At 56.9% G+C, this 57,671-nt stretch carries 40 protein-coding genes, 1 tRNA gene, 1 other RNA gene and 1 pseudogene (1 of these 43 cut by a window edge); 13 read left to right on the top strand and 30 right to left on the bottom strand.

All coding sequences use genetic code 11. The features are described 5' to 3' along the window. Both kdgK and PAG01S_RS17075 read left to right on the top strand, forming a co-directional pair. Positions 1-427: the 3' end of a 2-dehydro-3-deoxygluconokinase gene (kdgK, locus tag PAG01S_RS17080; RefSeq protein WP_062759462.1), read on the top strand. 506 nt of this gene lie to the left of the window's left edge; 427 of the gene's 933 nt are visible here — the last part of the coding sequence; its start codon lies off the left edge, out of view; its stop codon occupies positions 425-427. Positions 428-950: 523 nt separating this feature from the next. Next, the gene (locus tag PAG01S_RS17075; protein WP_010671660.1) at positions 951-1,823 is read left to right on the top strand and encodes an alpha/beta hydrolase; all 873 of its coding nucleotides are present in this window, start codon (positions 951-953) and stop codon (positions 1,821-1,823) included. Positions 1,824-1,825: 2 nt separating this feature from the next. On the opposite strand, the gene PAG01S_RS17070 is transcribed toward PAG01S_RS17075, so the two are convergent. The 8 genes from PAG01S_RS17070 to bcsR all read right to left on the bottom strand — a co-directional run bounded on the left by PAG01S_RS17070 (position 1,826) and on the right by bcsR (position 16,482). Further along, positions 1,826-3,316 carry a M16 family metallopeptidase gene (locus PAG01S_RS17070; RefSeq protein WP_010257399.1) on the bottom strand — a complete coding sequence of 497 codons (1,491 nt, stop codon included), beginning with the start codon at positions 3,314-3,316 and terminating at the stop codon, positions 1,826-1,828. A 246-nt stretch (positions 3,317-3,562) separates the two neighbouring features. Continuing rightward, the gene (locus tag PAG01S_RS17065; protein WP_010257403.1) at positions 3,563-4,852 is read right to left on the bottom strand and encodes a dicarboxylate/amino acid:cation symporter; all 1,290 of its coding nucleotides are present in this window, start codon (positions 4,850-4,852) and stop codon (positions 3,563-3,565) included. Between the two features lie 225 nt (positions 4,853-5,077). Beyond that, positions 5,078-7,084 carry a biofilm formation regulator HmsP gene (hmsP, locus tag PAG01S_RS17060; RefSeq protein ID WP_073970695.1) on the bottom strand — a complete coding sequence of 669 codons (2,007 nt, stop codon included), beginning with the start codon at positions 7,082-7,084 and terminating at the stop codon, positions 5,078-5,080. A 116-nt stretch (positions 7,085-7,200) separates the two neighbouring features. Next, positions 7,201-10,668 (bottom strand): cellulose synthase complex outer membrane protein BcsC, encoded by a 3,468-nt coding sequence (gene bcsC / locus PAG01S_RS17055; RefSeq protein ID WP_062759452.1) that lies wholly within the window; start codon positions 10,666-10,668, stop codon positions 7,201-7,203. Then, positions 10,661-12,949: a cellulose biosynthesis cyclic di-GMP-binding regulatory protein BcsB gene (gene bcsB / locus PAG01S_RS17050; RefSeq protein ID WP_062759451.1), complete on the bottom strand. Its 2,289-nt coding sequence runs from the start codon at positions 12,947-12,949 to the stop codon at positions 10,661-10,663. Before bcsB (PAG01S_RS17050) ends, bcsC begins: the two co-directional genes overlap by 8 nt. 4 nt (positions 12,950-12,953) lie before the next feature. Next, on the bottom strand, positions 12,954-15,557 hold the full coding sequence (bcsA, locus tag PAG01S_RS17045) for a UDP-forming cellulose synthase catalytic subunit (RefSeq protein ID WP_033759432.1): 2,604 nt from the start codon (positions 15,555-15,557) through the stop codon (positions 12,954-12,956). Continuing rightward, positions 15,554-16,285, bottom strand: a complete 732-nt coding sequence (gene bcsQ, locus PAG01S_RS17040; RefSeq protein ID WP_010257415.1) for a cellulose biosynthesis protein BcsQ — start codon at positions 16,283-16,285, stop codon at positions 15,554-15,556. The genes bcsA (PAG01S_RS17045) and bcsQ (PAG01S_RS17040) overlap by 4 nt, the downstream gene beginning before the upstream one ends. Beyond that, a complete protein-coding gene (gene bcsR / locus PAG01S_RS17035) occupies positions 16,285-16,482 on the bottom strand; it encodes a cellulose biosynthesis protein BcsR (RefSeq protein WP_010257416.1) in 198 nt (65 codons plus the stop codon). Before bcsR ends, bcsQ (PAG01S_RS17040) begins: the two co-directional genes overlap by 1 nt. 206 nt (positions 16,483-16,688) lie before the next feature. Here bcsR and bcsE point away from each other — a divergent pair, with 206 nt between their 5' ends. The 3 genes from bcsE to bcsG are packed head-to-tail and all read left to right on the top strand — an operon-like array spanning position 16,689 to position 20,073. Beyond that, positions 16,689-18,224 carry a cellulose biosynthesis protein BcsE gene (bcsE, locus tag PAG01S_RS17030; RefSeq protein WP_062759450.1) on the top strand — a complete coding sequence of 512 codons (1,536 nt, stop codon included), beginning with the start codon at positions 16,689-16,691 and terminating at the stop codon, positions 18,222-18,224. After that, the gene (gene bcsF / locus PAG01S_RS17025; protein ID WP_022624843.1) at positions 18,224-18,412 is read left to right on the top strand and encodes a cellulose biosynthesis protein BcsF; all 189 of its coding nucleotides are present in this window, start codon (positions 18,224-18,226) and stop codon (positions 18,410-18,412) included. Before bcsE ends, bcsF begins: the two co-directional genes overlap by 1 nt. Further along, a complete protein-coding gene (gene bcsG / locus PAG01S_RS17020) occupies positions 18,412-20,073 on the top strand; it encodes a cellulose biosynthesis protein BcsG (protein ID WP_022624842.1) in 1,662 nt (553 codons plus the stop codon). The genes bcsF and bcsG overlap by 1 nt, the downstream gene beginning before the upstream one ends. A gap of 128 nt (positions 20,074-20,201) precedes the next feature. On the opposite strand, the gene PAG01S_RS17015 is transcribed toward bcsG, so the two are convergent. The 17 genes and pseudogenes from PAG01S_RS17015 to PAG01S_RS16930 all read right to left on the bottom strand — a co-directional run bounded on the left by PAG01S_RS17015 (position 20,202) and on the right by PAG01S_RS16930 (position 43,156). Further along, positions 20,202-21,209 (bottom strand): family 8 glycosyl hydrolase, encoded by a 1,008-nt coding sequence (locus PAG01S_RS17015; RefSeq protein ID WP_031590334.1) that lies wholly within the window; start codon positions 21,207-21,209, stop codon positions 20,202-20,204. A gap of 8 nt (positions 21,210-21,217) precedes the next feature. Next, entirely contained in the window at positions 21,218-21,661 is a 444-nt protein-coding gene (bcsD, locus tag PAG01S_RS17010; protein WP_033759423.1) for a cellulose biosynthesis protein BcsD, read from the bottom strand. Beyond that, positions 21,661-25,476 (bottom strand): cellulose biosynthesis protein BcsC, encoded by a 3,816-nt coding sequence (locus PAG01S_RS17005; RefSeq protein WP_062759449.1) that lies wholly within the window; start codon positions 25,474-25,476, stop codon positions 21,661-21,663. Before PAG01S_RS17005 ends, bcsD begins: the two co-directional genes overlap by 1 nt. An 11-nt stretch (positions 25,477-25,487) precedes the next feature. After that, positions 25,488-28,502 carry a cellulose biosynthesis cyclic di-GMP-binding regulatory protein BcsB gene (gene bcsB / locus PAG01S_RS17000; RefSeq protein WP_062759448.1) on the bottom strand — a complete coding sequence of 1,005 codons (3,015 nt, stop codon included), beginning with the start codon at positions 28,500-28,502 and terminating at the stop codon, positions 25,488-25,490. Continuing rightward, positions 28,499-30,610 carry a UDP-forming cellulose synthase catalytic subunit gene (bcsA, locus tag PAG01S_RS16995; RefSeq protein ID WP_010671648.1) on the bottom strand — a complete coding sequence of 704 codons (2,112 nt, stop codon included), beginning with the start codon at positions 30,608-30,610 and terminating at the stop codon, positions 28,499-28,501. Before bcsA (PAG01S_RS16995) ends, bcsB (PAG01S_RS17000) begins: the two co-directional genes overlap by 4 nt. Before the next feature lie 49 nt (positions 30,611-30,659). Then, positions 30,660-31,463 carry a cellulose biosynthesis protein BcsQ gene (gene bcsQ, locus PAG01S_RS16990; RefSeq protein WP_010671647.1) on the bottom strand — a complete coding sequence of 268 codons (804 nt, stop codon included), beginning with the start codon at positions 31,461-31,463 and terminating at the stop codon, positions 30,660-30,662. Continuing rightward, positions 31,454-32,044 carry a cellulose biosynthesis protein BcsO gene (gene bcsO / locus PAG01S_RS16985; protein ID WP_031292599.1) on the bottom strand — a complete coding sequence of 197 codons (591 nt, stop codon included), beginning with the start codon at positions 32,042-32,044 and terminating at the stop codon, positions 31,454-31,456. The genes bcsQ (PAG01S_RS16990) and bcsO overlap by 10 nt, the downstream gene beginning before the upstream one ends. Positions 32,045-32,883: 839 nt before the next feature. Beyond that, positions 32,884-33,906, bottom strand: coding sequence for a dipeptide ABC transporter ATP-binding subunit DppF (gene dppF / locus PAG01S_RS16975; protein ID WP_062759446.1), 1,023 nt, complete (start codon positions 33,904-33,906; stop codon positions 32,884-32,886). Then, positions 33,896-34,854 (bottom strand): annotated as a pseudogene (dppD, locus tag PAG01S_RS16970) (dipeptide ABC transporter ATP-binding protein). Before dppD ends, dppF begins: the two are co-directional and overlap by 11 nt. A gap of 12 nt (positions 34,855-34,866) precedes the next feature. Next, positions 34,867-35,769 (bottom strand): dipeptide ABC transporter permease DppC, encoded by a 903-nt coding sequence (dppC, locus tag PAG01S_RS16965; protein WP_062759445.1) that lies wholly within the window; start codon positions 35,767-35,769, stop codon positions 34,867-34,869. Positions 35,770-35,778: 9 nt separating this feature from the next. Further along, positions 35,779-36,798, bottom strand: a complete 1,020-nt coding sequence (dppB, locus tag PAG01S_RS16960; protein WP_010257427.1) for a dipeptide ABC transporter permease DppB — start codon at positions 36,796-36,798, stop codon at positions 35,779-35,781. Positions 36,799-36,969: 171 nt separating this feature from the next. Then, a complete protein-coding gene (gene dppA / locus PAG01S_RS16955) occupies positions 36,970-38,580 on the bottom strand; it encodes a dipeptide ABC transporter periplasmic-binding protein DppA (RefSeq protein WP_062759444.1) in 1,611 nt (536 codons plus the stop codon). 1,209 nt (positions 38,581-39,789) lie between these two features. After that, positions 39,790-39,919: non-coding RNA, RtT sRNA (locus PAG01S_RS16950), on the bottom strand. A gap of 33 nt (positions 39,920-39,952) precedes the next feature. Continuing rightward, positions 39,953-40,029, bottom strand: a tRNA-Pro gene (locus PAG01S_RS16945). A 125-nt stretch (positions 40,030-40,154) separates the two neighbouring features. Continuing rightward, a complete protein-coding gene (eptB, locus tag PAG01S_RS16940) occupies positions 40,155-41,846 on the bottom strand; it encodes a kdo(2)-lipid A phosphoethanolamine 7''-transferase (RefSeq protein WP_010257429.1) in 1,692 nt (563 codons plus the stop codon). A gap of 321 nt (positions 41,847-42,167) precedes the next feature. After that, on the bottom strand, positions 42,168-42,596 hold the full coding sequence (locus PAG01S_RS16935; RefSeq protein ID WP_010257431.1) for an organic hydroperoxide resistance protein: 429 nt from the start codon (positions 42,594-42,596) through the stop codon (positions 42,168-42,170). Positions 42,597-42,691: 95 nt separating this feature from the next. Next, complete coding sequence (locus tag PAG01S_RS16930; protein WP_010671641.1) at positions 42,692-43,156, bottom strand: MarR family winged helix-turn-helix transcriptional regulator; 465 nt, start codon at positions 43,154-43,156, stop codon at positions 42,692-42,694. A gap of 62 nt (positions 43,157-43,218) precedes the next feature. Here PAG01S_RS16930 and PAG01S_RS16925 point away from each other — a divergent pair, with 62 nt between their 5' ends. Further along, on the top strand, positions 43,219-43,812 hold the full coding sequence (locus PAG01S_RS16925) for an HD domain-containing protein (protein ID WP_010257434.1): 594 nt from the start codon (positions 43,219-43,221) through the stop codon (positions 43,810-43,812). A gap of 41 nt (positions 43,813-43,853) precedes the next feature. Here the strand turns inward: PAG01S_RS16925 and PAG01S_RS16920 are convergent, their stop codons facing one another. Continuing rightward, positions 43,854-44,150 (bottom strand): HTH-type transcriptional regulator, encoded by a 297-nt coding sequence (locus PAG01S_RS16920; protein ID WP_010257438.1) that lies wholly within the window; start codon positions 44,148-44,150, stop codon positions 43,854-43,856. Positions 44,151-44,884: 734 nt separating this feature from the next. Between PAG01S_RS16920 and PAG01S_RS16915 the strand changes: the two genes are divergently transcribed. The 6 genes from PAG01S_RS16915 to PAG01S_RS16890 all read left to right on the top strand — a co-directional run bounded on the left by PAG01S_RS16915 (position 44,885) and on the right by PAG01S_RS16890 (position 52,125). Continuing rightward, the gene (locus PAG01S_RS16915) at positions 44,885-46,483 is read left to right on the top strand and encodes a gamma-glutamyltransferase family protein (protein ID WP_062759443.1); all 1,599 of its coding nucleotides are present in this window, start codon (positions 44,885-44,887) and stop codon (positions 46,481-46,483) included. Positions 46,484-46,720: 237 nt separating this feature from the next. Then, positions 46,721-47,437 carry a DUF3053 domain-containing protein gene (locus PAG01S_RS16910; RefSeq protein WP_010257443.1) on the top strand — a complete coding sequence of 239 codons (717 nt, stop codon included), beginning with the start codon at positions 46,721-46,723 and terminating at the stop codon, positions 47,435-47,437. Positions 47,438-47,869: 432 nt separating this feature from the next. Then, positions 47,870-49,804, top strand: a complete 1,935-nt coding sequence (locus PAG01S_RS16905) for a PTS mannitol transporter subunit IICBA (protein ID WP_010257448.1) — start codon at positions 47,870-47,872, stop codon at positions 49,802-49,804. 96 nt (positions 49,805-49,900) lie between these two features. Beyond that, positions 49,901-51,049 (top strand): mannitol-1-phosphate 5-dehydrogenase, encoded by a 1,149-nt coding sequence (gene mtlD / locus PAG01S_RS16900; RefSeq protein WP_010257450.1) that lies wholly within the window; start codon positions 49,901-49,903, stop codon positions 51,047-51,049. A 64-nt stretch (positions 51,050-51,113) separates the two neighbouring features. Continuing rightward, entirely contained in the window at positions 51,114-51,659 is a 546-nt protein-coding gene (gene mtlR, locus PAG01S_RS16895; protein ID WP_133248908.1) for a mannitol operon repressor MtlR, read from the top strand. Between the two features lie 103 nt (positions 51,660-51,762). Further along, complete coding sequence (locus PAG01S_RS16890; RefSeq protein ID WP_003848030.1) at positions 51,763-52,125, top strand: YibL family ribosome-associated protein; 363 nt, start codon at positions 51,763-51,765, stop codon at positions 52,123-52,125. 8 nt (positions 52,126-52,133) lie between these two features. Here the strand turns inward: PAG01S_RS16890 and PAG01S_RS16885 are convergent, their stop codons facing one another. The 3 genes from PAG01S_RS16885 to PAG01S_RS16875 all read right to left on the bottom strand — a co-directional run bounded on the left by PAG01S_RS16885 (position 52,134) and on the right by PAG01S_RS16875 (position 55,555). Beyond that, the gene (locus tag PAG01S_RS16885; RefSeq protein WP_062759442.1) at positions 52,134-53,102 is read right to left on the bottom strand and encodes a VirK/YbjX family protein; all 969 of its coding nucleotides are present in this window, start codon (positions 53,100-53,102) and stop codon (positions 52,134-52,136) included. 212 nt (positions 53,103-53,314) lie between these two features. Next, positions 53,315-53,932 carry a superoxide dismutase [Mn] gene (gene sodA / locus PAG01S_RS16880; RefSeq protein WP_008926407.1) on the bottom strand — a complete coding sequence of 206 codons (618 nt, stop codon included), beginning with the start codon at positions 53,930-53,932 and terminating at the stop codon, positions 53,315-53,317. Positions 53,933-54,214: 282 nt separating this feature from the next. Beyond that, a complete protein-coding gene (locus tag PAG01S_RS16875) occupies positions 54,215-55,555 on the bottom strand; it encodes an aspartate aminotransferase family protein (protein ID WP_022624829.1) in 1,341 nt (446 codons plus the stop codon). A gap of 207 nt (positions 55,556-55,762) precedes the next feature. On the opposite strand from PAG01S_RS16875, the gene PAG01S_RS16870 reads away from it, so the two are divergent. Further along, positions 55,763-56,539 carry a DeoR/GlpR family DNA-binding transcription regulator gene (locus tag PAG01S_RS16870; protein ID WP_045140909.1) on the top strand — a complete coding sequence of 259 codons (777 nt, stop codon included), beginning with the start codon at positions 55,763-55,765 and terminating at the stop codon, positions 56,537-56,539. On the opposite strand, the gene fdhD is transcribed toward PAG01S_RS16870, so the two are convergent. Next, complete coding sequence (fdhD, locus tag PAG01S_RS16865; protein ID WP_062759441.1) at positions 56,536-57,360, bottom strand: formate dehydrogenase accessory sulfurtransferase FdhD; 825 nt, start codon at positions 57,358-57,360, stop codon at positions 56,536-56,538. The two genes, PAG01S_RS16870 and fdhD, sit on opposite strands and share 4 nt — an antisense overlap. Positions 57,361-57,671: the final 311 nt, after the last annotated feature.

Genomic DNA, 57,671 nt, shown 5'->3' with positions numbered 1-57,671 from the left:
CTACCGCCCGCGTTTATGGGCCGATCGGGCCAGCACGCAGGCCGCTTATCGCGCCATGCTCAACTGCACCGATATCGCCTTCCTGACACTGGATGATGAACATCTGCTCTGGGGCGAAGAGCCGCTGGATGACGTTATCGCGCGTACCCGTCAGGCGGGTGCCAGCGAAATCGTGATTAAGCGCGGTGCAGACTCCTGCCTGGTGGTCACCGGCGACGCACCGCTGATTGATGTGCCTGCGGTACGTCTGGCGAAAAAGAAAGTGATCGATACCACCGCAGCCGGTGATTCGTTCAGTGCCGGTTATCTGGCTCGCCGTCTGACCGGCGCCTCTGCAGAGGTCGCCGCGCAGCGCGGACACCTGACTGCCAGCACCGTGATTCAGCATCGCGGCGCGATTATTCCGGCAGAGGCGATGCCTGACTGACAGAGCGCTAGCCAGCGTCGTTGATACAGGCACTGATCGTGCCGATGCCAGAAAATGCGCCCGAGGGCGCATTTTTTTAGGCTGCTGGTAACGTCTGGCTGCGTGACTGTAACCGATGCTATCCGTTCCCAGATGAGACTGGCACGTTAGCCCCTGCAGCGTGGCGGTGTGATCCTGACGCTAAAATCATTATGTCGCCTTAAGAACGCACAGCGTGATATCCGGTAAATTGCGGCTAATAAAGCGGGCCGTGCCAGCTATTTACCTTAAGCGGAAAAATTGTGGTTAATAACAGATCCCCTGCGGTCTCCCCCTTCAATCTCTCTTATAATTTATTGATTAAAATTAATAAGTTAAACAAACAGATCCACCACCAGGCATAGTCCGAATCTGGTCAGATCCCCCCTTTTCGGATGGACGACTGCCTGAAAAAAGACCATCTTTTAATCAAAAGACAGCAGGACGCTGTTCTCTCCGGCCGCGAACAAAACAATTAAAATATTCCCCGCATCAGGATCTATTTATGCACACAGAAATTATTAATATCTGGCCACACGGTGATGCGCCAGGCGCCAGCGATTCGCGCGCACAGCCGCAGATTGTCGACATGGCAAAAGAGTATGAGCCTTACGATCGGGCCGCTACCGGCGTGCGTTGCCCGGAGATGGCGATCTGGCATCCGGTCGAATCAAACGGGATTACCCTGCTGGTCGCACCGGGCGGTGGCTATCAGCGCGTGATGATCGATCGTGAAGGCAGCGCCCTGGCGACATTCTTTACCTCAATGGGTTACACCCTGGCGGTGATGACTTATCGCCTGCCCTATGATGGACATCACGAAGGCCCCGACGCGCCGCTGGCCGATGCTCAGCGCGCGGTACGCGTCCTGCGTGAACGGGCGCAGCGCGGCCTGAATGGTAAATATATCGTCATGATGGGCTTTTCGGCGGGTGGCCACGTGGCTGCCAGTCTGGGTACGCGTTTCGCAGAGAAACTCTATCCGGTGCAGGATGGCGCAGAAAACTTCTCGCCGCGTCCGGATGCGATGGTCCTGGTCTATCCGGTAATCAGCATGCGGGACGGCATCGCCCATGAAGGAGCCAGAACCCGCCTGCTGGGTGCCTGGCCCGATCAGAAAACCATTGACGCTTATTCAATGGAAACCCGGGTTCATCCGCTGGTGCCGCCAACGCTGTTGATCCACGCAGCCGACGATGATGATGTATCAGTGAATCACAGCATGGCGTTTTTTGGCGCGCTGCGTGAGCATAAGGTCCCGGCAGAGGTGCATTTCTATCAGAAAGGCGGACACGGATTTGGTATCCGCGGCGTGGCAGATTTGCCCCTCGCCAGCTGGCCGATGTTAGTGACCGAGTGGCTCAGGGCAAAAACCTGACTTTATGCGGCTGGCGGAACGTCTTTGACGTTGCTATCCGGCGGACTGGCTTCATTGCTGGTCGCCGGTGCCGCTGGTGGTGCCATCACTTTGTCCCAGTTGTTTTGCAGGCTCTTCACGTTGGTTTCCGCTTCGCCTTCCGGCTGAATCAGTACCATCATCAGTTCCTGCGTCAGCTGCTGACGCAGCTCCTGGTTTAACTGTTCGCGGGTCAGGCCGGCCAGGAAAGTCTGACGCAGCTTCTGATACTGCTCAGGTGCGATATCGACTACGGCGTTCTGCTGGGAGCGCAGGCGCTGGCTCATCAGCACATCCGTATCGGTGCGGGCATAGGTGGTAAACAGCTTGTTCAGCTCCAGCAGCTTCTGCGCCATCAGCGCATCGAACTCTTCCTGCGGCAAGCCTTTGTCACGCACGTTTGCCAGCTCACGCGCCACCAGATTCATATTCTGCGCCAGATTTTCGTTGCGTCCATCCAGGTTGATGGAGCACTGCGCACGCTGATAGAGCACACGGCAATCAAATCCCACCTGTATGCCCTGTGCCTTGCTGTCACTGAGCGCACGCTGGACATGCCAGAACAGCGCTTCACGTGCCAGATCGCCCTGCCAGTAACGCTGCAGATTCTGGGAGTCACGAATCGGTTGCCACGGCGTATCCCACACCAGCGAGAGACGATCCTGCGTCATGTTGCTGCTGACCAGATTTACCGGCTCGTGCGGCAGCGGCGACAGGGTGGGCAGTGGCGCAGGCGTTTCACGTTTACCGGTTAACGCCGAGAAGGTTTTATTGATCTGCTCAGAGAGGTTGCGGCTGTCAACATTCCCTACCACGTAGAGCGTCATCGCATCCGGGGTGTACCACTGATGATAAAAATCATTGAGCTGGGTTAAATCAACCGGCGCGCGTGGTTGCGCTGCGGGGTCATGCGCCAGCAGCGCGGAGCCTTTCAGGCGGTAGCGCCACCAGACATCCTGGGTATCTTTCGGCCAGGTCGCCACCGGATCCGATGCCGCCAGCGCGGTATTAACCACCTGTTCGGTGATGGCCATATTGCCCGCCGTGGCCGCCAGCCAGTTCAGCGCTTCTTTCAGCAACTCGGGGCGGTTATTCGGCAGGCTCAGATTATATTGGGTGGAATCATAGGAGGTGATCACAGGTGGCAGCGGATGCTGAGGATCCATCGCCTGTTGCCATAGCGCGCGCTGCTGATGGTTATCAAGCGCGGTGTTGTGCACCATCGCCAGACGCGGCAGCAGATGACTGAAGCCGGCCTGTTGCGCACTCTCCACCAGCGAGCCGGTATTCACCACCAGCCGCAGTTCAATACGGTCACTGGGGCGTTGCGGTGTGGCCAGTAACTGCCAGTTAAATCCATTATCCAGCTTGCCTTCCTGCCAGGCCGGATCCGGTTGCAGCGTTTCTGCCTGGAGACCAAAGCTGCTTGCCAGCACTAATCCACCAACCAAAAGCCGAATTCTGGTGCCCTGCATGTGAACCCCTACTCAAATAATTCAAATATCGTTATCACTGGCGCATATTGCCGCTGTTATTAACGAATCGGCTGGCGCCGAATCGCGCTGTTATCCAACAACAAAGTGTTTGACCACAGGAAGCTCAGGATGTCGCGTAACGAAGTGAAAAACGTCAAAAAAAACAAGTGGGGTTTATTATGCAAATGCCCGCTGTCAGGGCAAGCGACAGCGGGCATTTGTGGGGATTTAAGTGAAATTCAATGATTAAATTGAAGATTCAGACGCTTTATTCTCCTTATTCCGGCCTGCCAGCGTGTCGGTCAGCTGTTTATGATCCAGCTGATCGACCCACTTCGCCACCACCACGGTCGCCACACCGTTACCGATCAGATTGGTCAGCGCACGGGCTTCGGACATAAAGCGGTCGATACCGAGAATGAGCGCCAGACCCGCCACCGGCAGATGTCCCACCGCAGAGAGCGTCGCCGCCAGCACGATAAATCCGCTCCCGGTTACCCCCGCCGCGCCTTTGGAGGAGAGCAACAGCACCACCAGCAGCGTAATCTGATGGAAAATATCCATGTGCGCATTGGTCGCCTGAGCGATAAATACTGCCGCCATGGTCAGGTAAATCGAGGTGCCGTCCAGGTTAAAGGAGTAACCGGTGGGGATCACCAGCCCTACCACCGATTTCTTGCAGCCCAGCTTCTCCATCTTATCCAGCATGCGCGGCAGCGCAGACTCGGAAGAGGAAGTACCCAGCACAATCAGCAGCTCTTCTTTGATATAGGCGATGAACTTAAAGATGCTGAATCCGGCGAACAGGCGTGCAATCAGCCCCAGCACGATCACCACAAACAGAATACAGGTGATGTAGAAGCAGATAATCAGCTGGCCGAGCTGCACCAGTGAGCCCACGCCATACTTGCCGATAGTGAACGCCATCGCGCCAAATGCCCCTATCGGTGCCAGACGCATGATCATGTTGATGATGCCGAAAATCACTTTTGAGAAGCTTTCAATCACGTTGAAAATCAGCGTGCCAGTGTTACCCAGACGATGCAGGGCAAAACCAAACAGAATGGCAAACAGCAGCACCTGTAGAATATTGCCGCTGGCAAAGGCGCCAATCACGCTGTTGGGGATGACATCCAGCAGGAAAGCAACGATGCCCTGCTGTTCTGCCTGTTGCGCATAAATCGCCACGGCTTTGGCATCCAGCGTGGCAGGATCAACGTTCATCCCGGCACCTGGCTGCACCACGTTCACCACGATCAGGCCGATAATCAGCGCGATGGTGCTGACAATTTCAAAATAGAGCAGTGCAACCGCGCCGGTCCGTCCTACCGCTTTCATGCTTTCCATGCCAGCGATGCCGGTCACCACGGTACAGAAAATCACCGGGGCGATAATCATCTTGATTAACTTAACAAAGCCATCTCCCAGCGGCTTCATCTGGGTCCCTAACTCCGGGTAAAAATGGCCTAACAAAACGCCGATGCCAATCGCCATCAGCACCTGGAAATAAAGGCTTTTAAAAAGTGAGGTTTTCATAAACAGGTGTCCACTAACGCCGTGAGGTGATGTTGTCGGATTCGTTATTGTGACTGGCGGGCAACAGAGGTGGCGCCTGACAGTAACCCGAAAATAACACTCTGTTTACGTGATTAATACAGGGTGACAAACGCCCAGGAAACCCGGGGATCGTAATTCTGAACTGAAACGCTTCAGCAAGGGGTTTTGTAACTAAAATTCTCGCAAAATCAATGAATCAGGCAATTATTGCGGTAGTGAGGAGTTTACGATCCATGCCTGATTGAATCGGGTCAGAGGCAGCGCTTCAGCATACAGATAGCCCTGTCCGATAGAGATGCCGCGCGCCAGCAGCCAGTCACGTTGTTCTGCTGTCTCCACGCCTTCGGCAATCACCTCCAGATGGATAATCTCGGCGATGGCCGCCACGATGCAGACCATGGTGTCGTCATGCGGCAGCGCCGCCACGAAGCTGCGATCCATCTTTAGCTTGTTAACCGGCAACGCTTTCAGCTGATGGAGGTAGTTAAGGTTGGAGTAGCCCATGCCGAAATCGTCCAGAGCCACGGCCACGCCAGTCTGCTGCAACATCCGCAGCATCGATATCGCCTGTTCAGCATCATCAAGCTGAGCCGTCTCTGTCACTTCCAGCACGAAGGTGCCAGGTGCGATGCGGTGGCGCGTCAGCAGGGATTGCAGATGAGAGACCACGCCCGTGTCACGCAGTTGCACAGCGGAAATATTCACACTCAGCGGCAGCATAATGCCCTGTCGCTGCCAGCCTGCCAGAATGCGGCACGCCTCTTCAAACACCCAGCGGCCAATCGCGCTAATCACACCAATCTCTTCGGCACTGGCAATAAACTCTTCGGTCAGACCGTAGCTGCCGTCGGGCTGGCGCATACGCAGCAGCGCTTCCGCGCCGACTAACGTGCCGGTGCGCATATCGACCTGCGGTTGCAGATAGAGGGCGAACTGCTCATTGTGCAACCCCTGCAGAATGTCATGCTCCTGGGTCAGACGTTTTTGCGCGCGCTCGGTTAACGCGGCGTCAAAGAACAGGATCTGATTTTTGCCCTGATGACGGGCCGACATCATCGCTGAGGTCGCGCGGCCAAGCAGATCACTGGCGCTCAGCGGCTGATCATCGCGCAGCGCCAGACCAATGCTGACGTTAGGACGCAGCTGCAGCTGATAAAGGTTGACCGGCTGATTAAGGCGAATCATCAGGTTACGGGCCAGACGCAGGGCGCGGAACGGATTACTGGCGCGCTTCATTAACAGAACAAAGTCGCTGGTCCCGGTCTGCGCCAGCAGAGTATGGTCATCCAGCGTATTACGGATCTTCTCCACCAGCGTCAGCATCAGCGTATCGCGCTGCTCATCGCTCAATACGCCGTTGGCTTCCTGCAGGGTTTCAATGCGGATCACCATCAGCCCCAGCGGCTGTTCCGGGCTGCTCATGAACTGCTCGACCAGCGCCAGAAACAGGGTACGGTTGGGCAGATCGGTCACGGGAAAATGGGTGGTCAGCCGGCTCATCTCATCATGTATCGACTCCAGCACCTGCTGATTGCGGTTGTAGCTGCGGATCAGCATGCCGATTTCATCATCGCGGTGGCTCTGCGGCAGTGACAGCTTATGCGTCAGAATCGACTGCGGCGGCAGCTCCTGCAGCTCCCGCGAGAGATTGCGCAGCGGATGCACCACCAGCCGGTTGATACACCAGCTGATCGCCACTGACAGGATCAGTGCCAGCAGCAGATAGGTGATAATCATGGTCGAGAGCGTGCTGAGAATAAACTGGTAGACGCGCGTCGAGTTAGCCTGCAGCACCAGATAGGCCAGCGGTTTCGGCATCCCGGTATTTTCCACTGAGTAGAGCGGCAGGGTAATCTGCACCGGCAGCTCAAACAGTCGCGCCACCAGACGCGGCACCGGTTTCTCCGTTTCGAAGTCGGCATGCAGAGCCTGAAACGCATTCGGCAGCACCACATCGGCGCGCGATAAAATACCGGCAGGTTTCAGTGAATGGAGAATGCGTTCGGCCTGAGAAATATCGGCGCGCAGTACCGCTTCCGACAGCGGCTGGCGGACGGTGTGTGCGATATTCTCCATCTGCTGGGCGTAGTCAATCCTGCGCTGCTGCACAAAATGAAACAGTTGGATGACGATAAAGATGCTGATGGTGATAACCGCAACCAGCGAAACTGTCGCCATCTGCTTTATCGTAAGTGACCGGCTTACGCGCAAAAATATTCTCCTGACGATGAAAAAAGCCCAGATAGCAGACAGTACAATGCCCGCCAGTATATCCCATAAACTGACTTTTTTACCGTCTGAAAAGTCCGGCTTTTTCCCGGTCGGGATTATTTAAAATCTGCGTAAGGGGTCAGCGGCTGTGGTGGCATATCCAGATCCCCTTCCCAGCCAGCGGCAGAGTAACGCACGTAGATAAGCCCGTGACTTGGGGTATAGTCTTTCGCCTGTTGAATATCGACGCCCACCCCGATAAACCAGTCGGGCGTGATACGACGTTCAACCACGCCCTGCAGCGTATACCCCGTGCCGCTGCCGGTGCTGCTGGCGGAAACGGGATTGCTGGCCAGGGTAAAGCCGGGATTGACCGGATAGCGCTGCTGCGCATCGGTTTTCGAATGTGACCAGGAAACCGAGCCGCCCAGGTCGAACGACCAGTTTTCTGTCCGCTGTCGCCAGGTGACCGGCACGGAAAAGGAGAGATACTGCTGCGGACTGTAGTAGCCGCCCTGCCCGAAGGTGTAATCGCTGAGATCCTTCTGATAGTGCCAGAGCATACTGTTAAGCCCGACGGTGGCCCGGCGATTATCGCTATTAATGAGCTTGTAGTAGTAGCCGGCCATTAAGCGCTCGCGACTATTATCCGCAACGTTTTTACCGGTGATCTGATGCGCGCTGATGTCGCCCCAGACACCGTGTGCGCCGCCCTGATCGTAACTCAGCCCGATGCTGCCACCCGTTGCCACTACGCCGCCCCAGCTTTTTCCACCGTTGGCTGATGGATCGCGCGCGCCCGCATAGGAAAGCAGCGAACTGGCGATCGGCCGTCGCGAGGCGGTCAGCGTCACGCCAAGATCCCTGACGTCAGTTTTCCAGCTCAGGCCGCCGGTCCAGTTGGTCACCTCAAAGCCCAGCGGCGTGGTACCCAGATCCGCTGACCAGCGATCATTATGCCAGCCGACGCCCAGCGCAGTGCCCTCGGCGCGCTGACTGGCATCGCGGCTGCATCCGCCGGAACTGGCGTCGTCGCAGCTACCAAACTGCTCGTCGAAGCTGCCGTTGCGGGTGGTAAAACTCCCTGCCGAGACGTCCACCCGGTCGAGACGGAAAAAGCCGCGTCCGTCGGCAAACGGACTTTCCGCCTGCAGCATGGTGGTATGGGCAGTAAAGTCGGAGACCCCAGCCGTACCCTTATTGCGCGAATAGTCCTGCTGCACCGTCAGCGTGGTCTCACGCTGACGATAGAGATCTGCGGTGTCGCTGCGAATACTGCGCTTCAGCCAGTCATCCTTTTCCTGAGAGCGTGTCGCGCGGCTGATACTTTCGCCGCTGCCGATACCGCTGGCCGTCATCGCCTGACGATAATCCGCCAGCGCGATCTCTGGCTGCTGCTGTGCGCGCTCCAGCCGTGCCGCATCACGAAACACCAGTGCCTTATCCTGCGAAGGCGCCAGTGACGCAGCGCGCTGCTTCAGGCTGGCAAAGCGCACGGCAGCCTGCGTGGTTTCGCCCACCGCCTGCCATGCCAGCGCGGCGCGGCGATCGGCATTAAGAGTGTTGGGCTGGGCTGGCTGCTGCTCAAGTGCCTGCCGTGCTTCGCTGTTGCGCTGGAGGGCAACCAGCGCTTCGATTCGTCCCAGCGCTGCGTCGCTGCTGTCAGCTTCACCTGACAGCACCTGCTGATAGATCTCCAGTGCCTGCTGCGCATCCCCGCGAGCCAGCGCCCAGTCGGCCAGCGTCAGGTCGCGTCGGCTGGAAACCGGCTGCTGGTAAAGCAGCGTCACCGCTGCCCGCTCCTGCCCTGCCGCACGAAGCGCTTCGGCGCTGGCAAAAATTTTATCCTGCCCGAGCCGGTCAGCCAGCTCATGCATATTGCTGTTCCACTGCGTTTCAGGCAGGCGATGCAGCGTTGCCAGTGCGGCGTCATCATTATCCCGGCTGGAAAGGTAGAGCGCGGCGGCGTAGAGCGCGGTCGCATCTCCGGGATGCTGCTGTTGCAGCGTCGCGATCTGCGCATCCGCCTGTTGGATGGCCCCACCGTCGCGTAGCGCGCTCGCCAGCCGATAACTGAGCCAGACGTCATCCGGCTGCAGCGCCAGCGCCGCCCGATACTTCTCTGCCGCCTGCGGCCATTTATTCTGCCGGGCGAGCGCATCGGCCTCGGCGCGCAGGCTGTCACTGCGCAACGCGCGCAACGTTCCCGCCATCTCGCGCTGCTGACCGGCGGGTAGCGTACTGATAAACTGCATTACGCGGGCAGGCGACTCGGCCTGATAAAGCCCGGCCAGGCGACGCACGGTGGTGGTGTTGGTCGCGTCCAGCCTTAGCGCATGCTGCCAGAATAGTTCGGCACCTGCCGCATCTTTGCGCGCCATCGCCACATCGCCCAGGCCAATCAGGGCATAGCTGTCGGTGCTATCAATTTTCTGTGCGGCGTGATAAGCGCGTTCGGCCCCCTCAACGTCATGCTGCGCCAGCGCCTTATCGCCCTGTTCGACCGCCAGCCAGTAACGGTTAGTCTGCAGCAGTGACTGCCATTTGCCGATCAGCGTACTCTGCTTGCCCGCCTCAACGGCGCGTTCCAGCCAGAGCACCGCCGTGTCACGATGGCCGGCGCGTGCCTGAGTCTGCCCCATTGCACCCATCAGTTCGGCGTCGTTGGGGTTATCCTTCAGTGCCCGGCTAAGCGCTGCCATCGCATTATTCACATCGCCCGCCTCGACCAGCGCCAGGCCACGCATCCGCTCGCGATAGGCGGGATCGGCGAGCTGCGCCTGCTGCTTCGCCAGCACTTCCGCGCCCTGCTGGTGCGCGTCGCCGTCGGTAAAAACAGCCAGATAATCCTTTAACTGCGCCACGCTGCTGTCGCTGACCGGCTGATCGTTGATCTGCTGCAGCCAGAGATCGGCGGCGGCGGCGCGTCCGCCGTTGCTGTTTGCCAGCTTTTTCAACTGCGCTATCGCCTGCTCCGGCTGCTGTTGATCAAATGCCATGCGTGCAATTTGCAGCTCAACCCCGATATTGCCCGGGTAGCGCTGCTCCAGCGCCTGCAGCTGCTGGTAAGCGACGCTCTCCTGACCGGGAGTGCGTGCCAGCAGCCGCCAGTATTCCAGCGCCGTGTTTGCATCCGGAAAAACCCCTCCGAACAATGCATCGTAAGCACTTTTCGCCTCCGACAGGCGCCCCGAGGCGGCGAGCAGGCGCGCCTGCTGCAGCTGCTGACGCCCATCCGACGACATCAGCGTCAGGCCGACGGCGGATTCACGCGTCGCGGCGGAGTCGGGCGCAACCTTTTTCAGCTGCTCCAGCAGCATCTGCGCTTTAGGGATATCGCCCTGACGCAGCGCCAGCCGCAGGCGAGCCGCCAGCACCTGCGGATTATCGGGATCGATCTTCTCAAGCCGGTAGAGCGATTGCTGCACCAGATCGTATTTGTTGGTCGACTCACCGGTGCGTACCTGTGACAGCAACCATTCGACCGGCGACACCTCCGGTCCGTCGACCGGTGCAGCCAGCCCCGGCAGCGCACTCAGTGCGCCGAGCAGCATGCCTGCCCGCAGCACCCGGGCGTTATTCATCTTCATCCAGTAAACGACGACGGGTAATAATTCGCATCAGACGCCAGGTCATCAGCGCGAACAGCACCACCACAAAGAGTGCGCAGAGTGCCAGCCAGAAGGGATGGACGGAGAGTAGCGACCAGAGACGCTCCCACCACGGCAGATGACCAACGTAGTAGCTCTCTCCCACGCGCAGGCTGTTAACCCCTGACTCACGGATCACCACGGTGGAGCCAGACATCGTGCCACGCTTGCCGCTGTCACCCATCGCCTCGTTGAGCAACTGCCAGCTGCGCGGCGTGCCATCGGCGAGCAACGCGACAACGCTGCGCTGATCGTAAAAAGGTGACTGGAAGCCAATCACCGTTGCCAGCGGGCCGCGGGAGCTGATAGTCGTCGTGCTTTCTGCCGCCTGCTCGCGCTGACTTTGCGGGTTCCCCTCCGGAGTGATCCGTCGCACAGGCTCTTTCAGCCAGCTGGCGGTGGCGTCGACCAGCGCCGGGATCCGCTGGTCATCCTGAAGATCTTTGGGGATGACGCCGATCATCAGCAGATCCACATCCTGCTTCTTCGCCGTGGCCCAGTCATCGGTCAACTGAACGCGCAGCGCCGGATAGCCGGTTTGCGCACCCATATTGCCCAACGTATTCAGCAGCGTGCTGACCTGCTCTGCATCGGGTTTTGGCGGCATCAGTACCAGGGTTTGCGCCAGATCGGCGTAGCGGCTGAACGGAAAGCCCGCATTCGCCCAGGCGCGCAGCGACGGCATTTCGATGTAGTGGCGATAGCCGGAAAAATCGATGCTGGAATTGTCGTCCACCACCACATGATGCGTTATCGGCGTTACAGTTTCGCAGCGTCCATCCGCGTTGCCGCTGATGGTGATGTTGGCGTAATCAAAATCGAAGCGCAGCTGATTCACCACCCCGAGGCGCAGCGCCGGAATCAGCAGCTCATGGCTCTTGTCCAGCATTCCCTGAATCAGTGGAATATGCAGCAGCTGCTGACCCGTCGTATTTTTCGGCGGCAGCGGATAATCCTGAATGAACTGATTATTCAGGTTGACCGCCAGCCATGAGCCATCCGACTGGAAAGGCGCGGTGTAGCGATAACTCAGATCCATATCGATACCGCGCGCGCGAACCAGGAAGAGATCGGGCGGCAGATTGAGGGTCAGGCTGACGGGATTAGGCTGCACCCCATCAGACTGCAACTGATTCTCATATTGCGTCAGTTCGGCGAAAGTGGTGCGGCGATCGGTCCGCACCCAGTTAGGGGCATCATAAGCCTGGCGCGGGGAGAGCAGCTTAACGCTGTCGATGGTTGAGATATCGCCGCGCAGCAGCAGCTCACCCTGGGCGATACCCTGAACCGCCGTCAGCAGGTCCTCATCGTTGCGTCCCAGAATCAGCAGCATTTTTTCATACGGATTATCGGGCTGGCTGACAATCTCTACTGTGGGTTTTGTCACCGGCGGCAGATCTTTCAGGAAATCCGGGCGCGCATCGTTGGTGGCAAACACCACCGCATGCTGCTGTTGCGGCAGCTGGTTATACAGCACCGGGAAACGCTGCCCGCGCCAGCTCGTTTTGCTGCCAAACCAGGAAGCAAGAATGGCGGCAGCCCGCTGCTGCGTGACATCCGGCTGGGCGCTGAACACCATCGGCAGGGTCAGTGGTCGCGTATCCCGCGAATCAAAAAAGGGTTCCGGGAAGTGGGAGAGGTCATTTTTCAGCGGCAGTTTTTGCAGCGTCAGATCGATGCCGCTCTGTTTGCCGATATCCAGCCAGATTGCGCTATTGGCAGGATTTTCACAGACGTTGGCGTAGTGGCCCACCAGCTCGAAACGCACGCGGTTAAAGTCGGCGATGTAACGCGGATCGATCGACAGCTGCGTCTGGATCTCTTTACCCAGCTGTTCCGGCGTCAGGGTAATCAGACCGACCAGCTCATCATTGAGATAAACCTTCAGCTGCGACAGCGTCGGCAGCAGTGCGGGCGAAGGCCGAAAGCTAAGGTTCAGCAACGCGCGCGTCACCACCTCATCGCTGCGCACACCGAACTCAATCTGTCCGGTAGTGCGGGTGCCACGCAGCGTCATGCTGCCAGGCGGCGGTGCCAGCTGGGCAAAGCTCAGCTGGCTGTTCCGCAGCGGTGCGCCGTTATCCTGCGGTAAAGATTGCACAGGCGTTACACCATTGATGTTTGCGGGCGTGTCCTCCTGCGCGGCGGCACAGCTTAACGTTGCACTGCCCAGCAGCAGAGCGGCAAACCACCTGTTTACTCTCGGTATCGTCATATCATCAACTCAATGCGTTTTTTGAAGCTGGCACACGACCGATGCCTTGCGGCAACAGCGAAGCCAGCCAGCTCACCCCAACGGTAAGCAGGTTAAACAGCCGACGTAACTGCGGCGGGCCATATTCCGCCAGGCGCAGATAACCTTTGAAACCGAGGATCATGATATCGGCGAGGCTCTGGACCGGTTTATCTTCCGGAAAACCGTCCTGCCACAGCGCCCAGGTATCGGCGCGGGCGAAGGTACACTGGATAAATTCAATATGCTGCTGAGTGGTCAGTTGATGGAGACGCACGCCAGCCCGGTGGCCAAAGACCCGCTGCACCTGGCACGGGAAGCTGAACTCCTGCTGTCCACGACGCAGCAGCAGCCACACTTTTTCATTCTCCCGCAGCGCATCCGGCTCGCGCATCTCCAGCCCGACGCCGCCGTCAGAGTAGTCACGCAGCGTACAGGGCAGCATATGACCATCTTCGCGTGCAATGGCGGCCGGCATGGCGATCTCCACCCTGTGCGCCTCACGGATCTGCCGTGCTTCAACCGAAACCGCTACCGCACCGCCAAGGATAATCATGTTGTAGAGCACCCAAATCAGGCTCACCCATACCGTCAGTACCTCATTGGCCGGACCGTGCTGCATGCGCCAGAACGCCATCAAAACCCCTGCGAGGTTGAGCAGCACCAGCAGCATATAGGGCTTGGTTATCACCCAGTCCAGATGCTCCTCCTCCACCAGCCCGCCTTTTGCGGTGACGTTAAACTTCCCTTTATGAGGATTGAACAGCGCCACGGTGGTAGGCCGGGCGATATACCAGGCCAGCACCGTCTCGTAGACCTCGCTCCAGAAAGAGTGTCGCCAGCGTCCCTGAATACGCGAGTTGGTGAGGCTGGTATGCAGCATATGGGGCAAAACATAAATGGCGATCGCCAGCGCAGGTGCGTAGATGATGTAGGCATGACAGAGCAGAAACGCCAGCGGCGCCAGCAGGAAGACCAGCCGCGGAATGCCAGAGAGAAAGTGCAGCATGGCGTTGGCATAACAGAGCCGCTGTACCCACTTCAGCCCCTTACCAAATAGCGGGTTATCAAGGCGGAAGATCTGCACCATACCGCGTGCCCAGCGGATACGCTGTCCGATATGCGCTGACAGACTTTCGGTCGCCAGTCCGGCCGCCTGAGGAATGCGGATGTAGGCCGAAGTGTAGCCGCGCCGGTGCAGCCGCAGCGAGGTATGGGCATCTTCGGTAACGGTTTCCACCGCAATACCGCCAATTTCATCCAGTGCGCTGCGGCGCAGCACGGCGCAGGAGCCGCAGAAAAAGGTGGCATCCCAGGTATCATTACCGTCCTGCACCAGTCCATAAAAGAGCGAACCCTCATTGGGCGTACGACGAAACCGCCCGAGATTGCGCTCAAACGGATCAGGCGAGAAGAAGTGATGTGGCGTCTGCATCATCGCCAGCCGGGGATCTTTAATAAACCAGCCCATGGTCATCTGCAAAAAGGCGCGCGTCGGCACATGGTCACAGTCGAAAATCACCACAAATTCGCTGCGGCAGTACTTTTTCAGCGCGTGATTGATATTGCCGGCCTTGGCGTGCTCATGGGTGGGACGGACGACATAGTTGATACCCACGCTGGCGGCAAAGTCGCGGAATTCCGGCCGGTCGCCGTCGTCGAGCAGATAGATATTCAGGCGGTCTTTCGGCCAGTCGATGCCCATGGCAGCGTAGATGGTGGGTCTGACCACGCTGAGCGGTTCGTTGTAGGTTGGCACCAGCAGATCGATGCCTGGCCACTGATCCCGATCGACAGGCATCGACACCGGCTGACGATTAAGCGGCCAGAGCGTCTGAAAATAGCCCAGCACCAGCACCACCCAGGCGTAGGTCTCTGCCGCAATAAGCAGCAGACCAAACACCAGACTCAGCGGATCGTCCCAGTTCAGCGTCGAGGTATAGCGCCACCAGAGGTAGCGGCACGATACGGTCAGCGACAGCACAATCAGCATCATGGTCGGGAAACGCCCCGGGATGCGTCGTACCAGCATCGCCAGACTCCAGAGCAGTACCACAAAGATAAACTGCGTCATCAGGCCAAACGGCTGGCTGATACAGAGCAGCGCCAGCAACGTGGCAAACAGGGCAGTGACGGCGAAGAGGCTGCGTCGCACCAGCGGCGACAGCCGCTTCAGCCAGTGTTCGATGCGCACATCGATTCCCTGGGTCTGTGATTGGGCAACGGCCTTGTCCAGCCAGCGGTAGCCATGGTGGCGCCAGCCAGACAGCGCACCGAGGCCACGGAAACCGCCACGAGCGCGATCGCTCTGCGGCAGGATCACCAAAAGCCACAGCGTCTGGATCAGATAACGCAGGATATCCAGCGGTCGCGGCCGCTCCGGCGAAATGTGCGGATAGAGCCGGCGGCGCTGCTGAATAATCCGCTGCCAGCCCGGCGTTTCGAAGCGAAGCAGCATCAGGCCCAGCACTGACCAGAACAGATGGAGTGCACTGGCGAAGCGGGACGCGCCATTGCCTCGCGCGGTGGTATAGCCCCTGTGCAGCGATTGCCAGGCGGGCGCTGTTAACAGCCAGCACAACGGATTCAAGAGCTCACTCCATTCAGATTGAGCAGCAGCCAGCTTGCCAGCGTGATGATCTCTTCACTGACCAACGCATGTGGCCGGTATTCACCGACCGGCTGCTTCATCATCAGCGCTTCTGCCAGCGCCTCATCCCGGTGGATCAGCAGCGGTATCAGCGGATTCAGCGAGGCCATCCAGAGCTGATGCAGATCCTGCTGCAGACGGCTGTTGGCATTAAACTGATTGATAATAAACCGGGTGCGCGCCGGAAACTGGCGCTGGCTAAGCCGTAAATGGCAATTCGCGTCTGGCTGAGTGACGCACAACAGGCTGTCCAGCGTCGGATAGAGCGTTTCATGCCAGGGCAGGGTATCGGCAGGCAGATCGAAAATAATCCACTGATAGCGCGCCCGCAGGTCCGGTAATGCCTGGAGCAGCGGCGCGGCGATCGCCTCATTCTGTCTGGCAATAGTCAAAGCATGCTGATGGGACAGCACCCCGTGAGGCAGCAAATCAGGACCATCGGGATAGCGAAGCCCGCTGTGCTGCCAGTCACCGCCCTCACACAGTGCTTTCATCCAGCCATTATCCTGCTGAGCGGGCAGATTAAAATGCACGCCGAGCTGGCTGACCGGGGAGCCATCGATCAACAATACTCGTTCGCCGAGTGCCGCCAGCGCCCAGCCTAATCCGGCACAAAGAGAAGTCGTGCCGACGCCGCCCCGTACGCCCTGAAGCGCGATCTGCGGCATCAGCGATCGGTCTCAGACTGGCTGGCAAGGGTTTCCGCTAACAGCGGCCAGCGCGACACGATCGCTTTCAGGCGCTCTTCCCGCGCAATGTCGACATAGCGGAAAGAGTGCAAAGAAAACGCATCACGCAACGCACTAATATCATCCTGACGATCGCCATCAGCGGCAACAGGGTTATAGAGATTGTGGTTTTTCATTACTGTTCGCCAAAAATAAAACAACGTCACACTCAGGATGACCGACTGCGCGTACGCGTAAAGGAAAGTTGAAAAATATTTCCAGAAACGCGGCAATTGCAGAACAATGTGAGCCGGCCTGTGATTAGCAATGTTTAAATTTCTCAGGTTACATCCCGGCCTGTCTATAATAAGCTAGCCTGGACTGGAAAAATAACGAATTCAATATGAAAAATTCTTTTTCGCTGGGGCTGTTGCATGTTCAGCCTGAATTAACGGCATTGCAAACGCCCGGCTGTTATTGGGTGACCTGTGCGCGGCAGGATGACGCCCGCACTTTTATTCGACAGGTAATTTCACATCAGCAGGCCGTAACGCTGATCAGCGCTGACCAGCCGCCGCGTGATTTGCTGACGCCCGATCCCATTGGCGGACCCGATCGTATTCCGCTGTTTTCTCTTTCCAAAAGCAAAAGCAGTTTGTTGCAGCTGGAAAGCGATTTTCTGCGCACGCTCGGCAGTAAAAATGGGTTAGTGATATTTAATAGCAACGCCGCGCAATGGGATAAGCTTGATGACGCAGAATTATCCCGCTGGATAAAGGGCATGCGTCAGACTCTGCATAAAAGAAAGCTCACCCTTTTAATCGTGACCTCTGGCACCACAATAATAAATCTGAGTAATCATCTTCAGCGTTATTTTCGTCAGCTGGATGGCGTTGCGCATTTGAGCTTTCAGCAGGATAGCTGGCAGTATCGAATTAACTGGTGGTATGCCGCGAAACGCCTGCTTGCCGATCGGGCAATACGTCTGGGCTGTGAAAATGAACGCTTTTTTACCTTAAATGAAAAGCAGGAACCGCTGAGCCTCAACGATGAGCAGCATTATCTTGCGGACAACATCGTGCTCGAAGGCGCGCCGCCGCTTTCACGCCAGTGGCAACTGTTCGAGGATAACGAGCAGGTCTGGTTGCGGGCGCAGCAGGCCAATGCCGCAACGGTGATTTTCAGCCTGACCCGCAGCGAATATATCAACGAACTGGCGAAGATGGTGCACAGCCTGCGTCGTACACGCGGCAACGGACTGAAAATTGTGGTGCGCGAGATGGGGGCCAGCCTGCGTTATAGCGACGAACGTCTGCTGCTGGCCTGCGGTGTAAACGCCATCGTCCCGACCAACGCCACACTGTCGCGCTTTCTGACCACGCTGGAGGGCCTTCAGGGACAGGTGTTTAACCGTCGCGTTCCCGCCAGTCTTGAGGCGTTAACCGCTTCGTTGCAGCCTCTGCATGAGAAAGGCTACCTGCGTCTCGATGCCTTCTGTCAGTCAGTCGGCCAGTTGATCAGCAATACCCTGCTGCCGGAAAATGATAAGGGCCTGCTGGTCGCGTTGCGGCCTGTGCCACAGCTTAAGCCTCAGCAAATCCTGACGCTCTGTAAACCGCGCCGCTTTGGAGACCTGGTCACGGTACTGGAAGATCGTGTCATCCTTTTCCTCTCTTCCTGCCGCTATAACGACCTTGATAAGGCATTGAAATATATCTTTTCTCTGCCTCACGACGAGCTGTTTGCTAACCGGATGGTCTGGTTTGAGGATAATCAGATCCTCGCAGAAGTCAGCAATATTAAGAAACTGACGCCGATGGCAATTCAGGATCTGGCTCCGGTATCAGAGACGGCCCGCGCCGCCGTTGAGAGCCGGCCTGAAACACATGAACGCGCTGCACCGCAGCCCATCACTTTACTGCCGGAGAACAAAGCCTGATGAATCTGATGGACTGGGTACAAATTGCGCTACTTATTCTGGTTATCCTGCTGTTTTTAAAGCCATTATATCAAAAATGGCTACCCCGTCGCTGGAACGGCATCATGAATCGTCTGTTGCCAGCGCGCGCGCTTAAATCGGAAGGTTACTGGCAGCGTCAATCCTCTGAAACGGACAGAAAAAATTAATGAATACTGATCAACCCGCGGCGGCCTCCTCTTCCCGCTTCTGGTCCTCCTGGCGCGGACTGGGCGGCTGGAATTTCTACTTTTTACTGAAGTTCGGCCTGCTGTGGTATGGCTATCTCAATTTTCACGCCCTGAGCAATCTGGTGTTTCTCGCCTGGCTGCTTTTTCCGTTACCCTCGGCGCGCCTGCATCGCATCCGCCAGTTGATCTCGATTCCGGTTGGCATCGCGCTGTTCTGGCACGACACCTGGCTGCCAGGACTCAGCAGCATACTCAGCCAGGGCGATCAGCTGGCGGGCTTCTCTGCGGCCTATCTGCTCGACCTGGCCGATCGCTTTATTAACTGGCAAATGGTGGGAGCCGCCTTTGTGCTGCTGGTTCTCTATCTGTTTGTTTCACAATGGATTCGCATCACGGTGCTGGTTTCCCTGATGCTGATCTGGCTTAACGTGCTGACGATTGCTGGCCCGGCGATGTCGCTGCTGCCGACCCGGACGGCTACGCCACAGGTCGTATTGAATCAGACACCCAGCGGCGGCCAGCCAGCCGCCACGCCGGATGGACTGGAGCAGTCTGCGCCGCCGACCAGCGCGAATCTCACCGCCTGGCTGAACCGCTTTCATGAAAGTGAACGCCAGCGCGTGACGCATTTTCCCGACAATCTGCCCGCCGATTCGCAGCCTTTCGACATCCTGGTGATCAATATCTGTTCGCTCGCCTGGTCTGATATGGATGCTTCCCAGCTGCGTAACCATCCGCTGTGGCAGCATTTCGACATCATGCTGAGCAATTACAACGCCGCAACCAGCTACAGCGGACCGGCGGGTATCCGACTGCTGCGTGCCAGTTGTGGCCAGACCTCGCATAGCGATCTCTATAAACCTGCCGATCCGCGTTGCTATCTGTTCGACAATCTGGCGAAGCTGGGCTTTAAAGAGCAGTTGATGATGGATCACACCGGCGTATTCGGTAACTATCTGAAGGAGGTGCGCGAGGGCGGCGATATTCAGGCACCGCTGATGTCACAGGCGGGTATCGCACCAGAACTGACATCATTCGACGGCTCGCCGGTATTCAACGATGCGCAACTGATGCAGCGCTGGCTGGACGACCGCAGCAAAAGCAGCGATGCACGCAGCGCCACCTTCTACAATCTGATCCCGCTGCACGACGGCACCCGCGAACTCGGCAGCACCAAAACCGCGCCGTGGAAGCCGCGCGCGCAACTACTATTCGATCAGCTTGATGCCTTTATGACGCAACTGGAGAAGTCGGGCCGCCGCGTCATGGTGCTGGTGGTGCCCGAGCATGGCGCAGCATTGCAGGGAGATAAGATGCAGATGTCCGGCCTGCGCGATATTCCCAGCCCGGATATTACTCACGTACCGGTGGGCATTAAATTCGTCGGAATGAAGGCGCCGCATCAGGCTCAGCCATTGAACATTGATGCGCCGACCAGCCTGCTGGCCTTGTCAGAGATTGTGTCGCGCGTCGTAGATGGGCAGGTATTTAATGCCCCGAATGTGAATATGTCGGTGCTGACTGACAAGCTGCCGCAGACGCCGGTGGTGTCGGAAAATGACGGTGCAGTGGTGATGATGTATCAGGGCAAACCCTGGATCAGGCTGAACGGCGGCGACTGGGTCGCCTATCCGCAGTAACGCGTGACCGCCGGGTTGCAGAGCCGTGACCCGGCAGTTAAAGGCGGGTCAGGCGCGGCGCCTGCTCCCTGTTGAGCGCGTGGCTGTCGATGGCAGAATAGCGGCCAGTGCAGCCATTCTGCCAGTTATCAGCGCTTCTCCTGAAACGCCTGCCAGGTCAGCAACTGCAGACTGGCAGAAAAGTAGTTCTGATCCGCAGCCAGCTTATCGCTCAGATAGCCGGTTTCATTCAGCGTCAGGTCACGTACCGCCAGCAGTCCGCCCTCAAGATGGTAAGGTGCAGGGGCATTCGCCAGCACGTCGAACCAGGCGGGTGTCAGCATGCGGCTGTAACCCTGCCAGACGCGCTGAAACGGCACCAGTGCCAGACTGTGCGGGTCATACCACCAGATGTTCAGCGGCACGCGAATCGCATCGTAACTGAAGCGGTTCGAGTAGCCGACGGCCGGGGCAACCGAACCGTCGGCATTCAGTGCGACCCAGTCCATTGGCAGCCCGGTTTTACCAAAGCTCAGCTTACCCAGCAGATCAAAGCCATCGTTAATCAGCTTATCCCAGACCTGAAGATGGCTGTGTTCACCAAACTCGCGCCACGCCTGAAACAGGAAGTAAGAGGGATTGAGCACCACATAACTGACTTTGTTAAAGCCCTGCGCACCCGGCAGCATCACGGTGTGGCCGCCAAAGCTCGTGACATCCAGCCTGATAATGGCGCGCTGAATACGGTCAGATTCCTGCTGGTAGCTCTCCACCTGCCATTTCTGTGCAGCACGCTGTAGCGCCCAGGCCAGCAACACATCGCCATCCGCGGCGTTATTCTTGTCGGCGACCGGGTTGTCACTGCCCGGCACGTAGCGCCAGTAAAAAAGCTCGGTCTGCGGATTACGCAGCTGGCTGCGCGTCCACTGCCACAACCGATCAAAGGTGGCGCGATCGTCGTTGGCCACCGCCAGCAACATGCCATAACCCTGGCCTTCGGTATGACTGACGTTGTTATTGGCGGTGTCAGTGATCCGCCCTTCTGAGGTCACAAAGCGACTTTTAAAAGTCTCCCAGCCGCTGGCACTCGCCTGCGCGCTGCAGGCCAGCAGTAAAACAGAGCAGAGCCAGACCCGCCAGAGTGGATTACGTTTCATTTCCGATCCTATTGATATCGATAGTGCAGCGTGCTGCCATCGTTGAGTTCAAGCGTAACCGGCACAATGCTGCTGCCGCCCTGGCCCTGCAACCAGCCCGAAAAAAGTCCGGCCATCACCGCACCAAACGCCGCCTGCCAGTCAGCTGGAGAGTGGATGTTGTCGCCTGCCGGTAAGGCGTGACAGGCAATCAGCAGCGCCTTCTCTTCCGGCTGAAGCTGCACAAAGCCCCAGTTAAACCGCGCCAGTTGCAGATTGCACTCGCGCTCCAGATCCTGCACGGTACGCGACTCTGGCAAAGGATAGCGGTTCGCCAGCGATTCCCCCATCTTATAGAGAAAGGCTTCCGCCTCCTGCTGACCGGCGTTGGCGATCATCCCGTCAATCAGCACGCTGACCAGGTCAAACCAGCCTGGCTGATAAGGATGCGATACCCCCGAATGCTCACTCATTACTTCTCTCCGAACAGGTAACGGACATAGAGCTGTGCGCTGCTTTCGTTGTAGTCACCAAAGGTGTCATAACCCAGCTGGCCGCCAATCGTCACATCTTTATTAAGTTTGTAGTCCGCCCCGGCGTGCAGGTTGTAGCCGATGCCGTTTTTGCTGCCGCCGGAGTAGTAAGCGTCTTTCACGCTGCCGCTGGCGGCAAGGGATTCCAGCTCTGACTGCAGGCTGGCATCCGACGGGAAGTACGCGCTCTTATCCTGACTGTAGGTCTGATAACCGGCTGCACCGCCAATATTCACTTTCAGATCGTCAAACTTGCGTGAGAACTCTATCGGGAACGAGACCGACGCATAGTTCTGCGGGCTGAAGTAGCCGCCCTGACCGTAGCTGAAGTAGCTGAGGTTCTTTGAGAAGTCCATCCACGACAGGCTCATGCCGACTTTCAGCTCGCGATCCTCAGTGTGGAACGGACGGACGTAGGCACCGGCTGTTGCCTGCAGGTTGTTGTTGCTGGCGACATTCTCGCCGAGATAGCTGTACGCGCCCGCACCAGCATAGAAGCCGGCATCGCCATTGTCGTAGCTTAACAGGGCGTTAGCGCCGTTTTTGGTGACGCGTCCCCAGCGTTTGCCACTGGTTTTATCTTCTGCGCCGACGTAAGAGAGCAGGCTGTCGGTAATCGCGCGGCGCTCACCGGTCAGGATCAGCGTCAGGAAGTCGGTGAGTTTCGGTGACCACTGCACGCCACCGACCAGAGTACTGAGATCCTGGCCCAGCGGCGTACTGCCGATATCCACTTTATAGCTGTCGCCCTTCAGCGCCAGATTCAGCTCCACGCCCGAAGCGGTTTGCGAATCGGTGGTGGCGTTCGGCAGGTCATTCACCGTTGCACCGCCTGCAGCCACCACCCTGCCCTGACTCAGCGCATTGGTGCCGAAACGGCGCCAGGCATCGGCTGCGCCACTGCCCGCCGTAAGTGAGACCGGCGTGGCGGTAAAGTCGAGGCGCGCCGTTTCAAACGGCACGGTAGAGAAGGTCAGCGGCGCTTTGGCTTCCGTCAGCTTGCTCAGGCCCGACTCGCCATCACGCCCGCGCACCTGCACCATGCCCTGACTCCAGCTGCCGGTTTTTTCCTGCAGCGAATCCATCATGGTGTCGACGTCGTGCAGAATCTGTGACTGTTGAGCAACGGTTTCGCTGCCCGCGGCCGGTTCGCCCTGCGTTGTCACGCCAGCGGCAACGCCCGCCGGTGCCGCCTGCCACGGCAGCACGGTGCCGTAGCTGGATGGTGAACGTCCCACCGGCGAAGTATCACGGTTGATAAACGGATTATCCGCCAGCGCCAGTCCGCCCACGGTCGGCACGCTGCCAGGCTGCGCGCCCTGCAGGCCAATCAGCTGACCGCGCGCTGAACGCAGATAAGCCATCGCCTGAGAATGCTCGCCATTGGCTTCCGCGACCCGCGCCAGCAGCAGCAGACGATCCGGTGTCTGAGTCGTACTGTTAAGGCCGCGACTCAGCTCATTAGCGCGCTGCACATTGTTCTGCGCCAGCGCGACGTTGATGGCCCCGACGCGCGCATCCTGCGTCGGCGTATCCTGGGTCATCAGGTAGTCATAGACCACGCCCGCATCCCGGTTCATCTTGCCGTCCTGGTAGAGACGGGCCATCGCGAACATCAGATCGCGGTTCTGCGGATCCTGCTGCAGTGCACCAATCAGCTTGTCATACGCCACCGCGTACTGACGCTGCTGCCGCAGACGATCCACTTCGTTAATCAGATAGCCATTGCGAATACCGGCCAGTTGCGTTGGCGTACTGCGCGCCTGCAGTTCCGGGTTGCTGAGGAAGCGCTGCGCCTCACTGCCGAGGCCCGCCTGATTCAGTACCGTCATCTGCGCGGCATAATCGCCCGCATTGCCCTGCACGCCACGCTGCAGGTTAGTCCGCACCACCGAAACGGCGCTGGTGAGATCGCCCGCCTGCGCCAGCTTCTGCGCCAGGTTTCCGGCATCAACCGGGTTGGTGGGTGGATTAACCGTGAGCGCCTTCAGGGTATTGGCGGCGGCAGCCGTCGCGCCCTGCGCCAGATACTGGTCGGCCGTGCTCATCTGCAGATTGAAATTAACCCGCTGCGCCAGTTCACGCATCGCCGCCGTCTTCGCGTTAGCGGGAATACGCGACAGCAACGTGCTGGCCTGCTGCCAGCCGCCGCTTTCGCTGGCGTTAAGCGCACCGGCATACAGTTCGCTGGTGCTGGCCCCGTTGCGCATCACCGGCTGCATCACGTTGGCCGCCAGCAGCGTGTCGCCCTGCTGACGATAGAGCCGGGCTAAATCGAGCCGCAGCCAGCCATCCGTGGGATAACGATGAATACCCTGCTGCAGCGTCGCGATGGCAGCGGCATTGTTACCGGCCGCCAGTTGACGCTTCGCCTGCTGACGCAGCGCATCGGCTTCATTGGCCCGTGGCGTGACGCTCTGGCGTACGCTGTCCGGCAATGCACCCAGCAGCGTGTTAGCTTCGGTGCCCCGATTCTGCTGACGCAGAACGTAGAACAGTCCCTCTTTGGCGCTGCGGTTATCCGCATCGCTTTGCAGAATAGTGCGATAGAGTTGCTCCGCCTGCTGTGGCTGATTGGTGCGGCGCAGCACGTCGGCGCGGAACAGTCTGGCGGCCAGCCCTTTTTCGCCGTCAGCCTGCACCAGCGGTTCGCTTAATGTCAGCGCCTGCGCCGTGTCTCCGCTTTTCAGTGCCTGCTGGGCGCTGGCCAGCTGTGCATAAAAACGCGCATCGTCAGCCTGCTGCTGACGCGATGAACCCTGATCGCCGCCGAGCTGAGCAGACCGCTGCAGATAATCCGCCGCTTCCTGATAACGTCCGGCTCGCTGGGCCACATAGCCCATGCCCGCTAACGCATCGGCATCCTGCGGATTCGCACCCAGTACTTTTTCAAAGCTGGACTGCGCACCGCCGACGTCACCGCTGTTCAGCGCGCTGAATCCGGCCCCTTTTTCTGCGCCGCCGACGTTTTTACGGTAGTAGTCGATGACGGCGGAGTCCTGCGGATGACGTTGCTGCCAGGTCTGATAGAGCGCCGCATCTGACGGCTGCGGACCGAGCCACAGCAGCGCCTGACGCAGTGAGCGGTCGGCATCCTGATTACCGCTCGCCAGCGAACTCAGCACCTCAATGCCTTCGCGACGGGTTGTTTCCTGATAGGTCAGCGCTTTACCCAGCGCCAGCCGTGCGCCGGTGTCCTGCGGATGCTGAGCCGCAAACTGGCGCAGTGCCTCAACCGCCTGCGGCAGCAGCGTACGGTCGCCCGCCATAGTGAGATAATATTCTGCCGCGACGCTGGGTGGTGGCGCATTGCCGCTGAAGGTGTTGCGCCAGGTCTGTAACGCCGCCGGAATATTGCCGCTGCGCGCCTGCTGACGCGCCAGCGCAAGCTGCGCCTGCGGAATGGTCTGCATCTGGCGCGCGTTATCCAGCTCGCCAAGATGCGGATCGTTGGGGGAGACCTGACTCAGACGGGCGCGATACTGCGCCGCCGCCGCAGTGTCGCCACCCTGCTGTGAATAGAGCGCCAGCAGGTAGAGCGCCTGAGTGTTGTTGGGTTCAACCATCAGCACCTTTTGCAGTGAGGCTGTCGCCAGGTCGTCATGCGCTTTCTGATGCCAGTAAGAGGCCTGATCGAACAGCGCCTGCAACGCCGGGTTGGCGCTTTCCGCCGCCAGCAGCGGCTGTGACAGGGCCAGCGCACTGCCCAGCAGCAACGCCTTACGGATACCGGCACTTAACAGATTTTTTTTCATTGTTATTATCCTTACTTCCTGCCGGAATCACGGTCCTGCTTTGGGTTCAGACGTCGCCAGGCGTGACGCTTCAGCATCACCCAGGCCGCACTGCCCACCAGCGCGGAGAGCAGCATCGCCGCCACCGCCAGCAGCACCGAGTGCTGGTTGGCATACCACACCACCATCATGTACCAGGGCAACTCACCGCTGGGAAACTGCGCGCCGACGCGGAAACTGCGAATGCCGTTTTCATCGGTAATAATCGCGGTATCGCCACGAATGCCGGCGTTAATCTGCGCTGAACTCAAATCGTTATGCAGTCGCAACAGCTGATCGTCGCTGGTTGCCACCGTCATCACCACCAGCCGATCGCGGTTCCATGGCGATCGGTAGCTGAGGAAGCCTCGCCACGCTTCGTTGGAGGAGAAGTAACGATCGGCATCCAGCTGCTGACGGCTCCAGTCACCGGTCAGCCAGCCGCGTAATTTTTCCAGCGTGTCAGGCTCTTTCACCCCAAAAGTGCTGCTGGTGGCGTCATAAGGGGAAGCCGCCAGCATCGCCTGATTAAAGGCGCTGTTGCCGGTGGTGCTCACCGCCAGCAGATCGCTCTGCTGTATGCGCGCCAGATGGGTTCCGCCAGTCGGCAGGCCAAACAGTACCTGATTCTGTGTCAGCGCCAGACCGGTGGCTTTACCAGCCCGCGCCGCCAGATCCAGCAGCGTTGACAGTTCAGCATCGCTGGGCGTTTCCGGCAGCAGCAGCGTGGTCTGGCTGAAATCGGCCAGACGTGAGAACGGGAAAGAGGCACCCACAAAGTAAGAGAGGTTCGGCAGCATGCTGAAGTGACGGGTATGGCTCAGATCGATCCATGAATCCTCTTCAATCCGGCTCTTGATGTTGTTGTTCAGTAACACACCGCAGGGCGCATCAGCCCGCGGTTTGATATTGAAGTAGAGCGCCAGCTGGTTATCGCCATAGATCAGGTAGGGTTCGAGATTAAGCTGATACTGCTCCTGACGCGCATCACCGCCCAGACGGTGCCAGGCGTTCTCCAGCAGGCCGACTTTGTTCACCGTCAGATTGCGCAGAAAAGTGCCGTTAAGCATGACGTTAAGGAAGGAATTATCCTCATCGATCCAGCTTTCGGACGGGAAGCGATAGTGCAGATTGACCGGCACTGTGTCGCCATCCCACAGGAACAAATCAGGCGCGGCGCGGAAGTTAACACGCAGCGCATCATGCCAGATGCCGCTACTGGTCAGACTCTGATCTTTACGCAGCAGTTCGCTCAGTCGTACAGGGCGGTCAGTGTTAATCCAGCGCGGGGCATCGTAAGGTTTGCGGTTTGCAATAGTCTGTGCGGGGACCTGCAGTTGACTCTCATCCGTCGTCAGTGGCTGCGTCGTCAGACGGTTCGCCGCCTGACGCAACTGCTCCTCATTGTTGCCACTGACCAGCAGCAATTTGTAAACCGGATTATTGGGATTATCCACCACCTGCAACATCGGACCGTTACTGGCCGGGAAAGTCAGGGTGCCGATCCGGTCACCAGGATGACCAAACAGGATGCCGTTGTGTTCCGGCAGTTCGCCGCGCACCACCGGGAAACGGATGCCGCGATAATCACTCTGAATGCCAAGCCATGATGTCACCAGTGCCGCCGCGCTGACAGCATCGGCTGAAACATGACTGGCAAAGCCCACCGTCACGGTGGACGCCGTCATTCGCTGAGGATCCAGGAAGGGGCGCGGGAAATTACGCAGGCTGGTGCCGATATTGAGCTTCTGACCCTCAAGGTGCAGCGATGTGTTCGGCAGAATGGTGACCTGATACTGCTGTGCGCTCTCTCTTTCACACAGCAACTTGTCCGCATCATTGATTTTAAAACTCAGATTGTTCGCCGACACCACCATCGCCGCCGGAATATCCAGCTCATAGTCGCTGACATCGCTGTCCGTCGCACCCAGCGGCAGCGTGCCGAGCGGCTGACCATTCAGCATCAGTTGTAGCGACGTATTGCGTGCCGCCAGCGCAGCTGAGACGCGCAGCGTCAGATTAAGTCGCGCATTGGTGATGACTTCATCGCCGGGCAGGGTAAAGGTGATGCCCGACTGAAGCTGGCCGCCGGTCAGCGTGATGCCGCGCGACTGGCCCATCTGGGCCACTGAAATAACACTACTGATTGGCTGATTGATGGCAGCCGCGATCGGCGGCTGCGCTTCTGCAACCGCTGCAGCTACCTGACCTGGCGCGTAGGGCAGCGCACTGGCGGCCGCTTCCAGCGCGGGATCGGCACTGCTCAGGCCCTGCGGCAGTGGCACCGCGGACAGCGCGCTGCTGTCCTGGGTCACCGCGCCGGTGGCGGCCATCGGCGCGGTGGTCTGGGCAGAAGCCGCCGCCTCACCGGTCGATGACGCGGTCTGAGGCGTTGAGGCCGCGTCACCGGTCACTGAAGATGGCTGAGTTTGTGATGTCGCCTCGCTACCTGGGGCGTAAGAGGCGTTCACCGGGGGTGCCATGGCATTGGGTGATGCACTCTGAAGCGCCGATGCCGGTGCAGATTCTGCGGACGGTGTCGCAGATGGCGCATTTGCCGCTGGTGACACTGACGGCATTGCAGACTCTCCACCGCTGACCGGGGCGGCTACCTGGTCTGAACCTGCCGTCTGGGTGGAACCATTATTTATGGGTGCCACAGATGCCGCATCGCTGGCCGGAGCCTGATTTGTCGCGGGTGCACTGACGGTGGCATCGGCAGGCTGCATGCTGGAAGCAGCATCAGACGGCATCGGAGCCGGACTGTTTACCGGCGCACTGGCAGGCTGCGTGGTGGAAGCAGCATCAGGCGGCGTCGGGGCTGAACTGTTTACCGGCGCACTGGCAGGCTGCGTGGTGGAAGCAGCATCAGACGGCGTCGGGGCTGAACTGTTTACCGGCGCAGCACTGCTGTTATCAGCAGTAACCGGCGTTTCCGCGCCAGCGGGCGTCAGCCATAACGCTGCGGTCAGTGAACTGACCAGCAAAGTTTGCGTCAGGATCTTCATGCCGCCCCATCCTCTTTCGCCGCCGCGGCAACCGGGTCGACATTTTTACGTTTATCGTGGCGGCCTTTCCAGGTCAGCCAGAACAGCTCAAAGACGGTACGGATAATAGTGCCCAGCGAAATCAGCGGGTTGTCCTGCTTATACTCCGGCTGAATCCAGGCATCAGCACGAGCCAGCACCACACGGACCAGTTCGCGACGACGCGCCAGCGGCATCGCCTCAAAGCGCAGACGGATGCTCTCATCATCGCCGGAAATCTGACTGACCGGGATAGTGATCGCGCCGGATTTCAGCAGCAGATCAATCTCTTCAATCTCATCAGTTTCATGACGTCCATCGGGTGCATCAAGCTGCGCGCCGCCCATCGAAAGGTTGCTGGTCTGGGTGCGCGATGAAATGCCGCTGGCGTAATGAATAATCGCCGGGATTTGCACTTCAACACGGATGGTTTTACGCACCTGCTTGGTTTCGCGCGCCACGGCAATTGCCGCCATCAGAATGATCAGGCTGAAGATCGCCCAGCCGACGTTGAGCGCGATAACGTAAGGATCGACGCCAAAATAGTCATGCATCACGGCGCGCACCACGCCGGCTACAATGCCAATGCCCAGCAGCAGCGCCACAATCACATGCGGACGCACAATGTGGAAATCGAAGAAGCCCTGATCCAGCACGCCGCCTTTATCGGTCACGTTAAACTTGCCATGTTTTGGCGACAGCAGGGTCAGAATGGTCGGGATTACCAGATGGAAGCACATCACCGTCTCATAAATTTCACCCCAGAAGGTGTAACGGAAACGGCCATTCATCCGTGAGTTAACGTAGAGCGACATCACCAGATGGGGCAGCACATAGGCAAAGATCAGCGAGGCCGATGAGTGAATAATATTCAGGTTAAACAGCAGGTAAGCCAGCGGTGCGGTCAGGAAGGCAACGCGTGGCAGGCCAAACTGGAAATGCAGCATGGCGTTGAGATAGCAAAGACGCTGCTGCCACTTCAGGCCACGGCCAAACAGCGGGTTATCGACGCGGAAAATCTGTGTCATGCCACGCGCCCAGCGGGTACGCTGAATGATATGCAGGCCCAGACGTTCTGTTGCCAGACCGGCAGCCAGCGGGATCGACAAAAAGGCTGAGCCCCAGCCCAGTCGCTGCATTTTCAGGGCGGTGTGTGCATCTTCGGTCACGGTTTCAACGGCAAAACCGCCAATCTCTTCCAGCGCTGAACGACGGATAACCGCACAGGAGCCACAGAAGAAAGTGGCATTCCAGTTATCGTTACCCTGCTGCACCGGGCCATAAAACAGCGAGCCTTCGTTTGGAATGCTGCGTGCGGCGCGCAGGTTACGCTCAAAGGGATCGGGAGAATAGAAGTAGTGCGGCGTCTGTAGCAGCGCCAGCTTCGGATCTTTCAGGAACGGTCCTACCGTTGCCTGCAGGAAGGTGCGCGTCGCCACGTGGTCGCAGTCGAAGATGCAAATCAGCTCACCTTTGGTGATTTTCATCGCATGGTTGAGGTTCCCGGCTTTGGCATGTTTGTTGTCGTCACGGGTGATATAACCCACGCCGACATCCGCCGCAAAGCGGGCAAACTCGCTGCGCTTGCCATCATCCAGCAGATAGACCCTGATTTTGTCACGCGGGTAGTCGATACACTGCGCCGCGAGTACGGTGTCGCGCACCACATCAAGACTTTCATTATAGGAAGGCACATAAATATCGACCGTCGGCCACAGGCTGGTGTCGTCCGGTAAGGGTTCGATGGTGCGTTTTAATGGCCAGGTGGTTTGCAGGAAGCCAAGAATTAAGATCAGCCAGACGTACAGCTCCGCCAGATATAAGCCAATGCCTAAGATAGCTTCAACTTCGGAATTAAAGTGCAGCGTCTCGGTGGTCCGCCACCAGATATAGCGGCTGGACATCAGCGCAGAGAGAACCACCATCACCACCGTTATTTTGCGGCTCTTGCTGAAACCCAATAAAAACATCATGCCGATGCTGATCAGACCAAAAATATACTGTTTCTGGCTGTCCATTGGCGTAATGATGATCACCGCCGCAACGGGTGCAAGCACCAGCAGCAGCAGGTAAAACCCGATTTTACTCATGATTCACCCTGAGAAGAGCTGTGTAAGTCAGTCGCCTGGCGGAAGCCGACTAAAAGTGGTTTGTGCGGATGGGAGCCTGAACTTCGCCATTACCCACGGTGATATTCAGAATGCTGCTGACCCTTTTCGCGATCAGTTCAATATCAAATGCCGCTGCCGAGGCGGGACTGAAATCATAAACAGACTGCTGCGAAGCATTGGCTTCACCTACACTTTCATCACGGTGAACCACGCCCAGTAAATTATCGCCCAGGCGCTGCTGCATAAACGCGGTGACATCGCGATTGATATTCCGGCGGTTGTCACACTGGTTAAGGATGAAATAGTGACCCTGCTTATTATTGAGAGGCTTACCGATCATCCGGTTCTCTTCAATCTGCGGTAATAACGATACTGATGCGGTATCGGCTAACATCACCACTAAATGCATATCGGCCAGCGCCGTCATTGCTTTAAGGGCGGGGCCCGGGCCCGGCGGGAAATCAGCCACGATCACCAGACCGGGATAATTGAGCACCGTATCCAGACCGCGCTTAATAAAGTGGGGATCTTTCATCAGGTTCTCTTCGAACCGTTCGCGCTGCGGCTCCGTGACGTCGCCATAGGGCAGCACAAAGATATTGCCCCCGGTGGTAAGAATCGACTGGCTCCAGTCCGCCTGCTCTTCTGAGCGCGCCACAAATCCGCGGCCATCATGAAGCGGCACGCCAAAGTGAAGACGCAGTGCATTCTGCACATCAAAATCAATCGCCAGAACTTTGCTACCGGAACGCGCCAGACTCCAGGCCAGATTCGCCGCCAGCGTGGTTTTCCCCACACCCCCCTTCGGCGAGCACACACAAACTAATGGCATAGCGCAATCTTCTCCAGTAACGGTTTGAGTAAGGTTTCTTTCGGCAGATTAATCTCGCGCGAGCGGAACAGCGCACCAAATCGCCCTGGCTCAGAATGGGTGGCGGTGGGTGCGACGACGGGCTGAAGCTCCGCCACGGTGGCAGGCCGGACCGACTCAGCACGCAGCATGGTCGCAGGCTCAGCCACGGCCACTTTTTGCAGTGGCGGCGGTGGCGGAAAGAGTGATGAAGGACCGCGTGCAGTCGTGCTGGTTGCTGGCAGGTTACTGCCTGACAGGCTATCGAGAATCGAGGTGCGGGCTGCCATTGCCGGTTGCGCAGTAAGTGCGGCATGTCGTGCCGGAGCCCCAGGCGGTGGAGCCGTAAACTCATCACCACGCAGCGGCTGAGGTTGCGGCAGGTCAATACGCTCGCCGCCGCCAAACGGGGTCTGATGTTCTTCTTTCGCCAGCTGGCGAATCAATGCCCATTTACTGTGTTCCGCCGCTTCCTGCGTCTGGCCAGACATATCTTTAAAGTCGATGTCGAGCGTTTGCGTTTTCTCTTTAAAACGCTGCAAATCATCGTAATTATTCTTCATTGGCCATGGCCTGCAACAAGGTGGGAATTTTCCTGGAATATAACACATCCCTTTAATATCAGTCAGAAAAACCTGATTACAAAAAAAGCAATTTCAATCAAATTGTTTAATCATAAAGATTCAATAGTGGCGGAAGAAAGCCTTTGCCGAGTCATTACCGCTGATAATTAATAAGTAATACTTAAGTTAAATTCATTAGCACTGTTTTAATAATTTTTCAGAAAATACCGCTCTTACAACCTCTGGCACTGCCAGGCTGACTCCTGTAAACAGCGTTTCAAAGAGCGTTCAGGCTGCCGCAGGCGCAAAACAATCGCATTTCTGCCATAAGTGATTGAGGCTATTTATCTTTTTTCACTGCAAATATCGCCAGAAGGAAAACAGGTTAAGACTGATAACGGAAAAAGAGGAGGAATAACCAGAAAGTGCTCGCTGACCTGCCAGCAGTGCGGCTTGCAGCTGAGTTGAGATAAAAAAAGGCTCCAGAAAAGAGCCTTCGGCTGGGGAGTTAAGATCGCGAACAGGCTCAGGCGGGCATACGCCTTACGCAAAGACGCAAAAGACGCCATCCCTGGCAGGCTCAGCGCGGGCGATTACGCCCCTCATCCCTAAGGGGCGCCCGCAGCCGGGCCAACGCGTTGCGTTGTTCAAAAACGCTCCCGGCGTTTTTAGTACGCACCTCATCCCTGAGGGGCGCCCGTAGCCGGGCCAACGCGTTGCGTTGTTCAAAAACGCTCCCGGCGTTTTTGTCCGGGGGGCGCAATGTTTTGCTACAGGCCTGTGCTCCCATCGCTTTCAATTTTGTGCGGTCTGTAAACACCAGAATGCGCTGCCAATCCTCAGCTGACCTTTTCTGCCACGCCGACCGGTTGATTCTCATCCTGATCAACCGCGAAGCAGGCAATCTCCTGTCCGCCATAGTTTTTCAGCTTCGGCTGCAACTGCACGCAGGTGCCAAAACGTCGGTGGCAGCGCGCATTAAAGGCGCAGCCCGGCGGTGGATTGAGCGGGCTCGGCAGCTCGCCGGTCAGCTTAATGCGCTCACGACGGTCGTCTGGATTAAGCCGCGGCGTCGCTGACAGCAAAGCCTGAGTATAAGGATGGCGCGGGTTGGCAAAAATTGCCTCTTTGCTGCCCTTCTCAACGCACCGGCCGAGATACATCACCATCACCTCATCGGCAATGTGTTCCACCACCGACAAATCGTGCGAGATAAAGACATAAGAAAGCCCCATATCCTGCTGCAGATCCATCATCAGGTTAAGCACCTGGGCACGCACCGACACGTCGAGCGCCGAAACCGGCTCATCGGCAATCAGGACGTCCGGATCGAGCATCAGCCCACGTGCGATGGCGATACGCTGACGCTGCCCGCCTGAGAACATGTGCGGGTAGCGGTCGTAGTGCTCGGTTTTCAGGCCGACTTTTGCCATCATCTCCAGCGTCTTCTCGCGGCGTTCCGCGCGGGTCAGCTGAGTATTAATCACCAGCGGCTCTTCCAGAATCTGGCTTACTTTTTTGCGTGGATTGAGTGAGCCGTACGGGTTCTGGAACACGATCTGGATTTTCTGGCGACGCAGCTTCTGCGCCTGGGGATCATGTTTCAGCAGATCCTGACCGTGCCAGTAAAGCTGCCCTTCGGTCGGGGTTTCAATCATCGTCAGCAGGCGGCCCAGCGTGGATTTACCACAGCCTGACTCGCCTACCACCGCCAGCGTTTTGCCGCGTTCCAGATTAAAAGAGACGCCATCCAGCGCTTTGACCAGACGCTCCTGACCAAACAGCCCCTTCTTCACCGGGTAGTGCTTCTTCAGATCAATCGCCTGCAGCAGGAACTGCTCTTTCGTGGTTTCATGACTCATAAGTTGGTCTCCCGGCATCGTCCAGCGGATAGTGACACTTGGACTGGCGTCCTGGAATGGTGCGCAGTTCAGGTTCTTCCTGACGACAAAGGTCAGTCGCATAGGGACAGCGTGGATTAAGCAGACAGCCAATCGGGCGGTCATACTTGCCCGGTACCACGCCAGGCAGCGAGGCCAGGCGTGCTTTATCGGCCGCAAACTCCGGCAGCGCACGCAGCAGCGCCTGCGTATAAGGATGGCGCGGCGCCTTAAAGATATCGGTCGCTTTCCCGCTCTCCACCACCTGACCGGCATACATCACGATAATGTGGTGCGCCGCTTCTGCCACTAACGCCAGATCGTGAGTAATCAGGATCAGCGCCATGTTCTCCTGCCGCTGCAACTCCAGCAGCAGTTCGATGATCTGCGCCTGAATGGTCACATCGAGCGCCGTGGTCGGCTCATCGGCGATTAACAGCTTAGGCCGACAGGCGATCGCCATGGCAATCATCACACGCTGGCTCATGCCGCCCGACAGCTGGTGCGGATAGACATCGAGCCGTGACGCGGGATCGGGAATACCGACCTGATTCAGCAGGTCGATCGCCCGCTGACGCCGGGTGCGTTTATTACCGCCCTGATGCACCTTGATCGCTTCCATGATCTGGAAACCTACGGTGTAGCAGGGATTCAGGCTGGTCATCGGGTCCTGAAAAATCATCGCCACTTCGGCGCCCACCAGCTGGCGGCGCTCACGTTCGGAGATGTTCTGCAGGTCGCGCTGATTGAACTCCAGCTTCTCAGCCATCACCTTGCCAGGGAACTCACCGATTTACCAGAGCCGGACTCGCCCACGATACCCACGACCTGGCCCTGCTCAACCTGATAACTGATGCGGTCAACCGCGCGGAACGGTGCTTTATCGTCGCCGAAATGCACCGATAGTTTGTCTACATTTAATAACGCCATCTCGGTGCCTCTTTACTGCTTGAGTTTCGGGTCGAGTGCATCACGCAAACCATCGCCCATCAGGTTAAATGCCAGCACGGTAAGCAGAATGACCAATCCAGGGAAGGTCACTACCCACCAGGCACTTTGCGCATACTGCAGGACGTCGGAGAGCATCGTGCCCCACTCCGGCGTTGGCGGTTGCGCACCCATACCGAGAAAGCCCAGCGCCGCCATATCGAGAATGGCGTTGGAGAAACCTAATGAAGCCTGCACGATCAGCGGTGCAAGGCAGTTAGGCAGAATATTCACAAACATCTGGCGCAGCATACTGGCACCGGCCACGCCGGAGGCGGTCACATAGTCGCGGTTCACTTCCACCAGCACCGCCGCGCGGGTCAGACGGATATAGTGCGGCAGCGCCACAAAGGTCAGCGCGATGGAGGCGTTAACGATCGAAGGGCCAAAGATGGCGACCAGCACCAGCGCCAGCAGCAGACTGGGCAGCGCCAGCATGATATCGACCACACGCATGATGATGGCATCGACCACGCCGCCGAGATAACCGGCCAGCAGGCCAAATATCACGCCAAAAATCAGTGACAGCACCACCACCAGACAGCCCACCAGCAGCGACAGGCGCGCACCGTACATCAGACGCGACAGCACATCGCGGCCTACATCGTCGGTGCCCAGAATGTAGCTCCAGCTGCCGCCTTCCTGCCAGACCGGCGGATGCAGCAGCGCATCGCGGAACTGCTCAGCAGGGGCATGCGGGGCCAGCACATCGGCAAAAATGGCGCACAACAACACAATGATGATGTAAACCAGGCCCACGACGGCGCCCTTGTTACGTTTAAAGTAGTGCCAGAATTCCTGAAACGGGGTCATCGGCTTGGGTGCAACGGTAACGCTGCCGGGATCAACAACAGACATGATGCCCCCTTATTTCTTATGACGTATGCGCGGGTTAACCACGCCATACAGCAGATCAACCAGCAGGTTGACCACAATAATCAGTACTGCTGTGAGCAGCACCCCGCCCTGCACTACCGGATAGTCACGGCGCTGCAACGCTTCAATCAGCCAGCGACCCAGGCCCGGCCACGAGAAGATGGTTTCGGTCAGAATCGCCCCGGCCAGCAAAGTGCCGACCTGCAGGCCGATCACCGTGACCACCGGCAGCATGGCGTTTCGCAGCGCATGCACCACGATCACGCGCATCCGCGTCAGGCCTTTGGCACGCGCAGTACGGATGTAATCTTCACCCAGCACTTCGAGCATCGCCGATCGCGTCATTCGCACAATCACCGCCAGCGGAATGGTGCCGAGCACGATGGCAGGCAGGATCATGTGCATCACCGCATCGTGGAAGTCGCCCGGCTCCCCCCAGAAGAAGGTATCGATCAGCATAAAGCCGGTCAGCGGCATGGTGTCATCCAGGAAGACGGTGTCGCCGACCCGCCCGGAAACCGGCGTCAGGTTGAGCTGTACCGAGACCAGCATGATCAGCATGATGCCCCACCAGAAGATCGGCATGGAGTAGCCGGTCAGTGAGATTCCCACGGCGGTGTGATCGAAAATCGACCCCCGCTTCACGGCAGCCATGACCCCAACCGGGATACCAATGGCCACGGCAAATATCATGGCGCAGATGCCGAGTTCCAGCGTCGCTTTGAAGCGCGGAACAAATTCATCCCAGACCGGGATGCGGCTCTTAAGTGAAATGCCCAGGTCACCATGTAATACGCCGTTAATGTAGTTCAGGTACTGTTTCCACAGCGGCTGATCCAGACCTAAAAGCGCCATTAACTGTGCATGGCGTTCAGGAGAAATACCGCGTTCGCCCGCCATGATGAGTACCGGATCGCCGGGGATCATGTGAACAAATGCGAAGGTGAGTAATGTAATACCGATAAACGTTGGGATGACAAGGCCCAGACGTCGGAGTATGAACTGCAGCATAATCCGGGTTCTCTCTTGTCCGCGCGACCGTCGCCGCGAGGGTAGTTATTGCTTACATCTGACGATCGGGTAGGCCCGACCGCGACGCAGACAGGCTGCGCCTCTACCGTTTCCAGTAAAACAGGGAGATAAAGCCGGGGCGACGCGCAGCCGCCCCGGAAAAGGCGACAATTATTCTTTAATGTCTACCTGAGCAAAGTAGTGTCCGCCCAGCGGATCGACTTTGTACCCGGAGACTTTCTTGCTGACCGGTTCGTATACCGTTGAGTGCGCGATCATCAGCGCCGGTGCCTGGTCATGCATCACAACCTGTGCCTGCTTGTAGTACTCGATGCGCTTCGCCTGATCGGCGGTGGCGCGAGCTGGCTGAATCTGATCCTCAAAGGATTTATCACACCAGCGCGAGTAGTTAGAGCCATCTTTTGCCGCTGAACAGCTGAACAGGGTGGCCAGGAAGTTATCCGGATCCCCATTGTCGCCGGTCCAGCCCATCATGACGGTCTGGTGCTCGCCTGCTTTGGCGCGCTTCAGATATTCGCCCCACTCGTAGGTGACGATTTTGGCTTTGACGCCAATCTTCGCCCAGTCGCTCTGGATCATCTCAGCCATGCGGCGCGCATTCGGGTTGTAAGGACGCTGAACCGGCATTGCCCACAGGTCGATTGAGAAGCCGTCTGCCATGCCCGCTTCTTTCAGCAGCGCTTTGGCTTTCTCAGGATCATAGGCGTAGTCTTTTACGTCGTCGTTATAGCCCCACATCGTTGGTGGGATCAGGTTTTTAGCAGGCTGACCTGCACCCTGATAAACGGCTTCGATAATCGCCTTTTTGTTGACCGCCATGGTCAGTGCCTGACGCACTTTCAGGTTATCCAGCGGTTTTTTCTCAACGTTGTACGACAGATAGCCGACGTTCAGGCCAGCCTGCTCATACAGGTTGATGTTTTTGTCCTGCTTCATACGCGCGATGTCAGCCGGGTTTGGATAGGGCATGACCTGACATTCGCCCTTCTGCAGCTTGGCGTAACGCACTGAAGCATCCGGGGTAATGGAGAAGACTAAGCGATCGATTTTCGGCTTGGTGCCCCAGTAATTCGGGTTAGCTTTGTAAAGGATGCGCGAATCTTTCTGGTACTGCAGCAGCTGGAACGGACCGGTACCGACCGGATTCAGGTCGACGTTTTGCGGGGTGCCCGCTTTCAGCATGTTGTCAGCGTACTCTTTCGACAGAATCGAGGCGAAGTCCATGCCAAGGTCAGCAAGGAACGGCGATTCAGGACGCGTCAGCACAAAGCGCACGGTGTTCTCGTCCACTTTTTCAATTTTGCTGATCAGCTTCGGCATGTCCATGCCTTCGAAATATTCGTAGCTGCCGCCGGATACGCCGTGATAGGCGTTGTTTTTATCCAGCTGGCGTTCAAAGGTGAACACCACATCATCCGCATTGAAGTCGCGCGTCGGTTTGAAATCTTTGGTGGTCTGCCACTTCACGCCTTTGCGCAGGTGGAAGGTGTAAGTTTTACCGTCTTCACTGACATCCCACTTCTCTGCCAGCGCAGCGTGCAGTTCGGTGGTGCCGATAGTGAACTCAACCAGTCGGTTGTAGATCTGACGTGAGCTGGCATCGTAGGTGGTGCCCGAGGTGAACAACTGCGGGTTAAAGCCTTCCGGAGAACCTTCAGAACAGTAAACCAGGGTTTTTGCCTGAACACTGGCGGCGACAGTCATAGCAATCAGGCTCAGACCGACCTTCAGCATCCCGGATTTAGCCAGGGAGTTGATCATGCTTTTGCTCCATTGTGATGTGATGTTGTGTGTATTGCCCGACCTCTGATTTTTTTATGCGGTTCAGGCGTACCACCGAACAGGTGGTTAAAGCACGCTACGTTTTTTTTGTTTTTTCTTATGCAGATGGTGCATTCAGAAAATTCCGTAACTGTGCGTTTATTGACGCATCAATTTGTCAACAGTTGCAAAGAACGTCAATACAACGGTTACTTATTTACACAGAGTGTGAGGGATAGCATGCAACGGTAATAAAAACCCTTTCGGCCTAAAAGCCATACAATGCACAGCGCTGCTGGTCTGATTTCCGTGCATTGTGCTGGATGGTTGTTCTATCGCTAGTGATTCTCACCGCTAAAAAACTTAAAACTTTTACCGGCAAATGTTGAATAACTGAACGATTCACCGTGCGTTATGACGTTCATCCAGCGGAATATGCTGGTAAAGAAGCATAAGAAATCAGCATGTTGCCGCTTTCGGTCATAAGAAGAATGTGTCGCGAATTATGATCGCATCTCTTATATGGCAAGGCCTGCCAGCGGGTAAGTGATGATAACAACGGCTGGTAAACAGAATGCGCGGTGGATGGGGTTTACTGGAACTTTCTGGAAGGTGACAGCTGAGGTTTGGATCTGTCAGCCGTCTGAGGCTCCCAAATAAGTACCTGATGCGTCTGCCAGACGTGAAGCGAAGGGAGCATACGCCTGGAGCAAAGCATCGCGGGCCAGGGACAAAAACGCCGGGAGCGTTTTTGAACAACGCAAAGCGTTGGCCCGGCTACGGGCGCACCTCAGGGATGAGGTGCGTAATCGCCTGCGTTGAGCCTGCCAGGGATGGCGTTTTTGCGTCTTTGCGGAAGGCGTATGCTCCCTGAAGCCCACTCAGCGGTAATAATGTGAATGCTTAGCGGTCAGATCGAGACTGCTTCGGGAACACGGTCAGATCGGAAAAGCGCTTAAACCATCCCTGGACGCTCGGCCCACGCCGTCCATGGCGTGGGACGCTTTCCTCCTCTGCCCGTGTTCCCTTCGCCTTGAGATTGTTCATTGCTGTCAGCGTCACTCGGGTTTGGATCTGTTAGCCGTCTGAGGCTCCCAGCGTCTGCCAGACGTATGCTCCCTGAAGCCCGCTCAACGGTAAATCCGTACCTTTCATCCTCTTTTCTTCAGACGAAAAAAAACCTGTCTTTTCAGACAGGTTTCTTAAATATGGTCGGCGAGAGAGGATGACTCTGCTCTGCGAGCAGCGCCCTTCGGGCCGTTGCTGAAGCAACGTTGTCTCGCTACGCTCGGCTCAAACCTCCTTCGGAGGTTCTCATCCTCTTTTCTTCAGACGAAAAAAAACCTGTCTTTTCAGACAGGTTTCTTAAATATGGTCGGCGAGAGAGGATTCGAACCTCCGACCCACTGGTCCCAAACCAGTTGCGCTACCAAGCTGCGCTACTCGCCGATGGGGGCGCATGTTACTGCTACCCCCGATCAGCGTCAACCGCTTTTTATGCTTTTGCCGCCAATCGCCTGGAAAGCACGCGGTTACCGGGAATCAGCCGCCTGCTTTACCCTTTTCGACCACTATTACAGCGGTTTAGCCTGACCATTACCCGGTGCCTGACACCAGTTGTTGGCCGGGTTAATACCGCCATCTGGCGAGGTGTAACCCAGACAACCCAGGATGGTATCGAACAACTCAACGTGGCGATGGGTCCGGCCCACGCGCTGCTGCGCCTGCAGGCGCTCAAAGTTGCTGCGGTTCTGACTGTCTTCCAGATACTTATCTGACGCCCAGACCATCATCGGCACCCGGAACTGCTCAGGCGGAGCCATCTCACGCGGCGTGCCGTGCAGATGCATATTCTCGCTAATCGACTCACCATGGTCAGCGGCATAGAAGACAATCGCCTTCTTATCACGCAGCTGATCCAGCACGCTATCCAGCATGCTATCGACATACAGCACCGAGTTGTCATAAGCGTTGATCAACTGCGCTTTGCTGCAGGTCTCATCCACGCCCATACACTCCGGCTGATATTTCGCGAAGCTGCGCGGATAACGCTGTGAATAGAGGTAGTGCGAACCTTTGGTGTGCAACACAATCAGATGCTTACCTTTCGGGAAACGATCCAGTGACGCTTTCATCTCCGGCACCAGCAGCATGTCATCCACCGCTTTGCCCTGATTACGCTTCTCTGAACCGATCTGCTCACGGAAGGCAAAATTGTTAGCATTGATGTTGTCGTAGAACCAGACTTCGCTCTGCATCGCAAACAGCTCAGAGGTGAAGCCCAGCTCTTTCATCACCGCAAACACATTCTGCTCTTTCAGCGTGCGGCCCGGATTATCCATAGTGCCGCCTTCGCGCACGAACATGCAGCGCAGTGACAGCTTGGTCGCGGTATCACAGGACTCGCCCCGGAATGCCACCAGGTTCTTCTCTTTCGACAGCTTCGGCGTAGTGTCACGCTCATAGCCCAGCATCCCCATGTGATCCCAGCGCGTGGTTTCGCCAATCACAAACACCACATAGGTATCATCAAGCCCGGCAGGCGCGACGTAGGTAAACTTCTTCGCCGGATCCAGCAGTTCCTGGCTGTTCAGCGACTCATCCACACGGGTCCAGGCAAACAGGCCCACAGCCGCCAGCCAGTTCGAAGGAAGATAAGAGTGCGCCACCACACCGCCGTAACTCGGCAGATCGATGTTAGTGATCTCTTCGTTATGCTTCTGCAGCTTGTCGAAAAACCGAATCGGCAGCCAGACCAGCGCCACGCAGAGCAGCATGATCAGGGTGGGTTTCAGGCGCTGTCCCGGCGTACGCAGCTGTTCGTTCAACGTCATGCTCAGCTTATTGCGCCAGATCATCAGCAGTGGCAGCGCGCTGACCAGCACCATCCACAGGATGAAATGGTAACCAATCACCTCTTTAGAGAGATCGGTGTCAGTCGTCATCACCGAAGCCACAATGCCGTAGCCGATCACCACGTTAAAAAACGCCATGTAATAGGCGGCGGCAACCGAAATCAGAACAATCAGCGTGGCCAGCACGCGATAAAACCACTTTCCGCCCAGCGACAGCAGACGCATCAGGAAGAAAGTCAGCACCACAATGGCCACTACCTCGGTGACGGCAGTCAGCCAGTTCGTAACCGTAGAGTGCCTGAGAAAACCGTCAAAACGACGATAGAAAATCGGCAAATTCAATAAGATACCGAGATAGAGCGCCAGCAAGAGCGATAACTTCTGCTGAGTCAGGGTTTTAATGTAATTCATGAAAAAAGGTGTTTCTCCGGTGTGAAGCGCTTGACCAAATCTTTTATGTGACTGCCGAAACGCGGCAGAGTTCGCTGAATAAGCGGACCGGACAAGATGAAGGAAAATTCTGAACGGATTTACAGGCTATAACGCGAGGTGGCTCAGTAAAACATGGTCGCGTTTGATAGACCAGAAAATAATCGTTGTCGACCTGATTAGCACATTTTTTGTACACATCGAACAGGAACGGCCGGGTGGGCTGTCGCAGACAGCAGCAGGAGAGTGAAAATGACAGAGGAAAAAAAGTGCGGGCCTGATAATTTCAGGCCCGCAGCACGCTTAGCGAATAATGTTCAGCGTGACATCGATGTTGTTGCGGGTGGCGTTTGAGTAAGGACAAACGATGTGTGCCGCATCAACCAGCTTCTGCGCTTCTGCTTCATCCATCTCTGGCAGATGAATGTTCAGGGTCGCTTCAATACCAAAACCATCAGGGATAGGGCCGATACCCACTTCACCTTCGATCCAGGCGTCTTTTGGCATGGTGATTTTGTCACGGCCTGCCACAAACTTCATCGCGCCCAGGAAGCAGGCAGAATAGCCCGCAGCAAACAGCTGCTCCGGGTTAGTCACTTCGCCGCCTGCACCGCCCATCTCTTTTGGCACACCCAGTTTCACGTCCAGTACACCGTCAGAAGAGGTTGCACGACCATCACGACCACCGGTTGCTTTGGCTTTGGCGCGGTAAACCACTTGTTCTAAAGACATGACATTTCTCCATTACGCTATTTAATCGCCCACTACTTATACAGCCGTAATCAGGCGGTGAGGTTTAACGGGTGCCGCGCACCCGTCAGCAATATTTATCGTGACTTATTCAGGTTATCTCGCAACCCATCCAGCTGTAATTTCAGCGCCAGCAAAGCGTCATCATCACAGGCTGTGGCACACTTGACCGCTTCAGGAATGGCTTCAGCCCTGGCCCGTAACGCCTGCCCGGCTTCGGTCAGCGTCACCGCAACCTGGCGTTCATCCTGACGGGTTCGCTGCCGGTTAATCAGGCCTGCACTTTCCAGTCGCTTCAGAAGTGGCGTTAATGTTGCCGAGTCTAAAAAAAGCTGCTCGCCAATCTCTGACACCGTGACATCATCTTTCTGCCACAACACCAGCATGACCAGATATTGAGGATAGGTGATGTCGAGCTGGCTCAGCAACTGACGATAGACTTTATTCATCGCCAGGTTGGCAGAATAAAGCGCAAAGCAGAGGTGCTGATCGACCAACAGTGGCATCGTTTTCACTTTTTTGTCATCTTGATCACAGTTCATGGTTAATAATATAGATAGCGCGCTAGATAATTGCAAGCAAACTTTTTGTCAGGGGGAAAGGCATGCAGGATTCACTGGAAGAACAGGCGCGTCGCTTCGCCACCGAGGCACATGCCAGTGCCGGTCAGCGCCGCAAATATACCGATGAGCCTTATATTGTTCATCCGGCAGCGGTGGTGGAACTGGTGCGCAGCGTCAGCCATGACGACGCGTTGTTAGCGGCAGCCTGGCTGCACGATACCGTAGAAGATACCGCAACCACACAGAGCGATATCGAAACCCACTTTGGTACGCGCGTGGCAAGCCTGGTAGAGATGCTGACCAACAGCGCACCCGCTGGGGCAAAAAATCGCACGGCCCGTAAACTGGCGCACTTCCGCCATACAGCCAGCGCCAGTCCTGAGGCACAAACCATCAAACTGGCTGACATCATCGATAACACCCGCGCGATTGTGCGTTTTGATCCCGACTTTGCGCGGGTCTACCTGGTTGAAAAGCAGATACAGATTGAGTTGCTGAAGCAGGGAGATGCGCAGTTATGGCAGCAGGCTTCAATGATTATTGAAAGCGGACTCGCACAGTTGCGGGAGCCGCCCTATAGCGTGCCGGAGAGCTGGTTTGCCAGACAGGCGGCTAAATACAGCGAATTACGCTAATAAAAAACCCGCCAGCGGCGGGTTCTTTTCGTGATATCAGTTTATTCAAGCAACTGCCGTCCCAGATAGGGATTGGCATGTAATAACTTCATCAATTTCTGCGCCGTCGCGGAAGGACGGGTACGCCGGGCTTCCCAGCTTTTCACGGAAGAAACGCTCACGCCCATTACTTTTGCAAACTCATCAACCTGCATGCCGGTCATTTCACGCAGACGCTGCGGCTCTGGCTGGGCGGGTTGCTGACGCTGAATAAGTAACTCGGCGGCGCGATCATCACGTGTCAAAACAATCTGCTCAAGGCTGCTGAGCAATTCAAACATCGGGTCTTTTAATTCCATAGAGAACTCCTTAAAAACTCGCTATGAAGCACGTGAAAGTAGAGAGGTACGAGCCTGAAGTCAGGACTCTGAAACCGGGCCTGTTTCAGGCTGGATCCCGCAAGGGTTTATTTTTGTTATGAGAGAAACCATTACGGGACACAGCCTGCGGTGCACTGCTTTAAAGATGTCAGGTCAATGCAACAAATGCCGGGAGACTAAGTATGGATAGAGACCTGACTATTTGCCGCGCAATTTATAATTATTTTTTTAACTATGGTTTGCCGGAAAAGTTCCAGCGCCTCTAACCCGCTGAGGCAGTTGAGTTTTGTGCCTTCGGTGTGGGCAAAAAAATCAAATGGTGTTTGCTATTTATGTGGATGCCATCAAGCTTTTTGCTGGCATATTCTCATTTCTGTGAGGCAATACACCTCTTCAGGTAGTGAGTGCAAAATATACGCCAATGGTTTACTTCCTGAACACATATATTCACTGATCTTATTAAATTAAGAATAGTCCTGGTTGGGGCCTGAGGCCTGGCGCGCGGCGGCTCACAGTGCAGAGCGGGTAAATCTTTTATTCTTAACGGCGCTCTGTCGCCAGATTAATCAACAGTCATCTTAACGAAACGGCTGACGCCTCATGCCGGTGCAGTTACCCGGCAACTATCAACCTGATGCGCGGTAAAAGTGCAGCCCCGTGATAACGCACTGACGGCAGGCCAAACCTATACCTGACCTCTGTAAGGAAAAGCGATGCGTGAAACAGATTTTAACGTCGGATACCCTTCTCATCGTGTACCGATGATGGGTCGTAATGCCGTCGCAACCTCTCAACCGCTGGCGGCGCAGGCGGGTTTACGGATGCTGCAACAGGGTGGTAACGCCGTGGATGCGGCTATCGCCACCGCCATCGCCTTAACCGTGCTGGAGCCAACCGGAAACGGCATCGGTAGCGATGCGTTTGCCATTGTCTGGGATGGCAGCGAGCTGCATGGGTTAAACGCCTCAGGCCGATCGCCAGCCGCGTGGCATCCCGAACGCTTTGCCGATTTTAGTGCGATGCCTGAAACCGGCTGGGAATCCGTCACTGTGCCAGGGGCCGTCTCGGCATGGGTCACACTGGCACAGCGCTTTGGCACCTTACCGCTGACCACCCTCGCACAACCGGCAATTGACTATGCGCGCGACGGTTTTCCGGTTTCACCGCTGATTGGTCAGCTGTGGCAGCGCGGCTATGACAAGCTGCGGGATCAACCTGGCTTTAGCGACTGCTTTGCGCCGCAGGGTCGTCCGCCGCGTGCTGGCGAGCTATTCCGCAATCCGGCTCAGGCCCGCACCTTGCAGGAAATCGCTGAGACTCAGGGCGAAAGCTTTTACCGCGGCGCACTGGCGCAAAAGATGACAGCCTTCGCCCGTGAGCATGGCGCAGCCCTGACGCTGGAGGATTTGAAAAACCATCGTGCCGACTGGGTTACCCTGCTGTCGCGTCCGTTTGCCGGAGGATCGGTGCAGGAGCTGCCGCCGAATGGTCAGGGCATTGCGACCTTAATTGCACTTGGCATTCTGGAAGAGTGGGAAATCAACCGCCATGCACCGGATTCGCCGCAGTGGCTGCATCTCTCCATCGAGGCGATGAAACTGGCGCTGGTTGATCTGGACCGTTATGTCACCGATGAAGATCATCTCGAATTTCCGGCGGAACACCTGCTCAGCAATGACTATATTCGCCAGCGGGCAGCGTTAATTGATCCTGACAAGGCGGGAGATTTCCGCTTTGGATCACCGCAGCAGAGCGGCACAGTGTATGTCGCCGCCGGTGATGCCAGCGGCATGATGGTCTCATTCATTCAGTCTAACTACATGGGATTTGGCTCCGGCGTGGTGGTACCCGATACCGGCATCAGCCTGCAGAACCGGGGCGCGGGCTTTTCACTCGATCCAGACCATCCCAACGTCGTGGCGGGCGGTAAGCGGCCGTTTCATACCATCATTCCGGCCTTTGCGCGGGATCAGCAGGGCCAGCCGCTGATGGCGTTTGGCGTGATGGGCGGCCCGATGCAGGCGCAGGGACACCTCCAGCTGGCGCTGCGCATTATGCTGCACCGCCAGAATCCGCAGGCCGCGATTGATGCGCCGCGCTGGCGGGTGGTGCAGGGACGCGAAGTCGTGTTTGAATCAACCCTCGATCGCAATATCCTGAGCACACTGCGCCGTATGGGTCACAACGTGGTACTGGAAGATCCCCTGAGTAACTACAATTTTGGTGGCGCGCAGGCGATAGTGCGCGATCCGCAGGGCTTCTACATTGCGGCCAGTGAGAGTCGCAAAGATGGTCAGGCGGTGGTGTTTTAAGGTTGCGGCAGTGAGCGTCAGGCTGCTCAGCCCCTTCTTCATCTCTGCGCGCTGAAGCCTGCGATGGCAGGGAATGCAGCACGCCGTGAGGCGCAGGCGGTCCCATTCTGTAACCGGCGTTTCAGAAAGCATCTGTTTCACAGGTGGTTTCACGTTGTGCCGTGGCTCGGGTTTGTTCTATTCTTTAGGCCATTCCTACCTGGACATCTGACAGTATCACCGACAGGAGTTGACCCTATGGCTTCAGGACTTACACGCCTTATGGCACGTGGCGGCATTATGCTCGCTGGCGCGCTGATCGTGCTGCAACTCACCGCATGCGGTGATAAAGAAGGCGAGCAGCGCAAAGCATTTATCGATTTTCTCCAGAACACTGTGATGCGCAGCGGCGAGCATCTGCCCAGCCTCAGCGAAAACCAGAAGCAGAGCTTTGGCAACTTCGCCAGCGATTACGCCATTATGTATGGCTTCTCGCAGCAGGCGAACAAAGCGGTTGAACAGGGTATGCGTCCGGTGGTGGATGAGCTTTCTGCTATTCGCGTTCCGCAGGATTATCTCAGCCGTCGTGATTCCCTGCGTCAGGCGACCAGCGCACTGGTGATCGTCACCCAGCAGATTGAAAGCGCCAAAATGCAGGCGGACAGCAGCAAGGCGACCCTGAAGCAGCCGGATGACCTGAAAAAAGTCTACGACACCGCCTACAACAAAGTGGTGACGGTGCCCGCCAATCAGCTGATTCCTCTGCTGCCAAAACTCCAGGCGCTGAGCCAGGGTGCAGTGCAGACCGGCGATTTCCTGCAAACGCAGGGAACCCGTGTCAGCTTCAATGATGGCGGCGTACAGTTTCCGACTCAGGATCAGGCTTCGCAATATAACGCGCTGATGAGCACTTTATCCGCCAATTCGCAGGCGCTTGCTCAGGCACAGGCTGCCGTCCAGGGTGGTCTGCAGTAAACCCGCCTTACGGGCAGATGCTAATCGTCTGCCCGTTACACTCTCTTTTCTCCTCCCACCCAATCACCCGCTGAATGAAGTGTGATCTGGCGCATTTTCGACCAAAAATAGTTTGTGATCTAAGTCACAGATATATAACAAATCAACGTCAAACAAGTGTGATTCACCTCACAGATAACCGGCCAACCCGTCTAAAAATCAGCCAACTGAGCCTGAGTCACGCCTTAAAGTGTGATCAAAATCACGCTAATCACCCCTGCCACCACCCTTAATCAGTGATGTAGATCACACTTACCCCGCACGCTACGCAGCGTCAAATTCGCGTGATAGAGTCCGCGTGCATACAGTAATACCACCGGCTTTGGGTCGGGGTGGCTAAACAAAAACAAGCGCGCTCTCCTATTGCAGCGCGTCTCAATAAGGGGTGGGTTTATGTCCTCATCAGTGAAGGTCAAAGTACAAAGCTTTGGTCGCTTTCTGAGTAATATGGTGATGCCAAACATCGGGGCGTTTATCGCCTGGGGTATCATCACCGCACTGTTTATTCCAACTGGCTGGATCCCTAACGAAACGCTGGCCAAACTGGTTGGCCCGATGATCACCTACCTGCTGCCACTGCTGATCGGTTTCACCGGTGGGCGTCTGGTGGGCGGCGATCGCGGCGGCGTGGTCGGTGCCATTACCACCATGGGTGTGATTGTCGGTGCTGATATGCCGATGTTCCTCGGTGCGATGATTGCCGGTCCGCTGGGCGGCTGGGCAATCAAGTCGTTTGACCGGGCGATTGACGGCAAAATCAAAAGCGGCTTCGAGATGCTGGTCAACAACTTCTCGGCCGGTATTATCGGGATGATACTGGCACTGCTGGCGTTCCTGGCGATCGGTCCGCTGGTAGAAGGTCTGTCACACATTCTCGCCGCGGGCGTGAATCTGATGGTGCAGAACAACCTGCTGCCACTGACCTCGATCTTCGTCGAACCCGCGAAAATCCTGTTCCTGAACAACGCCATTAACCACGGTATCTTCTCGCCGCTCGGTATCCAGCAGGCTAGTGAAGCCGGCAAATCCATTTTCTTCCTGATCGAAGCCAACCCGGGTCCGGGTATGGGCGTGCTGATGGCCTATATGTTCTTTGGTCGTGGCAGTGCTAAACAGTCTGCGGGCGGTGCGGCAATCATCCACTTCCTTGGCGGCATCCATGAGATCTACTTCCCGTATGTGCTGATGGCTCCTCGTCTGCTGCTGGCGGTTATCCTTGGCGGTATGACCGGCGTCTTCACGCTGACGGTGCTGAACGGTGGCCTGGTCTCTCCTGCCTCACCGGGTTCAATCCTGGCGGTGCTGGCAATGACGCCAAAAGGTGCCTACTTCGCGAACATCGCCGCTATCGCTGCGGCCTTCGCCGTCTCCTTCGTGGTGTCTGCTATCCTGCTGAAAACCAGCAAAGTCAAAGAAGATGACGATATCGAAGCCGCGACCCAGCGCATGCATGAGATGAAAGCGCAGTCTAAAGGCCAGAGCGGCGCGGGTGCGCCAGTCGCCAGCGATGCCATGAGCGTTGAACTGCATCACGTGCGTAAAATCATCGTCGCCTGTGATGCCGGTATGGGTTCCAGCGCGATGGGTGCAGGCGTACTGCGTAAGAAAGTGCAGGACGCCGGGCTGAGCAATGTGTCGGTGACCAATACCGCGATCAACGCCCTGCCAGGTGATGTCGATCTGGTGATTACCCACCGTGACCTGACTGAACGCGCCATCCGCCAGGCTCCGCATGCGCAGCATATCTCGCTGAACAACTTCCTCGACAGCGCGCTCTACAGCACCCTGACCGAACGTCTGGTGGCGGCTAACCGCAGCGACGTGCATCGTCAAACGGTGAATACCGCGCTCTCTGACAGCTACGATGAAGGCAACGCACACCTGTTTAAACTGGGTGCGGATAACGTCTTCCTCGGCCTGACCGCCAGTAACAAAGAGCAGGCGATTCGCTTTGCGGGTGAACAGCTGGTGAAAGGCGGTTACGTTGAGCCTGAATACGTTGAGGCGATGCTGGCGCGTGAAAAACTGACGCCGACCTATCTCGGTGAGTCGATTGCCGTGCCGCACGGTACGGTCGAAGCGAAAGATCGCGTGCTGAAAACCGGCGTGGTGTTCTGTCAGTATCCGGCAGGCGTCCTGTTCGGTGAAGAGCCGGACGATGTGGCGCGCCTGGTGATTGGTATTGCTGCCCGTAACAACGAGCACATCCAGGTGATCACCAGCCTGACCAATGCGCTGGATGATGACAGCGTGATTGAGAAGCTGGCGAACACCACCAGCGTGCAGGAAGTGCTGGATCTGCTGTCAGGTAAGCCTGCAATCGCGTAATTTATAGCAATTATTTTCCCTGGGGCGGTCATGCCCGTCCCGATTTCCTGGGGCGGGTTTGCCCGCCCCATCGTCATTTGATATGGGTCAAAAATTATGAAAGCGTTACATTTCGGAGCAGGAAACATTGGTCGCGGCTTTATCGGCAAGTTACTGGCTGATGCAGGTATCGAACTGGTTTTTGCTGATGTGAATCAGACGGTGCTGGATGCACTGAACGCGCGTCATGAGTATCCCGTTCATGTAGTTGGCGAGCAGGCCAAAACAGAAACCGTTAAAGGCGTCAGTGCGGTAAACAGCACCAGCGATGAGATCATCACCCTGGTTTCTGAAGTCGATCTCGTTACCACCGCCGTGGGCCCGCAGATTCTGGAGCGTATTGCCGGCAGTGTGGCTAAAGGCCTGGCAAAACGCAGCGACAACGGCAATACCCGCCCGCTAAATATTATCGCCTGTGAGAATATGGTGCGCGGCACCAGCCAGCTGAAACAGCATGTGCTGAAGGCGCTGCCGGAGCAGTATCACGCCTGGCTTGAGCAGCATGTCGGCTTTGTGGATTCCGCTGTCGATCGCATCGTGCCACCGTCTGAAGCGGGCAGCACCGATCCGCTGGAAGTGACCGTTGAAACCTTCAGCGAATGGATCGTCGATAAAACTCAGTTTAAAGGCGACCTGCCTGCGATTCCGGGTATGGAACTGACCGATAACCTGATGGCATTTGTTGAGCGTAAACTCTTCACACTGAACACCGGTCACGCGATTACCGCCTATCTCGGCCAGCTGGCCGGTCACCAGACCATTCGTGACGCCATCCTCGATGAAAAAATCCGGGCCGTGGTGAAAGGGGCGATGGAAGAGAGCGGCGCGGTGCTGATTAAGCGCTACGGTTTTGAGGCGGATAAACATGCGGCCTACATCCAGAAAATTCTTGGCCGTTTTGAGAACCCTTATCTGAAAGATGATGTTGAGCGTGTGGGTCGTCAGCCGCTGCGTAAACTCAGCGCGGGCGATCGCCTGATCAAGCCGACGCTGGGCACGCTGGAGTATGGTTTACCGCACGCCAGCCTGGTGCAGGGCATTGCCGCCGCGATGCACTATCGCAGCGACCAGGACCCACAGGCGCAGGAGCTGGCCACGCTGCTGGCAGAAAAAGGCCCACAGGCGACGCTGGCTGAGGTTTCAGGGCTGGATGCTGACAGCGAAGTGGTGGCTTCGGTGGTGAGCGCCTGGCACGCTATGGCATAATGCGCGCGTGTTAGTGACGCAAGCCGGGCGCAGTTCGCCTGCGCCCAACGGCGGTATTGAACCCATGCAGGCAATAATGGAAGAGAAGCAGGCTTTTGAAAACCGGGTGCTTGAGCGCCTGAACGCCGGTCGTTCGGTGAGAAGCTTTCTGATCGCCGCTGTTGAGCTATTGGCTGAAGCCGTCAATCTGCTGGTGCTGCAGGTGTTCCGTAAAGATGACTACGCGGTGAAATATGCCGTAGAACCACTGCTGCTGGGGAACGGTCCTTTAGGCGAACTCTCGGTTCGTCTGAAGCTGATTTACGGTCTTGGCGTTATCAGCCGGCACGAATATGAAGATGGTGAACTGCTGCTGGCGCTGCGCGAAGAGCTGAATCACGACAGCGGTGATTATCGTTTTACCGACGACGAGATCCTTGGCCCGTTTGGTGAACTGCACTGCGTCACCGCCTGGCCGCCCGCACCGGTGTTTCACACCGAAGATGCAGAGCTGCGCAGCATGCAGCAGCAGCGCTATCTGCAGATGGTGCGATCCACCATGGTCCTGTCGCTAACCGAGCTGATCGCCCGCATCAGTATGAAGCAGGCGTTTAAAAAGTCCGGCAGCTAATCCTGTCAGGCGCCATCACGGCGCCTTTTTCGTCTTAACCTGAGCGGGAATATGCGCCAGATTTGGTGTATCCTTGGCCTGTTTTCCTCAACGAGTTGTTGTCATGAAAGAGCAAGAAAAGAACGAAATCAAACTTCTCAGCGATAAGCTGGACGCATTGAACCGCAAAGAGCCGCAGTTACTGGAATCGGGTGATGTCGAGAAACTGGGCGCGTTGCTGAAAGAGAAAGAAGCGCTGGTCATTGAGATTGAGCGTCTGCGCGGTCAGCGGGTTGAAAAACTCAGTGCCGAGGCGCAGAAGCTGCAAAAAATGGGCTTCAGCCGCGAAATTACCAAGAAAGAGCAGGCAAATCTGGGCGCGCTGAAGAAAAGCGTGCGCGGCCTGGTCGTGGTGCATCCAATGACCGCGCTGGGACGTGAGATGGGGCTGACAGCAATGACCGGCTTCGCCAAAACCGCATTCTGACGGGTCGATCAGGCAGCAGCCTGATCGACATCGGCTTTGCGTTCGCCGGCGGCGGCATAGACCTGCTCCGCCAGCGCATCCAGCAGTTCATAGCGGCGACGATATTCAGCCCGCTTCTTACTGGCAATCTCCTCCAGCGTTTTGCGCGGCAGGCTCAGCGGCAGGATAAACATCCCATCCCTGCGCGCCTCGCCACTCAGCGACAGCCAGAATTCACTGTAGCTGGCAAAGAACTTATCCCCCTTGCTGTGGCGATAACGCAGGCTGCGGAAGACATGAGTCTCATCGCCTACCGCCAGAATATTCTCCACGCCGCACTGCTTCGCCACAATAAATACCGCTTCCATTAACAGGCGTTTCGGAAAGAGACCCTGCGCCGCTTTGGTCGCCTCGCGGATCACCTCATTATTGATATGTTTTCGCGGACCCTGTAATCCGCCAATTAATAATGTGCGCTGGTTATTTTCATTGAGAATTGAAAATGAAAGTGAAGCAATAATTTCGTCGTTATAACGTAATACCAGCGTCACTTCCCCTTCCCGATCGAAATAACCGGAACTGCAGGAAAGTAAAAAGGATTCGCCATTTTTACCGGTCAGCGTAGCCAGCGGATTATCCGTGGCGCTTTGCAGCAGCTGACGCAGCGCAGGGTTTTCCAGATTATTCATCAGGCTGTAATGATCAAGTATCGCCTGCGCGCGCGCAGCAATTCTCAACCCTGAGCGCAGATAGGGCCGGTGCAGCTTGGCTGGCAGCAATCCCTGAGTACTCATCAACAGAGGGAGTTGCGGTAAATGCGACAGCTCATCCAGATAACGCAGCGTAGTCAGCGGCGATATTAAGGTTCTTAACACAAATTTCAGCCGGAAACGTTTACTTATCCAGAGTTTATTCGGAACGTATTTTCCGCTAATTAACTGAAAAAAAAGCGATGCAGAAGAATCGGTCGTGGTTTCGTGAGTAGTTATAATTGACATAGTCATCGACACACAGTGAGCAGGAATGTCACTGAGCATAAGACAACGAGTATCAACGGCGTGTTAATGTGGCAGAAGGTTAAAAGCGCGGCGGTTAAAAAGCGAGATCCGTTTATTTTTGGTTTAATCTGGGACGACAGAATTTAAAGATATAAAAAACCGGCGAAATAAATTCCACCGGTTTATCGTTATCACGTTAACACTGGGTTAACTTACTGGGCAGCTGCGAAACGGGCTGCTGCTTCGTCCCAGTTGACCACGTTCCAGAATGCTTTGATGTAGTCAGGACGTTTGTTCTGATACTTCAGGTAGTAGGCGTGTTCCCACACGTCCAGACCGATGATTGGGAAGCCAGAAACGCCAGCAACCGCTTCACCCATCAGCGGGTTGTCCTGGTTTGCGGTAGATACCACAGCCAGTTTGTCGCCTTTTTTAACCAGCCACGCCCAGCCTGAGCCGAAACGGGTCGCAGCCGCTTTCTCGAACTCTTCCTGGAATTTTTCCACGCTACCGAAATCTTTCTCGATAGCCGCTTTCAGGTCGCCCTGCAGCGTGGTGCCGGTTTTCAGGCCTTTCCAGAACAGGCTGTGGTTAGCGTGGCCGCCTGCGTTATTACGCAGTGGGCCTTTTTTGTCTGCTGGCAGCTGATCCAGTTTGGTGATCAGCTCTTCTACCGGCAGATTGGCAAATTCAGTGCCTTCCAGCGCCGCGTTAGCGTTGTTCACGTAGGTCTGGTGATGTTTGGTGTGATGGATTTCCATCGTCTGCTTGTCGAAATGCGGTTCCAGTGCGTCGTATGCGTAAGGCAGGGATGGCAGTGAATAACTCATGTTCTTCCTCTCCATTTAGTTTGAGCAGCACGACGAATTCGGGACGTGCCGCGTAAGCAGTCGAATCATTATAGTTAAATTCATGTAGCGTAAAAGGGTAATCAATGCCCTATTAACCATAAGGATTTGAGAAATCTGGCAAAAGCAACCCGTTGTTTTTACAGCATGCTGCTGCTGACTCCGCCTTTTCAGCTTTATCAGACAGGGAGAGCGAAGCACTCTGCCAGCACCACCAGCAGGCACTCATCCCGCCCGAACGCCGCATCTGCCCTGCCCTGCGCGTTACCTGCCCAGTTCGCGCAGCCCGCTGTCGAGCGCGCCGACCAGCCAGTCGATATCCCCTTCCTGGAACGCCAGTGGCGGACGCAGTTTCAGCACATTCCCATACGGGCCGGCGACCGAGGTCAGCACGCGATGTTCACGCAGCTTCTCGATTAAATCCAGCGCCAGCGTTTTGTCCGGCGTTTTGCTGTGACGATCGGTGACCAGCTCAAAACCGATAAACAGTCCGGCACCGCGCACATCCCCCACGCACTCATAGCGATCCATCAGGGTTCGTAGCTCCGCCAGCAGCTTCGCGCCGACCACGCGGCTGTGTTCCTGTAACCCCTCTTCGGTGATCACTTTCAGTACCGCCTGCGCCGCCGCCATCGCGACCGGATTACCACCAAAGGTATTGAAGTAGGGAATTGAGTCGCTGAAGGCGGCCAGCACTTCACTTTTTGCCAGCAGGCCGGAAACCGGAATGCCGTTGCCCATTGGCTTGCCGGTGGTAATGATGTCAGGCACCACATCGTGGCGGCCAAAGCCCCAGAACGCGTCGCCGGTACGGCCAAAACCAGGCTGCACTTCATCGGCAATAAAGATGCCGCCGTTGGCATGCACCACCTCGACCGCTTTTTTCAGGAAGCCGCGCGGATCGGGCAACACGCCGTCTGAGGAGAAGATTGAGTCCGCCAGGAAACCGGCAAATTTAATGCCGTGCGCCGCCATATCATCAATCTGCTGCTGAATCTGGTCAGCGAACCAGTCGCCCAGGTCAGGCGCGTCCACACGATACGCATCCGGTGGCATCACCAGCCGCGTGGTGGGCGCCAGCGGCTGTCCACTGCCCAGCGCCGGAGAAGCGCCGGATGTCAGCTCACTGGTGCCGTGATAGGCCTCTTTACTGACAATAATCCCACTGCCGCCGCTAAAGGCGCGCGCCACGCGAATCGCCAGGTCGTTAGCTTCCGATCCGGTGCACATATACATCGCGCGATCGATCGCCTCAGGCGTGGTCGCCAGCAGCGCTTCGCTGTAGTCCAGAATATTTTCATGCAGGTAACGGGTGTGGGTATTCAGCATTTTCATCTGCTGCGTCACCGCCTCAGTCACGGCCGGATGACAGTGCCCGATGCTCGCCACGTTGTTGTAGACGTCGAGATATTTATCGCCCGCCGCATCCCACAGATATTGCCCTTCACCCCGCACCAGATGCACCGGTTTGCGATAGAACAGGCGATAAGATTCGCCAAGCACTTTGCTGCGTTTATCGGTCAGTTTGCGCGTCTCGCTGTCGAGCGCATCGGCATGTTCGGCGCGGAAACTGTTGGTATCCATAATAGTGGAACGCGTGGCCATAATGACTCCCGTTACAAGGATGAAGGAGGAAGAGCTGACGCCTTTATCATGCCTGCCTGAATCTAAAATGCAACAAAATACACAAATGCAATAAAATACACATGACGCAGGCAGATCGCCACGCTAAGCTTGCTCCCTGATTCAGACGGAATCTTTCGCTTCACTGGCGTATCATCCGTGATCTTCGCGCTTTAAAAGGAAACCTCTATGCTGCAGGAAACGCGCCTTCATCGCATCCGTGCCTTACTGACCCGGCTTAACCAGGTGAGTACCGAGCGCATTATCAGGGAGCTGGGGGTCTCACGCGAAACCGCGCGCCGCGATATCATTGAGCTGGAAGCGCTGGGTCTGGCACGCCGCGTTCACGGCGGGCTGGTGGCGATTGAAACGCGGGCTGAACCGCCGCTGACGGAACGCCGCAGTACCCAGACCCGGGAGAAGCGCGCCATCGCCCGCGCCGCTGCGCAGTTGCTGCAGCCCGGACAGACGCTGTTTCTGGATGCGGGCAGCACCACCACGCTGCTGGCAGAGGAGTTGCACGCCCTTTCCGGCCTGACGATTGTGACCAACAGCCTGCAGGCCGCGCTGGCGCTGAGCGCCGGAGAAGAAGATCAGCCGCTGAATAATCAGATTATTTTGCTGGGCGGGACGATGTCGGCGGGCGCACAACAGACGCGCGGCGAAATTACCGTGGGTGAGATTATCCGCTATCGCGCCGATGTGGCGCTGCTGTCGCCGGTTGGCATTGAGGCGGGTTGTGGTGCCAGCAGTTTTCATCCGCACGAAGCGGCCATCGCCAGGGCGATGGTGCAGCAATCCACTTCCTGCTATCTGCTGGCCGATCACACCAAACTGGGGGTAGTCAGCCGCACGGTTTACGCGCCGTCACCGGCGATCAACCTGCTGATTACGGATAGTAGCGGCGACAACAGTGCCGCCCTTGAGGCGTTGCAGCAGACGCTGCCAGAGGTGATGGTGGTTTAACGCAGTCGCTGAGGATGGCTGTAAACCGTAGCGCGCCCAGGTTTACTGAATCCGACCAGCGTCAGATTGCAGCGCTCAGCCACCTCAACCGCCAGGCGGGTCGCTGCCGAGACTGCGAACAGGATCTCAACCCCGCACATGGCAGACTTCTGCACCATTTCATAGCTGGCACGGCTGGAGACCAGCACCGCGCCTGGCCCCCACTCAGCCTGGCTGCGATAGCCCAGCAGCTTATCCAGTGCCACATGGCGCCCCACATCTTCGCAGCCACCGGCCAGCTGACCATCGGGCTGGATCCACGCGGCAGCATGGGTGCAGCCGGTTTTCTGTCCGACCGGCTGATACGCTTTCAGCTGGCCCAGCGCCCGATCCAGTTGCTCCAGCGCAAAGGTCTGGGTAAACGGCAACGGAGAGAGCGGCTTGCCAATCTGGTCCAGCTGTTCAACACCGCATACGCCGCAACCAGTACGGCCTGCCAGCGCACGACGCTGCTCTTTCAGCGCCATAAAACGGCGGCTGGAAAGCTCAATCTGAACCTCAATGCCGTGACAGCCCGGCACGATGTCCATGCCGAAAATGTCGCCTGGCGCGTCGATAATGCCCTCTGACAGCGAAAAACCCAGCGCAAACGCCTCCAGATCTTTGGGCGTGGTCATCATCACCACGTGAGAGATGCCGTTGTAAACCAGCGCCACCGGCACCTCGTCCGCCAGCCAGTCAGACTCTGCTGCGGTCAAATCGGCACGTTGCCATACCTGCGTTCTGCTGACGCCGGCCTGAATTGTTAAATCTTCGCCTGAGTCAGGCTGGATAGCTTTCAAAAAGTACGACCTGTTGTTAATAAATAATGAAATGCGACAGTCAGTGCGGCTGCACAGCGGGGATCAGACGCAGACTAATTTTGCCCTCTGACCCGGTGCGGCGCAAATAAACAGCGGGGCAATTCATGCGGTTTTCTCATCGGGAAAGGCGCAGCCACGCCTGCTGGCGGGCAGAATGAGAATGGGTATCTTTCAGGCTTTAACATCGGTAAGCATAAAACAACAGTAATTATCTGCCGCTAAAGGAAATCTGCTTGCGCCGGGGATTGGTTGCCGAGGATTTTTAACAAAATTTAGAAAAAGAATTACTA

This window comes from Pantoea agglomerans NBRC 102470 (assembly GCF_001598475.1).
Taxonomy (GTDB): Bacteria; Pseudomonadota; Gammaproteobacteria; order Enterobacterales; family Enterobacteriaceae; genus Pantoea; species Pantoea agglomerans.
The sequence above is the reverse complement of the archived record's forward strand: the minus strand, read 5'-3'. Positions and strand labels throughout refer to the sequence as shown.

What these genes read in the sequence shown, in the direction of transcription:
- PAG01S_RS17075 (WP_010671660.1), top strand. Translation starts at nt 951, where the DNA reads ATGCACACAGAAATTATTAATATCTGGCCACACGGTGATGCGCCAGGC.
- PAG01S_RS17070 (WP_010257399.1), bottom strand. Translation starts at nt 3,316, where the DNA reads ATGCAGGGCACCAGAATTCGGCTTTTGGTTGGTGGATTAGTGCTGGCA.
- PAG01S_RS17065 (WP_010257403.1), bottom strand. Translation starts at nt 4,852, where the DNA reads ATGAAAACCTCACTTTTTAAAAGCCTTTATTTCCAGGTGCTGATGGCG.
- bcsC (WP_062759452.1), bottom strand. Translation starts at nt 10,668, where the DNA reads ATGAATAACGCCCGGGTGCTGCGGGCAGGCATGCTGCTCGGCGCACTG.
- bcsB (WP_062759451.1), bottom strand. Translation starts at nt 12,949, where the DNA reads ATGACGATACCGAGAGTAAACAGGTGGTTTGCCGCTCTGCTGCTGGGC.
- bcsQ (WP_010257415.1), bottom strand. Translation starts at nt 16,285, where the DNA reads ATGCCGCAGATCGCGCTTCAGGGCGTACGGGGCGGCGTCGGCACGACT.
- bcsR (WP_010257416.1), bottom strand. Translation starts at nt 16,482, where the DNA reads ATGAAAAACCACAATCTCTATAACCCTGTTGCCGCTGATGGCGATCGT.
- bcsE (WP_062759450.1), top strand. Translation starts at nt 16,689, where the DNA reads ATGAAAAATTCTTTTTCGCTGGGGCTGTTGCATGTTCAGCCTGAATTA.
- bcsF (WP_022624843.1), top strand. Translation starts at nt 18,224, where the DNA reads ATGAATCTGATGGACTGGGTACAAATTGCGCTACTTATTCTGGTTATC.
- bcsG (WP_022624842.1), top strand. Translation starts at nt 18,412, where the DNA reads ATGAATACTGATCAACCCGCGGCGGCCTCCTCTTCCCGCTTCTGGTCC.
- PAG01S_RS17015 (WP_031590334.1), bottom strand. Translation starts at nt 21,209, where the DNA reads ATGAAACGTAATCCACTCTGGCGGGTCTGGCTCTGCTCTGTTTTACTG.
- bcsD (WP_033759423.1), bottom strand. Translation starts at nt 21,661, where the DNA reads ATGAGTGAGCATTCGGGGGTATCGCATCCTTATCAGCCAGGCTGGTTT.
- PAG01S_RS17005 (WP_062759449.1), bottom strand. Translation starts at nt 25,476, where the DNA reads ATGAAAAAAAATCTGTTAAGTGCCGGTATCCGTAAGGCGTTGCTGCTG.
- bcsB (WP_062759448.1), bottom strand. Translation starts at nt 28,502, where the DNA reads ATGAAGATCCTGACGCAAACTTTGCTGGTCAGTTCACTGACCGCAGCG.
- bcsA (WP_010671648.1), bottom strand. Translation starts at nt 30,610, where the DNA reads ATGAGTAAAATCGGGTTTTACCTGCTGCTGCTGGTGCTTGCACCCGTT.
- bcsQ (WP_010671647.1), bottom strand. Translation starts at nt 31,463, where the DNA reads ATGCCATTAGTTTGTGTGTGCTCGCCGAAGGGGGGTGTGGGGAAAACC.
- bcsO (WP_031292599.1), bottom strand. Translation starts at nt 32,044, where the DNA reads ATGAAGAATAATTACGATGATTTGCAGCGTTTTAAAGAGAAAACGCAA.
- dppF (WP_062759446.1), bottom strand. Translation starts at nt 33,906, where the DNA reads ATGAGTCATGAAACCACGAAAGAGCAGTTCCTGCTGCAGGCGATTGAT.
- dppC (WP_062759445.1), bottom strand. Translation starts at nt 35,769, where the DNA reads ATGTCTGTTGTTGATCCCGGCAGCGTTACCGTTGCACCCAAGCCGATG.
- dppB (WP_010257427.1), bottom strand. Translation starts at nt 36,798, where the DNA reads ATGCTGCAGTTCATACTCCGACGTCTGGGCCTTGTCATCCCAACGTTT.
- dppA (WP_062759444.1), bottom strand. Translation starts at nt 38,580, where the DNA reads ATGATCAACTCCCTGGCTAAATCCGGGATGCTGAAGGTCGGTCTGAGC.
- eptB (WP_010257429.1), bottom strand. Translation starts at nt 41,846, where the DNA reads ATGAATTACATTAAAACCCTGACTCAGCAGAAGTTATCGCTCTTGCTG.
- PAG01S_RS16935 (WP_010257431.1), bottom strand. Translation starts at nt 42,596, where the DNA reads ATGTCTTTAGAACAAGTGGTTTACCGCGCCAAAGCCAAAGCAACCGGT.
- PAG01S_RS16930 (WP_010671641.1), bottom strand. Translation starts at nt 43,156, where the DNA reads ATGAACTGTGATCAAGATGACAAAAAAGTGAAAACGATGCCACTGTTG.
- PAG01S_RS16925 (WP_010257434.1), top strand. Translation starts at nt 43,219, where the DNA reads ATGCAGGATTCACTGGAAGAACAGGCGCGTCGCTTCGCCACCGAGGCA.
- PAG01S_RS16920 (WP_010257438.1), bottom strand. Translation starts at nt 44,150, where the DNA reads ATGGAATTAAAAGACCCGATGTTTGAATTGCTCAGCAGCCTTGAGCAG.
- PAG01S_RS16915 (WP_062759443.1), top strand. Translation starts at nt 44,885, where the DNA reads ATGCGTGAAACAGATTTTAACGTCGGATACCCTTCTCATCGTGTACCG.
- PAG01S_RS16910 (WP_010257443.1), top strand. Translation starts at nt 46,721, where the DNA reads ATGGCTTCAGGACTTACACGCCTTATGGCACGTGGCGGCATTATGCTC.
- PAG01S_RS16905 (WP_010257448.1), top strand. Translation starts at nt 47,870, where the DNA reads ATGTCCTCATCAGTGAAGGTCAAAGTACAAAGCTTTGGTCGCTTTCTG.
- mtlD (WP_010257450.1), top strand. Translation starts at nt 49,901, where the DNA reads ATGAAAGCGTTACATTTCGGAGCAGGAAACATTGGTCGCGGCTTTATC.
- mtlR (WP_133248908.1), top strand. Translation starts at nt 51,114, where the DNA reads ATGCAGGCAATAATGGAAGAGAAGCAGGCTTTTGAAAACCGGGTGCTT.
- PAG01S_RS16890 (WP_003848030.1), top strand. Translation starts at nt 51,763, where the DNA reads ATGAAAGAGCAAGAAAAGAACGAAATCAAACTTCTCAGCGATAAGCTG.
- PAG01S_RS16885 (WP_062759442.1), bottom strand. Translation starts at nt 53,102, where the DNA reads ATGTCAATTATAACTACTCACGAAACCACGACCGATTCTTCTGCATCG.
- sodA (WP_008926407.1), bottom strand. Translation starts at nt 53,932, where the DNA reads ATGAGTTATTCACTGCCATCCCTGCCTTACGCATACGACGCACTGGAA.
- PAG01S_RS16875 (WP_022624829.1), bottom strand. Translation starts at nt 55,555, where the DNA reads ATGGCCACGCGTTCCACTATTATGGATACCAACAGTTTCCGCGCCGAA.
- PAG01S_RS16870 (WP_045140909.1), top strand. Translation starts at nt 55,763, where the DNA reads ATGCTGCAGGAAACGCGCCTTCATCGCATCCGTGCCTTACTGACCCGG.